The 57,671-nt window shown below is 66.0% G+C and carries 49 protein-coding genes, 2 tRNA genes and 2 pseudogenes (2 of these 53 only partly in view); 33 read left to right on the top strand and 20 right to left on the bottom strand.

What is annotated here, in order from left to right; translation table 11 throughout:
* Positions 1-419, bottom strand: partial view of an exodeoxyribonuclease III gene (xth, locus tag CA260_RS14380; protein WP_111983748.1) — the 5' portion only. 427 nt of this gene lie to the left of the window's left edge; 419 of the gene's 846 nt are visible here — the first part of the coding sequence; it begins with the start codon at positions 417-419; the stop codon falls past the left edge of the window.
* 461 nt (positions 420-880) lie between these two features.
* Here xth and CA260_RS14375 point away from each other — a divergent pair, with 461 nt between their 5' ends.
* Positions 881-2,788 carry a S53 family peptidase gene (locus CA260_RS14375; protein WP_172461856.1) on the top strand — a complete coding sequence of 636 codons (1,908 nt, stop codon included), beginning with the start codon at positions 881-883 and terminating at the stop codon, positions 2,786-2,788.
* Between the two features lie 91 nt (positions 2,789-2,879).
* On the opposite strand, the gene mutS is transcribed toward CA260_RS14375, so the two are convergent.
* Positions 2,880-5,456 carry a DNA mismatch repair protein MutS gene (gene mutS / locus CA260_RS14370; protein WP_111983746.1) on the bottom strand — a complete coding sequence of 859 codons (2,577 nt, stop codon included), beginning with the start codon at positions 5,454-5,456 and terminating at the stop codon, positions 2,880-2,882.
* Between the two features lie 332 nt (positions 5,457-5,788).
* Here mutS and CA260_RS14365 point away from each other — a divergent pair, with 332 nt between their 5' ends.
* From CA260_RS14365 to CA260_RS14290, 17 genes and pseudogenes are all read left to right on the top strand, one after another.
* Complete coding sequence (locus CA260_RS14365; protein WP_111983745.1) at positions 5,789-7,129, top strand: MFS transporter; 1,341 nt, start codon at positions 5,789-5,791, stop codon at positions 7,127-7,129.
* 21 nt (positions 7,130-7,150) lie between these two features.
* Complete coding sequence (gene nirB, locus CA260_RS14360) at positions 7,151-9,721, top strand: nitrite reductase large subunit NirB (RefSeq protein ID WP_272946570.1); 2,571 nt, start codon at positions 7,151-7,153, stop codon at positions 9,719-9,721.
* Positions 9,721-10,062 (top strand): nitrite reductase small subunit NirD, encoded by a 342-nt coding sequence (gene nirD / locus CA260_RS14355; RefSeq protein WP_111983744.1) that lies wholly within the window; start codon positions 9,721-9,723, stop codon positions 10,060-10,062. Before nirB ends, nirD begins: the two co-directional genes overlap by 1 nt.
* Positions 10,063-10,078: 16 nt before the next feature.
* Entirely contained in the window at positions 10,079-12,784 is a 2,706-nt protein-coding gene (locus CA260_RS14350; protein ID WP_111983743.1) for a nitrate reductase, read from the top strand.
* 29 nt (positions 12,785-12,813) lie between these two features.
* Positions 12,814-14,247, top strand: a complete 1,434-nt coding sequence (gene cysG, locus CA260_RS14345) for a siroheme synthase CysG (RefSeq protein ID WP_111983742.1) — start codon at positions 12,814-12,816, stop codon at positions 14,245-14,247.
* Positions 14,248-14,281: 34 nt separating this feature from the next.
* Positions 14,282-15,121, top strand: a complete 840-nt coding sequence (locus CA260_RS14340; RefSeq protein WP_111983741.1) for a uroporphyrinogen-III synthase — start codon at positions 14,282-14,284, stop codon at positions 15,119-15,121.
* Between the two features lie 171 nt (positions 15,122-15,292).
* On the top strand, positions 15,293-16,693 hold the full coding sequence (locus CA260_RS14335) for an amidohydrolase family protein (RefSeq protein ID WP_238149769.1): 1,401 nt from the start codon (positions 15,293-15,295) through the stop codon (positions 16,691-16,693).
* A complete protein-coding gene (locus tag CA260_RS14330) occupies positions 16,677-17,825 on the top strand; it encodes a dipeptidase (RefSeq protein ID WP_238149768.1) in 1,149 nt (382 codons plus the stop codon). Before CA260_RS14335 ends, CA260_RS14330 begins: the two co-directional genes overlap by 17 nt.
* Positions 17,826-17,915: 90 nt before the next feature.
* Positions 17,916-18,422: a CinA family protein gene (locus CA260_RS14325; protein ID WP_111983739.1), complete on the top strand. Its 507-nt coding sequence runs from the start codon at positions 17,916-17,918 to the stop codon at positions 18,420-18,422.
* 388 nt (positions 18,423-18,810) lie between these two features.
* Positions 18,811-19,841: pseudogene (recA, locus tag CA260_RS14320) on the top strand (recombinase RecA).
* A 19-nt stretch (positions 19,842-19,860) separates the two neighbouring features.
* Positions 19,861-20,418: a beta-lactamase hydrolase domain-containing protein gene (locus CA260_RS14315; RefSeq protein WP_172461855.1), complete on the top strand. Its 558-nt coding sequence runs from the start codon at positions 19,861-19,863 to the stop codon at positions 20,416-20,418.
* A 7-nt stretch (positions 20,419-20,425) separates the two neighbouring features.
* The gene (locus tag CA260_RS21190) at positions 20,426-20,581 is read left to right on the top strand and encodes a hypothetical protein (protein ID WP_172461854.1); all 156 of its coding nucleotides are present in this window, start codon (positions 20,426-20,428) and stop codon (positions 20,579-20,581) included.
* A 4-nt stretch (positions 20,582-20,585) separates the two neighbouring features.
* Positions 20,586-21,077 carry a regulatory protein RecX gene (locus tag CA260_RS14310; protein WP_111983737.1) on the top strand — a complete coding sequence of 164 codons (492 nt, stop codon included), beginning with the start codon at positions 20,586-20,588 and terminating at the stop codon, positions 21,075-21,077.
* 83 nt (positions 21,078-21,160) lie between these two features.
* Positions 21,161-23,797 (top strand): annotated as a pseudogene (alaS, locus tag CA260_RS14305) (alanine--tRNA ligase).
* A gap of 260 nt (positions 23,798-24,057) precedes the next feature.
* Positions 24,058-24,258, top strand: coding sequence for a carbon storage regulator CsrA (gene csrA, locus CA260_RS14300; protein WP_038616369.1), 201 nt, complete (start codon positions 24,058-24,060; stop codon positions 24,256-24,258).
* Positions 24,259-24,332: 74 nt separating this feature from the next.
* Positions 24,333-24,425: transfer RNA gene (locus CA260_RS14295), tRNA-Ser, on the top strand.
* Between the two features lie 500 nt (positions 24,426-24,925).
* Positions 24,926-25,753 carry a methyltransferase domain-containing protein gene (locus CA260_RS14290; RefSeq protein WP_172461853.1) on the top strand — a complete coding sequence of 276 codons (828 nt, stop codon included), beginning with the start codon at positions 24,926-24,928 and terminating at the stop codon, positions 25,751-25,753.
* Between the two features lie 18 nt (positions 25,754-25,771).
* Here the strand turns inward: CA260_RS14290 and CA260_RS14285 are convergent, their stop codons facing one another.
* From CA260_RS14285 to CA260_RS14255, 7 genes are all read right to left on the bottom strand, one after another.
* Positions 25,772-26,500, bottom strand: a complete 729-nt coding sequence (locus tag CA260_RS14285; protein WP_111983735.1) for a UDP-2,3-diacylglucosamine diphosphatase — start codon at positions 26,498-26,500, stop codon at positions 25,772-25,774.
* 6 nt (positions 26,501-26,506) lie between these two features.
* Entirely contained in the window at positions 26,507-27,214 is a 708-nt protein-coding gene (locus CA260_RS14280; RefSeq protein WP_111983734.1) for a peptidylprolyl isomerase, read from the bottom strand.
* Positions 27,215-27,299: 85 nt separating this feature from the next.
* The gene (locus CA260_RS14275) at positions 27,300-28,817 is read right to left on the bottom strand and encodes a Ppx/GppA phosphatase family protein (protein WP_111983733.1); all 1,518 of its coding nucleotides are present in this window, start codon (positions 28,815-28,817) and stop codon (positions 27,300-27,302) included.
* 70 nt (positions 28,818-28,887) lie between these two features.
* On the bottom strand, positions 28,888-30,990 hold the full coding sequence (ppk1, locus tag CA260_RS14270) for a polyphosphate kinase 1 (RefSeq protein ID WP_111983732.1): 2,103 nt from the start codon (positions 30,988-30,990) through the stop codon (positions 28,888-28,890).
* Positions 30,991-31,077: 87 nt separating this feature from the next.
* Positions 31,078-32,346 (bottom strand): phosphate regulon sensor histidine kinase PhoR, encoded by a 1,269-nt coding sequence (gene phoR / locus CA260_RS14265; RefSeq protein WP_111983731.1) that lies wholly within the window; start codon positions 32,344-32,346, stop codon positions 31,078-31,080.
* Between the two features lie 89 nt (positions 32,347-32,435).
* A complete protein-coding gene (gene phoB, locus CA260_RS14260; RefSeq protein ID WP_038616383.1) occupies positions 32,436-33,125 on the bottom strand; it encodes a phosphate regulon transcriptional regulator PhoB in 690 nt (229 codons plus the stop codon).
* A 117-nt stretch (positions 33,126-33,242) separates the two neighbouring features.
* Entirely contained in the window at positions 33,243-34,925 is a 1,683-nt protein-coding gene (locus tag CA260_RS14255) for a M48 family metalloprotease (RefSeq protein ID WP_111983730.1), read from the bottom strand.
* Positions 34,926-35,183: 258 nt separating this feature from the next.
* Here CA260_RS14255 and grxC point away from each other — a divergent pair, with 258 nt between their 5' ends.
* The 3 genes from grxC (at position 35,184) to CA260_RS14240 (ending at position 37,066) form a co-directional block, all read left to right on the top strand.
* The gene (gene grxC / locus CA260_RS14250; protein WP_111983729.1) at positions 35,184-35,447 is read left to right on the top strand and encodes a glutaredoxin 3; all 264 of its coding nucleotides are present in this window, start codon (positions 35,184-35,186) and stop codon (positions 35,445-35,447) included.
* Positions 35,444-35,845: a carboxymuconolactone decarboxylase family protein gene (locus CA260_RS14245; RefSeq protein ID WP_111983728.1), complete on the top strand. Its 402-nt coding sequence runs from the start codon at positions 35,444-35,446 to the stop codon at positions 35,843-35,845. Before grxC ends, CA260_RS14245 begins: the two co-directional genes overlap by 4 nt.
* A gap of 207 nt (positions 35,846-36,052) precedes the next feature.
* The gene (locus tag CA260_RS14240) at positions 36,053-37,066 is read left to right on the top strand and encodes an isocitrate dehydrogenase (RefSeq protein WP_111983727.1); all 1,014 of its coding nucleotides are present in this window, start codon (positions 36,053-36,055) and stop codon (positions 37,064-37,066) included.
* 54 nt (positions 37,067-37,120) lie between these two features.
* On the opposite strand, the gene CA260_RS14235 is transcribed toward CA260_RS14240, so the two are convergent.
* The 8 genes from CA260_RS14235 to CA260_RS14200 form a co-directional block, all read right to left on the bottom strand.
* Positions 37,121-37,588 (bottom strand): carboxymuconolactone decarboxylase family protein, encoded by a 468-nt coding sequence (locus tag CA260_RS14235; RefSeq protein ID WP_111984392.1) that lies wholly within the window; start codon positions 37,586-37,588, stop codon positions 37,121-37,123.
* Positions 37,589-37,622: 34 nt separating this feature from the next.
* Positions 37,623-38,522 carry an RNA polymerase sigma factor SigJ gene (sigJ, locus tag CA260_RS14230; protein WP_111983726.1) on the bottom strand — a complete coding sequence of 300 codons (900 nt, stop codon included), beginning with the start codon at positions 38,520-38,522 and terminating at the stop codon, positions 37,623-37,625.
* A gap of 57 nt (positions 38,523-38,579) precedes the next feature.
* Complete coding sequence (locus tag CA260_RS14225) at positions 38,580-39,524, bottom strand: aspartyl/asparaginyl beta-hydroxylase domain-containing protein (protein WP_111983725.1); 945 nt, start codon at positions 39,522-39,524, stop codon at positions 38,580-38,582.
* Between the two features lie 82 nt (positions 39,525-39,606).
* Positions 39,607-40,392 carry a bifunctional hydroxymethylpyrimidine kinase/phosphomethylpyrimidine kinase gene (gene thiD / locus CA260_RS14220; RefSeq protein WP_111983724.1) on the bottom strand — a complete coding sequence of 262 codons (786 nt, stop codon included), beginning with the start codon at positions 40,390-40,392 and terminating at the stop codon, positions 39,607-39,609.
* A gap of 137 nt (positions 40,393-40,529) precedes the next feature.
* A complete protein-coding gene (locus CA260_RS14215) occupies positions 40,530-40,823 on the bottom strand; it encodes a GIY-YIG nuclease family protein (RefSeq protein ID WP_111983723.1) in 294 nt (97 codons plus the stop codon).
* A gap of 49 nt (positions 40,824-40,872) precedes the next feature.
* Complete coding sequence (locus tag CA260_RS14210) at positions 40,873-42,252, bottom strand: PhoH family protein (protein WP_111983722.1); 1,380 nt, start codon at positions 42,250-42,252, stop codon at positions 40,873-40,875.
* 148 nt (positions 42,253-42,400) lie between these two features.
* Positions 42,401-42,862 carry a peroxiredoxin gene (locus CA260_RS14205; protein WP_111983721.1) on the bottom strand — a complete coding sequence of 154 codons (462 nt, stop codon included), beginning with the start codon at positions 42,860-42,862 and terminating at the stop codon, positions 42,401-42,403.
* Between the two features lie 286 nt (positions 42,863-43,148).
* A complete protein-coding gene (locus CA260_RS14200) occupies positions 43,149-43,706 on the bottom strand; it encodes a glycine cleavage system protein R (protein ID WP_111983720.1) in 558 nt (185 codons plus the stop codon).
* 120 nt (positions 43,707-43,826) lie between these two features.
* Between CA260_RS14200 and dapA the strand changes: the two genes are divergently transcribed.
* Both dapA and CA260_RS14190 read left to right on the top strand, forming a co-directional pair.
* Positions 43,827-44,720 carry a 4-hydroxy-tetrahydrodipicolinate synthase gene (gene dapA / locus CA260_RS14195; RefSeq protein WP_111983719.1) on the top strand — a complete coding sequence of 298 codons (894 nt, stop codon included), beginning with the start codon at positions 43,827-43,829 and terminating at the stop codon, positions 44,718-44,720.
* 38 nt (positions 44,721-44,758) lie between these two features.
* The gene (locus tag CA260_RS14190) at positions 44,759-45,352 is read left to right on the top strand and encodes a hypothetical protein (RefSeq protein ID WP_111983718.1); all 594 of its coding nucleotides are present in this window, start codon (positions 44,759-44,761) and stop codon (positions 45,350-45,352) included.
* Between the two features lie 94 nt (positions 45,353-45,446).
* On the opposite strand, the gene fdxA is transcribed toward CA260_RS14190, so the two are convergent.
* Positions 45,447-45,770: a ferredoxin FdxA gene (gene fdxA, locus CA260_RS14185; RefSeq protein ID WP_111983717.1), complete on the bottom strand. Its 324-nt coding sequence runs from the start codon at positions 45,768-45,770 to the stop codon at positions 45,447-45,449.
* Positions 45,771-45,819: 49 nt separating this feature from the next.
* A tRNA-Glu gene (locus CA260_RS14180) sits at positions 45,820-45,895 on the bottom strand.
* 180 nt (positions 45,896-46,075) lie between these two features.
* Between CA260_RS14180 and pcnB the strand changes: the two genes are divergently transcribed.
* The 6 genes from pcnB (at position 46,076) to pgi (ending at position 51,915) form a co-directional block, all read left to right on the top strand.
* Complete coding sequence (pcnB, locus tag CA260_RS14175) at positions 46,076-47,431, top strand: polynucleotide adenylyltransferase PcnB (protein WP_111983716.1); 1,356 nt, start codon at positions 46,076-46,078, stop codon at positions 47,429-47,431.
* Entirely contained in the window at positions 47,428-47,910 is a 483-nt protein-coding gene (gene folK / locus CA260_RS14170; RefSeq protein ID WP_111983715.1) for a 2-amino-4-hydroxy-6-hydroxymethyldihydropteridine diphosphokinase, read from the top strand. Before pcnB ends, folK begins: the two co-directional genes overlap by 4 nt.
* A gap of 56 nt (positions 47,911-47,966) precedes the next feature.
* Positions 47,967-48,797 carry a 3-methyl-2-oxobutanoate hydroxymethyltransferase gene (gene panB / locus CA260_RS14165; protein WP_111983714.1) on the top strand — a complete coding sequence of 277 codons (831 nt, stop codon included), beginning with the start codon at positions 47,967-47,969 and terminating at the stop codon, positions 48,795-48,797.
* A 20-nt stretch (positions 48,798-48,817) separates the two neighbouring features.
* Positions 48,818-49,663, top strand: a complete 846-nt coding sequence (gene panC / locus CA260_RS14160; RefSeq protein WP_111983713.1) for a pantoate--beta-alanine ligase — start codon at positions 48,818-48,820, stop codon at positions 49,661-49,663.
* A 98-nt stretch (positions 49,664-49,761) separates the two neighbouring features.
* A complete protein-coding gene (panD, locus tag CA260_RS14155) occupies positions 49,762-50,148 on the top strand; it encodes an aspartate 1-decarboxylase (RefSeq protein WP_111983712.1) in 387 nt (128 codons plus the stop codon).
* A gap of 111 nt (positions 50,149-50,259) precedes the next feature.
* The gene (gene pgi / locus CA260_RS14150) at positions 50,260-51,915 is read left to right on the top strand and encodes a glucose-6-phosphate isomerase (protein ID WP_111983711.1); all 1,656 of its coding nucleotides are present in this window, start codon (positions 50,260-50,262) and stop codon (positions 51,913-51,915) included.
* A 21-nt stretch (positions 51,916-51,936) separates the two neighbouring features.
* On the opposite strand, the gene queG is transcribed toward pgi, so the two are convergent.
* Entirely contained in the window at positions 51,937-53,007 is a 1,071-nt protein-coding gene (gene queG, locus CA260_RS14145; RefSeq protein ID WP_111983710.1) for a tRNA epoxyqueuosine(34) reductase QueG, read from the bottom strand.
* Between the two features lie 59 nt (positions 53,008-53,066).
* Here queG and CA260_RS14140 point away from each other — a divergent pair, with 59 nt between their 5' ends.
* The 4 genes from CA260_RS14140 to mutL form a co-directional block, all read left to right on the top strand.
* Entirely contained in the window at positions 53,067-54,551 is a 1,485-nt protein-coding gene (locus tag CA260_RS14140) for an NAD(P)H-hydrate dehydratase (RefSeq protein ID WP_111983709.1), read from the top strand.
* A complete protein-coding gene (tsaE, locus tag CA260_RS14135; RefSeq protein ID WP_111983708.1) occupies positions 54,548-55,027 on the top strand; it encodes a tRNA (adenosine(37)-N6)-threonylcarbamoyltransferase complex ATPase subunit type 1 TsaE in 480 nt (159 codons plus the stop codon). The genes CA260_RS14140 and tsaE overlap by 4 nt, the downstream gene beginning before the upstream one ends.
* Positions 55,028-55,199: 172 nt before the next feature.
* A complete protein-coding gene (locus tag CA260_RS14130; RefSeq protein WP_111983707.1) occupies positions 55,200-56,804 on the top strand; it encodes an N-acetylmuramoyl-L-alanine amidase in 1,605 nt (534 codons plus the stop codon).
* Between the two features lie 88 nt (positions 56,805-56,892).
* On the top strand, positions 56,893-57,671 hold the 5' portion of the coding sequence (gene mutL, locus CA260_RS14125; protein WP_111983706.1) for a DNA mismatch repair endonuclease MutL. It continues 1,054 nt past the right edge of the window; only the first 779 of its 1,833 coding nucleotides appear in the window; its start codon is at positions 56,893-56,895; the stop codon falls past the right edge of the window.

The raw sequence follows: 57,671 nt of genomic DNA, 5'->3' as shown, positions 1-57,671 counted from the left end.
CTCTTGAGCAGCCGCTTCGCATAGCGGTTGAAGCGATCGAACCAGGCAAGCTTGTAGTCGAACTTGGGCCCGGGCTGCGGATTGCCATTGGGCAGATAGAGACAGCCGACGATCACGCCTCGCGCTTCCGCTTCGATGTAGCGGCTGTGCGTATCCTCGGCGCCGCCCGGCAGGCCGCGGCGGCGCTCTTTCGGCGTTTCGCCCTTCGCCAGGATGGCCACGCCGTTCCATGCACTCTGGCCATGCCACACGGCGTCGTAGCCGGCATCGCGGATGGCTTCGATGGGAAACGCTTCATCGGTCGCCTTTAATTCCTGCAGGCAGGCGATATCCGGTGCTTCGCGCTCCAGCCATGCGAGCAGGTTCGGCAGGCGGGCGCGGATGCCGTTGATGTTGAACGTCGCGAGCGTGAGCGTCATGCGAAAAATCCACGCGTCGTTGGGTATCGGCAATGTCGCTTGGCACGCGTCATTCGAGTGTGAGCTTGCGCAGCGTGGCGGCGTGCATCGCCGCCACTGGCAAGCTCAGCCACATGCGCGAACAGCATGAGTGAAATCCGCCACGGCAGTGGCCGCTTAAGAAGAGGGCTTGTTGCGCCGGTCTCCGAAGGAGACGGTTCGAGCATGAACCGCAGCGAAGATGAGCCATCGTCTTCGCATGGCCTGCGACCTTCACGACGCCAATCACAGTATCCGATCGCAGTGCCGCTCATTCATTTGCATGCATGGGCAAACGCGAAAATACCGGCATAGACTCGCGGACCTCGACAGGGGGAAGACAGGCCCAAAGGCCGCATCGCACCGCCCTCAGGCGCTTCGATGTGCAGGAGCGCGTGCCTCTCGAAGAGGACTCGCGCTCGACTCTTGCAGAGGAGTTAGCCATGTCCTTCACCGTCCGCACGCCTGTCGTCCGCAGGTCCGAACTGTTCGCTGCATGGCCGATCGCGTTGAGCCTCGCGCTGTGCACGCTGCCTGTCCACGCTGAGAGTGGCTGGGTATCCACTGCCACCCCGCAGGCGCTGATCCCGCCACCGGTCGAGGGTTGCGAGTACGTCGGCAGCAATGCCTGGGCGATCAACAGCGCGTTCTACGGCAGCGTCATTTTTGGCGGAACGGCGCCGTATTGCGTCGATGCGAGTGGACTCGCGCCGCTTGATCCGTCCAAGCCGCTTCAGCTGTTGATCTCGCTGAAACTTCGCCATCTCCCACAGCTGCAGAATTTCCTGCGCGAGGTGACGCAGCCGGGCAGCCGCGTGTATGGGCATTACCTCAGCCGCGCGCAGTTCCAGGATACCTATGCGCCGACGCCGGGCCAGGCGCAGGCGGTAGCGGCCTATCTACGGAAAAACGGCTTTACCGATATCCGCGTGGCGCCGAACCAGTTGCTGGTTGCCGCCCATGGCACGGTAGACCAGGCCAGCAAGGCCTTCCATACCTCGATGATGCAATGGACGCTGAGCTATCCGTCGGGCAGCGAAACCGGCTATGGCGCCGCGAGTCCCGTCCAGGTGCCGGCTGCACTGGGCGATATCGTGGATATCGTGCAAGGCCTGCCGGGCCTGGGTTATGGCAGCAAGTATCACGCTCCATTGGCGTTGCCGTCGGCGCCGGTGTCCAGCAGCGGCTACAGTCCGCTCGATTACGCCACCATCTACAACGCCGATGGTGTCGCTCCAGGTTCGCGCACGTCGGTCGCCATCGTCGTGCAGGGCGATATGAGCCAGACCATCAACGATCTCGGCACGTTCACCGCGAACCACCGGCTGCCCAACGTGCCCACCATGGTCGTCCCCACCGGCGCAGGAGTGCTCGGCGAAGGCAGTGCGCAGGATGAAAGCCAGACCATCGTCGGCGCTGCCGGCGGCTTGGCCGGCTTGAGCTTCTACGCGATGCCGAATGCCGGCGGCGCGCCTTCCACCCTCGACCTGACCTGGGCGTACAACCGGGCCGTCGCGGACGATGCCGCGAAGATCATCGAAAGCTCCTGGTCGGTATGGGAGCCCATCGCCTATCTCAGCGGTGCGCAGGCACAGGACGACGCGATCTTCATGGCGGCGCAGGCGCAAGGGCAGGTGTTCGTCGTGCCCGTCGGCGAGAACAACGACCTGAACTGGCAAATCGACGATGTCTACGAGTTCCCACCGGAACCGGCGACGTCGCCCTACGTGGTCGCCATCGGTGGATCGCAGGCGAGCGTCGGCAGCGCCAACCAGTGGAACGGGGAGTCGCTCTGGGCGGAGATGTCCAGTTACCTCGACCCCGAGGACCATACCGTCACTTATGACTACTGGTACGCGAACGCCGGCTACAGCCTGCATGAAAGCGTGCCCGCGTGGCAGGCGGCGCAAGCGCTCACGGTCACCTCCAACCTCGCGCAGCTGCCGAACACCCAGCGTTACGTGCCGGACCTGGCTTTCGATGCGCACATGAATATCTCCAGCGACTGGACCGACAAGGACCATCCCGCCGGCCCTGCCAGCGGCGCGCGCATCATCGTGGACGGCGTGGAACACCATCTGTTCAATGGCACGGAACTGTCCGCTTCCGTCTTTGCCGGCTTGTTCGCGCGCATCGAATCGGCGCATGGCAACGCGTTGGGACTGCCGACACCGCAGATGTACGCGAACTTCGCCAAGGACCGCAGCCCGCTCCACGACTTCAGCGCGAGCGAACACGGCAATTTCTACAATTACAACTGCCCGACGCCGGGATGGAGCGCCTGCTATGGCTGGGGCAGCCTCGACATCGGCAAGTTCAATGACTACGTGACGACGTACTGGGGCCTGTAGTCACCGCGCATCGACCGTCGCGTGGCTGCGACGTGCATCGGCCAACCGGGGGGAGTCCTCGCGGCGCACCCGTGCGCCGCGAGTGGATCGCTCAGGCGAGTGCCTTGAGGCGATAAAGCGCTTCGAGTGCCTCGCGGGGCGACATCGCATCGGGGTCGATGTTTTCCAGTGCGCGCTCCACCACGGAAGGCTGCGCGGCAAACAGGCCCAGTTGCGGTGAATCGGCCGGCGTGCTCTTGCCGCCGGCCGCCGAGGCCTGTTGATGCATGCCGCGTTCGAGTTCGGCGAGCGTGCGGCGCGCATCGGCGATCACCGACTTCGGCAAGCCGGCGAGCGCCGCCACCTGCAGGCCGAAGCTGCGGTTGGCCGGGCCTTCTTTCACCGCATGCATGAACACCAGTTGTTCGCCGTACTCCACGGCGTCCAGGTGCACGTTGGCGATGGACGGGTATTCGTTGGCCAGCTCGGTGAGTTCGAAGTAGTGCGTGGCGAACAGCGTGTACGAACGGCTGCTGGCCGCCAGATGCACGGCAGCGGCGCGTGCCAGCGCCAGGCCGTCGTACGTGCTGGTGCCGCGGCCCACTTCGTCCATCAGTACCAGGCTGTGCTCGGTGGCGTTGTGCAGGATATTGGCCGTCTCGCTCATTTCCACCATGAAGGTGGACTGGCCGCGCGAAAGATCATCGCCCGCACCGATGCGCGTGAAGATGCGATCGACCGGGCCGATCACCGCGCGTGACGCCGGCACGTAGCTGCCGATATGCGCGAGCAGCACGATCAGCGCGTTCTGGCGCATGTAGGTCGATTTGCCGCCCATGTTCGGACCGGTGATCACCAGCATGCGGCGGTTGTCGTCCAGCGCGAGATCGTTCGGCTCGAATGGCTCGTCGCGTACCTTTTCCACCACCGGATGGCGGCCGCGTTCGATCGCGACGCCGGGTTCGTCGGTGAGTTCGGGCGCGCTCCAGTCGAGCGTCGAGGCGCGTTCCGCCAGCGTGGCGAGCACGTCGAGCTCGGCCATCGCGGAACCTGCGCTCTTCAATGGTTCCAGTTCGGCGATCAGGGTATCGAGCAAGGCTTCATACAAGGCGCGTTCGCGCATCAGCGAGCGTTCCTTGGCCGACAGCACCTTGTCTTCGAAGGTCTTCAGTTCCTCGGTGATGTAGCGCTCGGCGTTCTTGGTGGTCTGGCGGCGCGTGTAATGCGTGGGCGCCTTGTCGGCCTGGCCCTTGCTGATCTCGATGTAATAGCCGTGTACGCGGTTGTAGCCGACCTTGAGCGTGGCGATGCCACTGGCGGCTTTCTCGCGTTCCTCCAGCTCGACCAGATACTGGTCGGCGTTCGTGGCGAGTCGGCGCAGCTCGTCCAGCTCCGCGTCGTAGCCATCGGCGATCACGCCGCCATCGCGTTGAAGCACCGGCGGCTGCGGCACCACGGCACGGGCGAGCAGGGCGGCCGTGCCGGCGTGATCGCCGATGCGCTCCACCAGCGAATGCAACAAGGGGCTGTCGAGCGAGGCCATCAGCGCGCGCAGTGCGGGGGCGGCGGCAAGGCCGTCGCGCAGCGTGGACAGATCACGCGGACGCGCCGAGCGCAAGGCGACGCGCGCAAGGATGCGCTCCAGGTCGCCAATGCCGCGCAGCTGTTCGCGCAGCGGTTCGTACTGGCGGTTGTCGATCAGCGTACCGATGGCTTGGTGGCGGCTGCGCAGCAGATCGCGCGAGCGCAGCGGCCGATTGAGCCAGCGACGAAGCAGGCGTGCGCCCATCGGCGTCACTGATTCGTCGAGCACGCCGAGCAGGGTATGTTCCGTGCGACCGCTCGGGTGCGTATCGAGTTCGAGGTTGCGGCGCGTGGCGGCATCGAGCGCGATGGTCTCGCCCGCGCTTTCCACCGCCATGCCGGACAGATGCGGCAGCGCGCTCTTCTGCGTTTCTTCGACGTAGCCGAGCAGGCAGCCGGCCGCGGCGATCGCCAACGGCATGCGATCCACGCCGAAGCCACCGAGGTCGCGCGTGCCGAAGAAGCGATTGAGTTCGCGCCGCGCCGCATCGCCGTCGAAATGCCACGGCGGACGCTTGCGCAGGCCAGGCAGGGAGCTGACGAACTTCGGCCACGCGACGTCTTCGCCGACCAGCGTCTCGGCCGGCTGCAGGCGCGCCAGTTCGGAAGCCAGTGCCTCGGCGCTCGGCACCTCGCTGAGCAGGAAGCGGCCGCTGGCCAGATCGACCCAGGCGAGGCCATAGGCGCCATGCGCGCCCGCGCTGATCGCCATCAGCAGGTTGTCGCGGCGTTCTTCCAGCAGCGCGGCATCGGTCACCGTGCCTGGCGTGACGATGCGCACCACCTTGCGTTCCACCGGCCCCTTGGCGAGCGCGGGATCACCGATCTGCTCGCAGATCGCCACGGACTCGCCGAGCCGCACCAGGCGCGCCAGGTAGTTTTCCACTGCGTGATAGGGCACGCCGGCCATCGGAATCGGCTGGCCCGCGGACTGGCCACGCTGGGTCAGCGTGATGTCCAGCAGGCGCGCCGCCTTGCGCGCGTCGTCGTAGAACAGCTCGTAGAAATCGCCCATGCGGAAGAACAGGAGCACGTCCGGGTGCTCGGCCTTGGCGCCCAGGTACTGGCGCATGAGTGGAGTGTGTTCGGTGCTGTTCTCGGCCATTCCTGTGCGGTGTCCTGATGTTGCCTGCCGGCGGCGTGACGTCGGCCAAAGGCGCTCACTTTAGCGGTTCGGCACGCGCTTGTTGAGCAGCGACGGCGCGTGGCCAGCCGTGTCTCGCAGGACATTTGCTGCACTGCAATGGTGCAAGCGCCTGGGCCTTAGGCCGGGGCTGGTGCAGCTGATTGGCTCAATGGCGGCCGGAAACGCCGCAAGCCTTTGGTTTTCGGCGGGCCGGAAGCGTGGCATGTGTGTTGCTAAGCAACAAATGGGCGGCCGATGGCCGGCGCTCTCGGGCGCGCAGGGGCGATTCGTCATCTTCGGGAGGACGTGCCATGTCGGGCAAGGCGACGCGGATCGAGTTGTGGCAATGGCGCACGCCGCAGATGCGCGCTTTCCATCTGGGCTGGATGGCGTTCTTCGCGTGCTTCTTCGCGTGGTTCGCGGTGGCGCCGCTCATGCCGCTGGTGCGGCAGGAGTTTGGGCTCACGCCGGACCAGATCGCCAACATCACCATCGCCGCCGTGGCCGTGACCATCTTCGGACGTCTGCTCGTGGGGCCGCTGTGCGACCGGTTCGGACCACGGCGCACGTATGCAGGCTTGCTGTTGCTCGGCGCCGTTCCGGTGTTCGGCATGGCACTGGTGCAGGGCTATGGCTCGTTCCTCATCGCGCGGCTGGCGATTGGCGTCGTGGGCGCGGGCTTCGTGATCACGCAGTACCACACCTCGGTGATGTTCGCGCCCAACGTCGTCGGTACCGCCAGTGCCACCACGGCGGGCTGGGGCAACGCGGGTGGCGGCGCGGCGCAGGCGGTGATGCCGCTGCTGCTCGCCGGCCTGCTTGCTTTGGGGCTGGATCACCGCGTGGGCTGGCGCGTGGCCATGGTGTTGCCCGGCGTGCTCATGGTGATCGTGGGCATCCTCTACTGGACGTTCACGCAGGACGGTCCCGAGGGCGACTTTCGTGCGTCACATGCGCGCATTGCCGTGCGTGGCGGCGGCAAGCCGGGCGGCTGGTCGACGTTTCGACAGGCAGCGCGCAATTACCGCGTATGGATGCTGTTCGTCACCTATGCCGGCTGCTTCGGCATCGAACTATTCGTGCACGGCGTGGCGGCTTCGTATTACGTCGATCGCTTCGGATGGAACCTGCGCAGCGCAGGCCTCGCCGTGGGCGCGTTCGGCTTGTTGGCGTTGTTCGCGCGTGCACTCGGAGGCCTCACGTCCGATCGGCTGGCGCGCAGGCAGGGCCTGTTGTCCCGAGCGCGACTGCTGTGTGCGCTGATGCTGTGCGAAGGCATCGGGCTTCTATGGTTTTCGAACGCGCGTGATGCGGGCACGGCGGTGACCGCAATGCTTGCCTTTGGCTTGTTCACGCACATGGCGTGCGGCGCCACCTACGCGCTGGTGCCATTCATCGATCGCAAGGCGCTGGGCGGCGTGGCCGGCATCGTTGGCGCGGGCGGCAACGTCGGCGCCGTAGCGGCCGGTTTCCTGCAGAAATACACCGGCTCGGTGCAGCACACCTTCATGGCGCTCGGTGGCTTCGTGATCGCCGGTTCGCTATGCGCGCTGGCGGTGCGCTTCAGCCACGAGCACGTGGCCGACGAGGAGCGCCGTTACCAGGAAGCCTTGCAGCAGGGCCGTGCCGCACCGGCGCTGGCCATCGACTGATTCGACGGGGAGATCATCGACATGACGATGAAATTGGTCGTGGTGGGCAACGGCATGGTGGGCCACAAGTTGCTCGAGGAACTGGTCGCTCTGCAGGCGCACGACCTGGATATCACGGTGCTGTGCGAAGAGCCTCAGCCTGCCTATGACCGTGTGCACCTGTCGGAATTCTTCGCCGGCAAGAGCGCCGACGAGCTGTCGCTGGTGACGCCGGGCTTCTTCGAGCAGGCCGGCATCCACCTGCGCCTGGCCACCTGCGCGGTGGGCATCGATCGCGCGATGAAACGCGTGACGACCCGCAGTGGCGAGGTCATCGCTTACGACAAGCTGGTGATTGCCACGGGCTCGACGCCGTTCGTGCCGGCGATACCGGGCAACGACCGTCCGGGCTGCCTGGTGTATCGCACGCTGGACGATCTGGCGGCGCTTTCGCAATGGGGCGCGCGATCGCGCCATGGGGTGGTGATCGGCGGCGGGTTGCTGGGCCTGGAGTGCGCCAAGGCGCTGCGCGACATGGGCCTGGAAACGCACGTGGTGGAATTCGCGTCGCGCCTGATGGCGGTGCAGGTGGATGACATCGGCGGACAGGTGCTGCGCAAGACCATCGAGGACCTCGGCCTGGTGGTGCATACCGGCAAGAACACGCAGCAGATCGCCGATGGCCAGACGCTGCGCCATCGCATGAGTTTCGCGGACGGCAGCCATCTGGAAACCGACCTCATCGTGTTTTCCGCGGGCATCCGTCCGCGCGACGAACTGGCGCGGCAAAGCGAGCTGGGCGTGGGGCAGCGCGGCGGCATCATGGTCGACAACTTCTGCCGCACGCGCGACCGCGACGTCTACGCCATCGGCGAGTGCGCGCAGTGGGGCGGCAAGGTGTTCGGCCTGGTGGCCCCCGGATACGACATGGCGCGCGTGGTGGCGAAGCATTTGTACGCGCTGCTGACCCGCAAGACGGCGCCCGAGTTGCCGGAGTTCGCCGGCGCCGACATGTCCACCAAGCTCAAGCTGATGGGCGTGGACGTGGCGAGTATCGGCGATGCCCACGGCGCCACGCCGGGCAGCCGCAGCTACCAGTTCAGTGACGGGCGGCGCCAGGTCTACAAGAAGCTGGTGGTGTCGGAGGACGGCAAGCGCCTGCTCGGCGGTGTGCTGGTCGGCGATGCCGCCGACTACGGCACCTTGCTGCAGATGGTGCTCAACGGCCTGGAGCTTCCCGATGCACCCGAATCGCTGATCCTTCCCACGGCGGACGGCAAGGCCAAGCCTGGCCTTGCGGTGGATGCGCTGCCGGCTTCGGCCCAGGTGTGTTCATGCAACAACGTCAGCAAGGGCCAGCTTTGCGAGGCCGTGGCGGCGGGTGCGACGTCGATGGGCGCGTTGAAGGAGGCGACGCGCGCGGGCACCAGTTGCGGCGGCTGCGTGCCACTGGTCACGCAGATCATGAAGGACGAGATGACGCGCCAGGGCCTGGCGGTGAACCACCACCTGTGCGAGCACTTTGCCTATTCGCGGCAGGAGCTTTACCACCTCGTTCGCGTTGGCCGCATCCGCCGCTTCGACGAACTGCTGGCCCGCCACGGCAAAGGGCTGGGCTGCGATATCTGCAAGCCCACGGTGGCGAGCATCCTGGCATCGTGCTGGAACGAGTTCGTCCTGCAGCGCGAGCATGCTTCGCTGCAGGACACCAACGACTATTTCCTCGCCAACATCCAGAAGGACGGTACCTACTCGGTGGTGCCGCGCATGCCGGGCGGTGAAGTGACGCCCGATGGCCTCATCGCCGTCGGCCAGATCGCACGCAGGTTCGGCCTCTACACCAAGCTCACCGGCGGCCAGCGAGTGGACATGTTTGGTGCGCGCCTGGAGCAATTGCCGCTCATCTGGGAAGCGCTGATCGCCGCCGGCTTCGAATCGGGCCACGCCTACGGCAAGTCGCTGCGAACGGTGAAGTCGTGCGTGGGTTCCACGTGGTGCCGCTACGGCGTGGACGATTCGGTGGGCTCGGCGATCGACCTCGAGAACCGCTACAAGGGACTGCGTTCCCCGCACAAGCTGAAGTTCGCGGTATCCGGCTGCACGCGCGAATGCGCGGAAGCGCAGGGCAAGGACGTCGGCATCATCGCGACCGAGAAGGGCTGGAACCTGTACGTGTGCGGCAACGGCGGCATGAAGCCGCGTCATGCCGAGCTGCTCGCCGGCGACCTCGATACCGACACGCTCATCCGCACCATCGACCGCTTCCTGATGTTCTACGTGCGCACCGCCGACCGGCTGCAGCGCACCAGCGTGTGGCGCGACAACCTCGAAGGCGGCCTCGACTACCTGCGCGAGGTGATCGTCCACGATCGCCTCGGCATCGCCGCTGAGCTCGAAGCACAGATGCGGCACGTGGTGGACACGTACGAGTGCGAGTGGAAGAAGGCGGTGAACGACCCTGAGGTACGCCGTCGCTTCCGCCATTTCATCAACAGCGAGGCCGGCGACGACCAGGTGGCCTTCGTGCCGGAACGCGGCCAGATAAGACCCGCCACGGTGGAGGAAAAGCGCCGTCGTTCGGCTCGCATTCCCGTCGTGGTGGAGACGGAGTGATGCGCGTGGAAGACATCGATTGGACGTCCATTTGCCGCCTCGACGAGATCGTTCCCGATACAGGCGTATGCGCCCTCGTCGACGGCGAGCAGGTTGCCGTGTTCCGGTTGCGAAGCGAGGCGCTGTATGCGATCGACAACATCGATCCCCATTCGCAGGCTGCCGTGCTTTCCCGTGGACTGGTGGGCAGCCTGGGCGAACGCATCGTGGTGGCGTCGCCCATCCACAAGCAACATTTCGACCTGCGCACCGGCGAGTGCCTGGAGATGCCGCAGCACCCGGTGCGCACGTGGCAGGTCAGGCGGGATGGCGATCTCGTGCAAGTGAGGCGGGGCGCATGAGCGCCGGAGCGGCCCCATGAGCACGCCGGTCGCCACCACCTGTCCCTATTGTGGCGTGGGCTGTGGCGTGCTGGCGCGTGTAGGGGAAGATGGCGCGGTGCATGTCGCGGGCGATTCCTCGCACGATTCCAAGGTCGGCCGACTGTGCGTGAAGGGCGCCGCGCTCGGGGAAACGGTGGACCTGCAGGGCCGGCTGTTGCATCCGAAGATGCGTGGCGAGAACGGCGCCTTCCATCGCACGAGCTGGGACGAAGCGCTGGATCGCGTGGCGCAAGGGTTCCGCCGCATCGTCGAACAGCATGGCTCCGATGCCGTGGCGCTCTATGTCTCCGGCCAGCTTCTTACCGAGGATTACTACGTCGCCAACAAGCTGGCCAAGGGTTATCTCGGCACGGCCAACATCGACACCAACTCCCGCCTGTGCATGTCGTCGGCCGTGGCGGGACACAAGCGGGCTTTCGGCGAAGACGTGGTGCCGGGTTGCTACGAAGACCTGGAGCAGGCCGAACTGGTGGTGCTGGTCGGCTCCAACACCGCCTGGTGTCATCCCGTGCTGTTCCAGCGCATCGCGCAGGCGAAGGAGCAGGGCGCGAAACTGGTGGTGATCGATCCGCGATTCACCGCGACATGCGAGTCGGCCCACCTGCATTTGCCGATCAAGCCTGGCACGGATGTCTGGTTGTTCAACGGGCTGCTGGTCTTCCTGTTCCAGCACGGCGTGATGGATGCGGAGTTCGTCGACGCGCACACGGAGGATCTGAATGCGGCGCTGGCAGCCGCGGCGGCCGATGCTGGCGACCCGGCACACGTGGCGCGGATCTGCGGCGTGCAACAGGCCGACGTGCTCGCGTTCTATCGCCTGTTTGCGCGCCATCGGCGCACGGTGTGCCTGTTCTCGCAGGGTGTGAACCAGTCGTCGAGCGGTACCGACAAGGTCAACAGCATCATCAACTGCCACCTGCTTACCGGGCGCATCGGCGCGCCGGGCATGGGGCCGTTCTCCATCACCGGACAGCCCAATGCGATGGGTGGACGCGAGGTCGGCGGGCTGGCGAACATGCTGGCCGCGCACATGGAGCTGCACGAGCCAGTGCATCGCGAGATCGTGCAGACGTTCTGGTCCTCGCCGCGCATCGCCTCTCGGCCTGGCCTCAAGGCCGTGGCCTTGTTCGACGCCATGCTGGAGGGTCGGGTCAAGGCGGTGTGGATCATAGGCACCAATCCCGTGGTCAGCCTGCCGGATGCCGATCGCGCGAAGCGCGCGCTGGATGCCTGCGAGCTGGTGGTCTGCTCGGACATCATCGAACGTACCGATACCAACGCGCACGCGCACGTCCTGCTGCCCGCGCTTGGCTGGGGCGAGAAGGACGGCACGGTCACCAACTCGGAGCGGCGCATATCGCGCCAGCGACCGTTCTTGCCCGCACCCGGCGAAGCGAGGGCTGACTGGCGGATCATCTGCGACGTGGCGCGGCGATTGGGATTTGCTCAGGGTTTCGCCTTTGACAGTCCGCGCGACATCTTCGTCGAGCATGCGCGGCTGACGGCATTCCGCAACCATACGCCCGGACGTGACGGCCAACCCGCCGCGACACGGCTGTTGAACCTGCGCGGGCTGGCCTCGCTGAACCATCAGGAATATGACGCGATGCGGCCGGTGCAATGGCCAGTGCACGATGACGGCACAGGCACGCAACGATTGTTCACCGATCATCACTTCGCCCACGCGGACGGTCGCGCGAGGCTGATCGCCACCACCGCACGCTTGCCCGTGCACGGGACGGATCGCGAGTATCCGCTGGTGCTCAACACCGGCCGCGTGCGCGACCAGTGGCACACGATGACGCGCACCGGCAAATCGCCGAGGCTCGCCGGGCACATCAGCGAACCCTACGTGGACATGCATCCGCACGACGCCTTGCGCAGCGGCGTGCGCGAAGGTGAGCTCGCCCGCGTGCAATCGTCATGGGGTGCGATGGTGGCGCGAGTCCGCCACGGCGGTGGCGTGCTGCCGGGCAACGTGTTCGTACCGATCCATTGGAACGATCAGTTCGCGTCCGACGCACGGGTGGGCGGCCTGGTGAATCCGGTGGTCGATCCGGTGTCGGGCGAACCGGAGTTCAAGCACACGCCGGTGCGGGTGGAACCGTTCCCGGTGCGCTGGTACGGCTTTGCCTTCGCCCGTCGTTTCCTCCCGGCGTCGCAGCTCAGCTACTGGACATTGATCCGCGGGGACCGCTTCGTTCGCTACGAAATCGCGCATCGCGAACGACCGAAGGACTGCAGCGCCTGGGCCAAGGCCTGGCTCGGCGCGCACGCGGCCGATGTCGACTGGGTGGAATCCGAGGATCCCGGCACCGGCGTCTATCGCGCGGCGCATGTGCAGGACGGCCGCATCGAGTCATGCGTGCTGCTGTCCCCGGGACCGGATCTGCCTTCGCGACACTGGCTCGCCAGCCTGTTCGCTCGCGACGCGCTGCGCGATGAAGACCGCATCGCCTTGCTGGCCGGCGAACCGCCGGGCGGAAGCGTCGATGCCGGCCCGGTGGTGTGCTCCTGCTTCGGCGTGGGACGGAACACCATCAGCGAAGCCATCCGCGCGAAAGCACTCGACACACCCGCGGGCATCACCGCGGCGCTGCGGGCAGGCGGCAATTGCGGGTCGTGCATTCCCGAACTGCGGCGGCTGATCGCCGAGGCGCATGCGGAGACGGATGCCTGAGATGACGCAAGGCGAACAGGAGACCATCGATGAAGCTCTATCCACTCTTCGCTGACCTCGCGGGCCTGCCGGTGCTGGTCGTCGGCGGCGGCAGCATCGCCCGCCGCAAGGTGGAAGCCCTGCTTGGCGCCGATGCGCAGGTGACGGTGGGTGCTCCGCGACTGGATGAAGGGCTCGCACGCATGGTCGAGGAGGGGCGCGTCGCCTGGCGGTGCAGCGAGTTCGCGCCGACCTGGCTCGACGGCATGTGGCTGGCGATAGCCGCCACCGATGATCGTTCCATCAATGCTGCGGTGGCCGCCGCGGCGAACCAGCGGCGCGTCCTGGTCAACGTGGTGGATGATGCCGAACTGTCGCGCTTCCATGTGCCTGCCGTGGTTGATCGCTCGCCCCTCGTGGTGGCCATTTCCACGGCCGGCGCTGCACCGGCGCTCGCGCGTCGTGTGCGGGAGACGCTGGAACAGGTGCTGGACCACGCGCTGGGCGCCTTGGTGGCATTGGCGCAGCGTCATCGCCACCGCATCGTGCGAAGGCGGGCCGACCTTGCGGATCGACGCGCGTTCTACGATTGGCTGCACGATGGCCCGGTGCTGTCATTGCTGCGCCGTGCGCAGCCGCAGCAGGCCGAGCGCATCCTGCTCGATGCATTGCATGGCGATCAGGCCGCGCCGCAAGCGGGCTCCGTCACCCTGGTCGGCGCAGGCCCGGGGCATCCCGGCTTGCTCACCTTGCAGGCGTTGCGCGTGTTGAACGAAGCGGACGTGATCCTGCACGACCAACTGGTGGGTACGGAGATCCTTGCCATGGCGCGACGCGATGCCGAGCGCATCGACGTTGGCAAGCGCTGTGGTGGTCGCCAGGTGCCGCAGGAACAGATCCATCGGCTGATGCTCGCCCATGCCCGCGAAGGCCGGCGCGTGGTGCGCCTGAAGGGTGGCGATCCATTCGTGTTTGGTCGTGGCGGCGAGGAGCTTGCTTTCCTGCGTCGCCACGGCGTCGCTTGCGACGTGGTGCCGGGCATCACGGCTGCCATTGCATGCGCCGCGTTTGCCGGCATTCCGCTCACGCATCGCGATCATGCGCAGTCGATCTGCCTGCTCACCGCGCATGGGAAGGATGCGACCGATACGCTGGATGCGCGTATGCTCGCCCGGCCCCGCCAGACATTGGCCATCTATATGGGCGTGGAACGGGCGGAGGCGCTGACGGCGCAATTGCTGGCGCATGGCCGCGCGGCGGATACGCCGGTGGCGATCATCGAGAACGGTACGCTGCCGCAGCAGCGAGTGATCACCGGCACGCTGGACGAGCTGCCACGACTCATCCGGCAACATGCGGTGACCACACCCGCTCTGCTCATCATCGGCGAGGTGGCGGCATTCGCCGCAGAGCATGCGTGGTCCGGCGAACAGTACGCGGAACCTGAGCATGCCGTGTCGTTGCCGCCGGCGAAGGTGGCCTGATGCGAAGGCGCGAGCCACCCGGAGACCATGGCTCATGAGCGAGCAGGTCGAGCCCGCGGGTCCACTGGCCGGACGGTGCATCGCGGTTCCCGAGTCGCGGGAGCTGGATGTGTTCTCCGCCTTGCTTGAACGCCGTGGCGCCAAGGTGCTGCGTTGTCCTTTGGTGGATATCCGCGACGCGCCCGATCCGGCGCCCTCGCTCGCCTGGCTGGCGTCCTTCAACGCGTGCGCGTGCGACGATCTGGTGCTCATGACAGGCGAAGGCTTGCGCCGCCTGCTTGGCGTCCTCGAACAGCACCGGCCGGCGTGGCGTGCGCGATTCGTCGAGCGGCTGGCCGAGGTGCGCATCATCGCCCGTGGCCCCAAGCCGGGCAGGGTGCTTCGCGAACTCGGGCTGCGCCCGTCGCTGGTCGCCGAACCGGCCACGACGCCGGGCGTGATCGCCGCGCTTGCGCAGCTCGATCTACATGGAAGGCGCATCGGTGTGCAGTTGTACGGCAGCGACCCCAATGAGCCGTTGATGTGCTTTCTCGCCGAGGCGGGTGCGCATGCACTGCCCGTCGCGCCCTATCGATACGCGGATGCCGCCGATGATGCGGAGGTGCTGGCGATGCTCGAACGCATGCGGCAGGGCGTGATCGACGCCATGGCATTCACCAGCCTGCAGCAGGTGGAGCGCCTGTCGCGGCTGGTGCAGGCACATCCACAGCTCGGGTCGCTGAAGGATGCGTTGTCACGCACGGTCGTGGCCGCGGTAGGACCTCTCGTGGCCGAGGCCCTGGCAAGCCACGGCGTGCAGGTGCAGGCCACTCCCGCGGGAAGCTACTACATGAAACCACTGACGCAGGCGCTGATCGACACCTTGTCGCGATGATCGGGTCGCTGCCCGTGCGTTGCGCGGCGGCAGGCCGCACGCATCCATGGCAGGCGTGATCGGGGAAGCATCCGCGTACTCGCATCGCGATTTCCCCGGTGCCGCGGGTACGCAAGGCCGTATTCGCGAAGGCTTGTGGGCCGGAGAATCCGCTGTGTAGGATCGTCCGCCATGCATAGCCCCTTTCGAACGGCCTTCCACGGGATGGCGGCGCTGGCCTTGGCGCTGTCCGCCTCCACTGCTTTCTCCGCAGGAGGAGCGTCGTCCAAGCCGGCGGCCGAGATCGCGACGCTCTTTGCCGGCGCCACCGTCATCGACGGCACGGGTGCGGCGCCCATTCCCAACCAGGACATCCTGGTTCGCGGCGAACGGATCGTGGCGCTCGGGCCGCATGGATCGCTCGCCAGCGCGGGGGACACGGCTGTCCACACCGTCGACCTCCATGGCAGCTATGTGATCCCGGGCCTGATCGACAGCCACGTGCATCTGGCCACGCCGCCGGATGCGAAACGCGCGCAGGCCATCCTGCGGCGCAACCTCTATGCGGGCGTCACGGCCGTGCGCGACATGGCGGACGACCTGCGTTCGATCGGCGAGCTGGCGCGCGAGGCGCGGGCGGGTGAAATTCCATCGCCCGACATCTACTACGCCGCCGTGATGGCCGGCCCGGCGTTCTTCGCCGATCCGCGCGTGGCAGCGGCGAGCTATGGCGTGGCGCCCGGCAAGAGCCCGTGGATGCAGGCCATCGACAAGGACACCGACCTGCGCGAAGCGGTGACGCTGGCGCGTGGCACCTCGGCCACCGCGATCAAGGTCTATGCGGATCTGCCGCCGGACCGGGTGGCGGCGATCACCGCCGAAGCGCATCGGCAGCACGTCATGGTGTGGGCACATAGCGCGGTGTTTCCGACGCGCCCGGCCGATGTCATCGACGCTGGTGTCGATGTGGTCAGCCATGCGTGCTATCTCGCCTATCAGCTGGAACCGGTGATGCTGAAATCCTACGAGGACCATACGCCGTTCCACGACGAACTGCTGGCGAAGACCGGCGACGATCCGGTCATCGCCGGTCTCTATCGCGACATGCTCAAGCACGGCACGATCCTGGACGCGACGGGCAGCCTGTTCGTGCATTACGACGCCGAGCGCAAGGCGCATCCCGATCGCAAGCCGTTGCGTTGCACCGGGCCGACCACCACGCGACTCGTGCGCCAGGCATGGCAAGCCGGCGTGCCGATTTCGACCGGCACCGATGACGACGGCGGCGTCAAGGACGTTTGGCCGTCCGTATACGACGAGATCTTCTTCCTCGCGCACGACGTGGGCATGCCGCCGCTGCAGGTGATCCGTTCCGCCACGCTGATCGGCGCGCAGGCCGCGGGCCAGGCGCAGGACATGGGTTCCCTTGCAGCGGGCAAGCTGGCGAACTTCGCCGTGCTCTCGGCCGACCCCGTGAAGGACATAGGCAATCTCCGCAGCATCCGCATGACGGTGAAGCGCGGGCATGTGTATCCGCGTACCGACTATCGACCGGTGACGAAGGAAGAGATGGGCGATGACGACGACGAATGATCGGCGGAAGTTCCTCACCGGCATGACCTGGACGGCTGCGGCGGCGATGTTGCCGTGGGAAGCGCGCAGCGTGCCCGTGCCGACAGCGAATGCGGCGGATGCGGGAATCATCGTCAATGCACTCGGCGGCCTCGACGATCCGAACCGCGATTCCGGCGGCGGCCTGGTGCCCGAATTCTCGCCGCGCGTGTTGTCCGAGGCCCATGCATCCGGCCTGACGGCGGTGAACATCACGCTGGGCTATGTGTCCGGCCCCGACGATCCGTTCGAAGCCAGCGTTCGCGACATCGCCGCCACCGATGCGAGGGTACGCGCGCACGAGCAGGACCTGCTGAAGGTGCTGACCGCCGGCGACATCCGGCGCGCCAGGGCAGAGAAGAAGATCGGCCTGATCTACGGCTTCCAGAACGGCGCCATGATGGGCAAGGACGCCACGCGCGTGGACATCTTCGCCAACCTCGGCGTGCGCGTGTTCCAGCTCACCTACAACCCGGCCAACCAGTTGGGCGATGGTTCGATGGCGCCGGAGAACCGCGGACTCACGCCGTTCGGTCGCGAGGTGGTGGCGCGGCTCAACGAATGCCGCGTGATGGTCGACCTTTCGCACAGCGGCGAGCAGACCTGCCTGGAAGCAGCGCGGGTGTCCAAGGCGCCGATTTCGATCAACCACACCGGTTGCCGCGCCGTGACCGATCTGCCGCGAAACAAGACCGATGCGGAATTGCGGCTGGTGGCGGAGCGGGGCGGTTTCGTCGGCATCTACTTCATGCCGTTTCTCAACGCCTCCGGCCACGCCAAGGCGGAAGACGTGGTGGCGCACATCGACCACGCCGTCCAGGTCTGCGGCGAGGACCATGTAGGCATCGGCACGGATGGCTCGGTGTCGCAGATCGACGATCTCACGGCCTACCAGGCCACCCTGGCCAAGGAAATCGCCCGGCGCAGGGCTGCCGGCATCAGCGCCGCGGGGGAGCGTCCGGATACCTATCCCTTCGTGGTCGACCTGCGTGGCCCGCAGCAATTCCACAAGCTGGCGCAGTTGCTGCAGCGGAAGGGCTATTCGTCCGGGCGAATCGAGAAAATCCTCGGGCTGAATTTTCTCCGCTACGCGGAAACCATCTGGGGAAGCTGAAGGCTTCATGCGGCGCATGGGCGCGCGGCCCTTGGCGGGATCGCCCCGGCAGGGTAGAACGAGCGGCTTGCGCCGTCCCCAGGAATTGCCATGACGTTGTCCGTTCCCACCGATGCCGAGCTCAAGGAGCTGGCCGAGCAGATCGCAGCTTCCGCGCTGCGCCAGCGCCTCATGTTGGTCACCGCCGAGTCGTGCACGGGCGGCTGGATCGCCAAGACGCTCACCGACCTGCCGGGCAGCTCCGCCTGGTTCGATGCGGGCGTGGTCACCTATAGCTATGAGGCCAAGGAAGCCCTGCTGGGCGTCAATCCGCGCACGCTGGAGCGCACCGGCGCGGTCAGCGAGGAGACCGCGCTGGAAATGGTTTCGGGTGCACTGGCGCGTTTCGGTGCGGGTATGGCGGTTGCCGTGACCGGCATCGCCGGGCCGAGCGGTGGTACAGCGGACAAACCGGTCGGCACCGTCTGGATCGGTTGGAAGCGCCGCGGCGGCTACGCCCACGCCCAGCTGTTCCATTTCGACGGCGACCGCGAGGCCGTGCGCCGGCAAACGGTGGCGGCGGCCCTCAAGGGCGTCATCAAGGCGCTGACGGACTGATTCCCGATGCCTTTCCAGGCCGGCTTGACCGGTGTGGGATACTCGGAGCCTGTTCAATATCCCTGCATAGCCCGCGCCGGGAGCTGTTTGCTCGCAGGCCAAGGAAGAACGAGGGCGTGTATGTCGATACACAACCGAGTGATGACGCCGGCGTGCGGGCAAACAGACCCGGCCCGGAGGGTTGTCCATCTGCGCCCGCCGGCAAGCGGTAAGCGGCTTGACCTGACAGCCAGTCAGGCACTGCGCCAGGCCCCACACCCTGGCGGGCGCAGATGGTCAACGCGAGCTATGCAGGGATATTGAACAGGCTCTTAGCTACAGATCGCAGCCCGTGAGACCAGACGCGGGCATCATGCCTTCATTCACTGCCACCCCAGGATTCAAGACGATGGATGACAACAAGCGCAAGGCGCTCACCTCGGCCCTCGGCCAGATCGAAAAGCAGTTTGGCAAGGGCGCCGTCATGCGCCTGGGTGATCGCACCGACGACGCCATCGACACCGTGTCCACCGGCTCGCTGGGCCTGGACATTGCCCTGGGCGTCGGCGGCCTGCCGCGCGGCCGTGTGGTCGAAATCTACGGTCCGGAATCCTCGGGCAAGACCACGCTGACCCTGCAGGTCATCGCCAACTGCCAGAAGAACGGCGGCACCGCGGCCTTCGTCGACGCCGAGCACGCGCTGGACCCGACCTACGCCGCCAAGCTGGGCGTCAACGTGGACGACCTGCTGGTCTCCCAGCCCGATACCGGCGAACAGGCGCTGGAAATCGCCGACATGCTGGTGCGCTCGGGCGCCGTGGACGTGATCGTGATCGACTCGGTCGCGGCGCTCGTGCCGAAGGCCGAAATCGAAGGCGAAATGGGCGACTCGCTGCCGGCCTGCAGGCGCGCCTGATGTGCCAGGCGCTGCGCAAGCTCACCGGCACGATCAAGAAGACGAACTGCCTGGTGATCTTCATCAACCAGATCCGCATGAAGATCGGCGTGATGTTCGGCAACCCGGAAACCACCACCGGCGGCAACGCGTTGAAGTTCTACGCGTCGGTGCGCCTGGATATCCGCCGCATCGGCGCGGTGAAGAAGGGCGAGGAAGTCATCGGTTCGGAGACCCGCGTCAAGGTGGTCAAGAACAAGGTGGCGCCGCCGTTCCGCCAGGCCGAGTTCGAGATCCTCTACGGCGAGGGTTCCTCGCGCGAAGGCGAAATCATCGAGCTGGGCGTGGCGCAGAACCTGATCGACAAGTCCGGCGCCTGGTACAGCTACAAGGGTGACCGCATCGGCCAGGGCAAGGAAAACGTCCGCCAGTTCCTGCGCGACAATCCGGCCATCGCCAACGAGATCGACGCCGAGCTGCGCACCCGCCTGCTGGTGAGCAATGGCAACTCGCCGCTGCCGGCGGTGGAAACGGAAGAGGCCTGATCGACGCAACGGAGGCGCCATGCCGGGACTGAAGGGAAGCTTCTTCATCGCCGTTCTGGCGGGCGCCGCCGCCGTCATGGGGTGGGCGGCGTACCAACGCTTTGCCCATCCTCCGCTTTCGCAGGCCATATCGATGAAACCGCTGGCCGACGGCGTATGGGTTTCCGAGCAGATCGGCCCGCCGCAATTGGCGCTGTTGCGGCAGCAGCGTTTCGCCACCGTGGTGGATCTGCGTCCGGACGGCGAAGTGGCGGCGCAGCCTTCGTCGAGCGATATGGCGGATGCCGCAGGTCGCGCCGGATTGGCCTTCAGCTACGTCCCGGTGCCGCATGGCGCCATTCCCGACGGTGCCGTCAACGCCTTGCAGAAGGCGCTGGCAAGCGAGCCCCGGCCCGTGCTGCTCTATTGCCGCAGCGGTCGTCGCGCAGCCCGCACCTGGGCCCTGGCCGAGGCATCGCGCCCCGGCGGTCTCGATGCGCGGGCCATCAGGAAGGTCGTGCTGGACGTGGGCCAGCCGGTGGATGATCTGGGCGCCGAGATCCAGGCCCGCATCGCGGCCCGTCCACGCGCAGGCTGACCTCGCCATGGCTATCCACGTCGCCGACGCGCTGCAGCCATCCCGGGCCTCGGGTCGGAAGGCGGCGCTGACGATCATCGTGGTCGCCGTGGGGTTGGTGCTGGGCGCCGTCCTTGGCGTCATCGGCGCGTTGTACTTCGGCCTCATCGACTTCCGCTGCTAGGGCTATGGCGCGCGACCGTGACGACAAGACCGACAAGCCCAGTGCCTACAACAAGGCGCTGGGCTTGCTTGCGCGGCGCGAGCATTCGCGGCGCGAGCTGAAACTCAAGCTCCGGCAGAAGGGCTACGAGAGCGAAGAGGCTGGCGCGGCGCTCGATCGCCTTGGCGAGCAGCACTACCAGGACGACGACCGCTTCGCCGAGATGCTGGTGCGCAGCCGTGCGGCGCAAGGCTACGGGCCGATGCGCCTGCGGGCTGAGCTCAAAAGCCACGGCCTGTCCGATGCCAGGATCCGCGCCGTGCTGGATGACGCCGAGGTGGACTGGGACGCCAACGCGCTGGCCCAGCTGAGGCGGCGTTTTGGCACCGGATCGGCGCCAGATCGCGAAGAAAGGGCCCGCCGGGCGCAATTTCTCTTGCGTCGAGGCTTTCCCGCCGCCACAGTACGGAGTGTTACCCACGCCGACGTGGACGACGCAGCCGACGATGAAGCCTGACCTCCCCGCGACTTGGGGCGGGTAAGCGGCGTTTCGGCGCCGTTCCGCGGGCGTGACCTATCCGCCAGGTCCTCCCCAGCCGCATGAAAACTGCCGAAATCCGCTCGACCTTCCTCGACTATTTCCGCTCCAAAGGGCACACCATCGTGCCGTCCAGCTCCCTGGTGCCGGCCAGCGATCCCACGCTGCTGTTCACCAACTCGGGCATGGTGCAGTTCAAGAACGTGTTCCTGGGCAGCGAGAAGCTGCCGTACGTGCGCGCGGCCGACGTGCAGCGCTGCGTGCGCGCGGGCGGCAAGCACAACGACCTGGACAACGTCGGCTACACCGCGCGCCACCACACGTTCTTCGAGATGCTCGGCAACTTCTCGTTCGGCGACTACTTCAAGCGCGACGCGATCGCTTATGCGTGGGAGCTGCTGACCACGTCCTCATGCTGCCGAAGGACAAGCTGTGGGTCACCGTCTATCACACCGACGACGAGGCCTACGACATCTGGGAGAAGGAAGTCGGCGTGCCGGCCGAGCGCATCATCCGCATCGGCGACAACAAGGGCGCGCCGTACGCGTCCGACAATTTCTGGCAGATGGCCGACACCGGCCCGTGCGGCCCGTGCACCGAGATCTTCTACGACCACGGCCCGGGCGTCGGCGGCGGCCCGCCGGGTTCGCCGGAAGAAGACGGCGACCGCTACATCGAAATCTGGAACCTCGTGTTCATGCAGTTCAACCGCGACGCCCGACGGCACGCTGTCGCCGCTGCCGGCGCCGTGCGTGGACACCGGCATGGGCCTGGAGCGCTTGGCCGCCGTGCTCCAGCACGTGCATTCCAACTACGAGATCGACCTGTTCCAGCACCTGATCAAGGTCGCCTCGCAACTCACGAACACCAAGGATCTCGCCAACAAGTCGCTGCGCGTGATCGCAGACCACATCCGTGCCTGCTCCTTCCTCATCGTCGACGGCGTGCTGCCGTCCAACGAAGGTCGCGGCTACGTGCTCCGCCGCATCATCCGTCGCGCGCTGCGCCACGGCTGGATGCTGGGCGTGCGCGGCGATTTCTTCTGGAAGATGGTGCAGCCGCTGGTCGAGGAAATGGGCGAGGCCTATCCGGAGCTCGCGCAGAAGCAGGGCTTCGTCGAAGACGCGCTGCGCACCGAGGAGCGTCGCTTCGGCGAGACGCTGGAGAACGGCATGCGCCTGTTCGATGCCGTCGCCGCCAAGGCCAACGGCACGATTCCGGGCGCCGATGCGTTCCGCCTGTACGACACCTACGGCTTCCCGATCGATCTCACCGCCGACATCGCGCGCGAACGCGGCCTCACGGTCGACATGGACGGCTTCGAGCAGTCCATGAGGGAGCAACAGGAGCGCAGCCGCGAAGGCGGCAAGTTCGAGGCCAAGGGCCAGATGCCGGCCGAACTGGCGAGCCAGCTGTCGCCCACGCATTTCCTCGGCTACGAGGCGTTGACCAGCCAGGGCAGCAAGGTCGTCGGCATCGTGCGTGGCGGCAAGCAGTTCGATGCGCTGGACGAGGGTGAAGACGGCCTGGTCATTCTCGATCGCACGCCGTTCTACGCCGAGTCGGGCGGCCAGGTGGGTGACACCGGTTCACTGATGAACGCGTCGGGCGCGTTCGCGGTGGGCGACACGCTCAAGATGGGCGGCGTGTTCTTTGGTCACGCGGGCCGCTGGAGTGGCAAGCACGCCCTGCGCGTGGGCGACGTGGTCGATGCGAATGTCGACGGCACGCGTCGCCAGGCCATCGTGCTCAACCATTCCGCCACGCACCTGCTGCACGCCGCGCTGCGCAAGGTGTTGGGCGAACACGTCACGCAGAAGGGCTCGCTGGTCGCGCCGGAGCGCCTACGCTTCGACTTCTCGCATTTCAAGCCAATGAGCGCGGAAGAATTGCGCGAGATCGAAACCTTGGTGAACGCCGAGGTGCGCCGCAACGATGCCGCCGAAGTGCATCACATGGGTTACAACGAAGCCATCGATTTCGGCGCCATGGCCTTGTTCGGCGAAAAGTACGGCGACGAAGTGCGCGTGCTGAAGATGGGCGATTTCTCCACCGAGCTGTGCGGCGGCACCCACGTGGGTCGCACCGGCGACATCGGCCTGTTCAAGATCGTCGCCGAGGCCGGCGTGGCCTCGGGCGTGCGTCGTATCGAAGCGGTGACGGGCGCCGGCGCATTGGCTTACGTGGCCGATGAAGAGCGCCGTCTCGGCGAGTTCTCACAGCTGCTGTCGTCGTCCGGTGACGACGCCGTGGAGAAACTGCGCCAGCTCTTCGACAAACAGAAGAAGCTCGAGCGCGAGCTGGAATCCTTGCGCGCGAAGGCGGCGGGTTCGGCGACGGCCGACCTTGCTTCCTCTGCGCAGGATATCGGCGGCATCAAGGTCATCGCCGCGCGCCTGGAAGGCCTGGATGCGAAAGCCTTGCGCGACAGCATGGACCAGCTCAAGCAGCAGCTGGCCGATTGCGTGATCCTGCTGGCCGGCGCGGCCGACGGGCGCGTGTCGCTGGTCGCGGGCGTGGGCGGCAAGGCGCTCGGCCGCGTCAAGGCCGGCGACGTGGTGTCCCACGTGGCCAGCCAGATCGACGGCAAGGGCGGTGGTCGTCCCGACATGGCCCAGGGCGGTGGCAACGACAGCGCTGACTTGCCGCGCATCCTGAACGGCCTGGCAGGCTGGATCGGTGAGCGCCTGGCTTCCTGAAGCGAAGCTATCGCTCAGACTCCGTTCCCGTTTACGCATTGCGCTGTCCGCGGACGCTCGGCTAGTATCAAAACTGCCGACACCGCTGGTTGCGACGGTGTCGACCGACATGGCATCACAGGGGATGCTGAGTCTGTGAACCGGGGAAGGCGGTAGGGCCTTCGGCGGTACGATCGTCGAACTGTCCAGACGGTGAAAGCTCAGGGGTGAGGCAGAGCCGTCTGTTGGCCTATGACCAAAGTATTCATGGAGTGGCAAACATGTTGATTCTGACCCGCAGGGTCGGTGAAACCTTGATGATCGGTGACGAGGTGACCGTTACCGTTCTGGGCGTGAAGGGCAACCAGGTGCGCATTGGCATCAATGCCCCCAAGAACGTCGCGGTGCATCGTGAAGAGATCTATCAGCGGATCAAGAACGAGCACGAGCCGGATGCTTCCGGCGAAACTGGCGAACACTGACAGGCGATAAAAGCTTTACCTAGAGCGCGCCGGTTAGTATCCTTGCCGGCTCCGCAGTGATGCGGACAAAATTCGGAGAGATGCCCGAGAGGCCGAAGGGGCTCCCCTGCTAAGGGAGTATAGGGTCAAAAGCCTTATCGAGGGTTCGAATCCCTCTCTCTCCGCCAGATACGCAAAAAGCCCCGCGAGGGGCTTTTTGCGTATCTGGCGGAGAGAGAGGTGTGGACGAACACTCCGTTCGACAAATTTGTCAGGAACAAATTTGGACAGCCGCAGGCTGGCCCCGGAGCGCGCAAGCGCGAAGGGGTGAGGCCCCACGGATGGGCCGAACAATCCCTCGCCCCACGCAATCGCGTCGTTCAACAAAGCCTCACCCGGGGCTTTTTGCGTATCTGGCGGAGAGAGGTGTGTGGACGAAGCCTCCGTTCGACAAATTTGTCAGGAACTTGTTGGACAGCCGAATGCTGGCCCCGGAGCGCGCAAGCGCGGAGGGGTGAGGCCCATGGATGGGCCGAACAATCCCTCGCGCCACGCAACCGAGTCGTCGACAAAGCCTCGAACGGTTTTTTGCATATCTGGCGAAGAAGCGATCTTGCACGCCGCCATGTTGTCCAGAACAGCCGCATACCGCGATGATGGCGATGCGATTCTTCCGTGCGGAGGTGACATGACATCTGCTGGCCCACTGGGCGATCATCCGCAGCGCGACTACGCGCGCAAGCTGCAGCTGTTCAACGCGTTCGCCGGGCCCGACCTGCAATCGCTCATGGAGGTTGCGGGCGTGAAGCCTGGCATGCACGTGCTCGATGCCGGCTGCGGCACCGGCGAAACGCTGCAGCGGTTGGCGGACATCGTCGGTCCCGAAGGGCTCGCGCTCGGCGTGGATCTCTCGGCGCCCCACATCGCTGCATCCGCATCGCACGGCGTCCCCACCGGCCTGCTGCAGGCTGATCTCACGCGACTGCCGCTGCATGCGAACAGCCTGGATTTCATCTGGTGCGCGAACACCATCAACCACCTGCGCGACGCCACCGATGCGCTGCGCAGGATGGCGTCGCTGTTGCGGCATGGGGGCCGTATCGCGCTCGGACAGAGCGCGTTCCTGCCAGACATGTATTTTGCGTGGGACCTTCGGCTGGAGCGCCTCGTGAACGAGGCGGTACGGCAGTACTACCGCGACCGCTACGCGCTGGACGAGCGCGATCTTGCCGCGGTACGCGCGCTTGTCGGTCTCATGCGCAAAGCGGGCCTGGGTGATATCCGCGCGCAAACGGTGGCCATCGAGCGCCTGTCGCCGGTCGATGCCGCCACCGAGGCCTATCTGCAGGAAGCGATCTTCCGCCAGACCTGGGGCGAGCGTTTGAAGCCGTACCTGGCAGAAGAGGATTACGCCGAACTCGAGCGATTATGCGACCCGCAGCATGCCGCTTATGCGTTGCGGCGTCCCGACTTCCATTTCATCCATACGTTCACGCTGGTGACCGGAGCACCCTAGCGCCAGCGAAATCCGGTTTCAGGGCAACGCAAGGCCGCGCAGTTCAGCGCCGTCAGGGGTGACGCGCAACACCGAGCCCTGCTCATACCAGTCGCCCAGCACGATGCGTTCGGCCGGCTGGCCGTCCAAATCGAAACGATGGATGGCCGGACGATGCGTGTGGCCATGGATCAGGCGCGTCACGCCCGCGTTGCGCATCGTCTCGGCGACGGCGTCGGCGTTGACGTCCATGATGGTTTCCATGGTGCTGCCGGTATGTGCGCGACTGTCCTCGCGTGCCTTGGCGGCGAAGGCGCGCCGCGCCTCCAGTGGCATGGACAGCACCTGCGCCATCCATTCGGGCGTGCGTACCTGCTTGCGGACGGTCTGGTAGGCGATGTCGTCGGTGCAGAGCACGTCGCCATGCATCAGCAGGGTGGGGCGTCCATACAGCTCGTGCACCGTGCCGTCATGGAGCAACGTGAAGCCTGCGCGTCCGGCGAACTCCTTGCCGAGCAGGAAGTCGCGATTGCCGACCATGAAATACACCGGTACGCCGGCGTCCCGCAGCGTTTTGGTGGCCAGCGCGATACGGCCCGGCAGTTCGGCGTCGTCGTCATCGCCGATCCACGCTTCGACGAGATCGCCCAGGATGTAGAGCGCATCGGCCGAGCGCACTTCGTCGCTGGCAAGGAACTGTTCGAACAGGTGGGTGATGCGCGGACGACTGTCGTCCAGATGCAGGTCGGCAATGAACAGCGTGGCCATGGCGCCTCAGCCCTTGGACTTGGGCTTGTCGGCGGACTTGGCAGGTGCCGGTGTGGCCTTCTCCGTGCCCGGCTTGGTCGCCGCCGGTTTCGATTCGTCGCCCGGGACGGCCTCGCCGACCACGTTGGCGCTGTCGATCACCACCAGTGGATTGGGTACGTCGGTGGCGAACGGCCCCAGGCCACGGGTGGGCAGGGCGGCGATCTTGTCGACCACGTCCATGCCTTTGACCACCTTGCCGAACACGGTGTAGCCCCAAGTCAGCCCGCTTTGGTTGCCCACGAAGTCGAGGCGGCGGTTGTCGACGAGATTGAAGAAGAACTGCGCCGTGCCCGAGTTGGGGTCCGCCCCGCGTGCGACGGCGACGGTGCCGCGCAGATTGGATAGACCGTTATCCGCCTCGCTTGCGATGGCCGAGCGCGTGCGCTTGGGCTGCAGGTCGCGCGTATACAGGCCCCCTTGCACCAGATAACCCTGGATGGCGCGGTGGAACACGGTGCCACTGTAGAAGCCGTCGCGTACGTACTGCAGGAAGTTGGCGACGCTCTTGGGCGACTTGTCGGGATAGAGCTCGATGGTGATTTCACCCTGTGAGGTGTGCAGCACCACTTCCGGATGCGGTTGCGCGGCGGGCGCCGGGGCCGGCTTGGCGGCCTGGGCCTGGAGCGCGAGCGGCGACATCAACAGGGCGACGGCGAGCAGGATTCGGGTCATGGCGGGCTGGGCGACGTGTGGCATCAGGACATGATACGCGGCGGTGGGACGTAGTGGGCCCCGGAAGGCGCGGGTGCGGTCAGGCTCAGTACGGATGGACTTCCAGCAGCAGGCCCAGCTCGTTCATCGGTATCTGCTCCTGCTCCAGGTCGGCTTCGCTGAGCGGGTGTTGTTCCAGCCACGACGACGGAACCAGCAGGCGCATGCGGTGGCTGGTGGCGCCCAGCTGCATCTGCGGCAGCGATTCGGCGCGGCGCGCGCGACGGAACAGCACGGCAAGGCGCAGCAGGGCGGTGATGTAGCGCGCGAGCTGCCGGTAGCGTTGCGGCAGGGCGGAGAAGGAGGCCTTGTCCGGTTTGCGGCGGTGCGCCTCCACGATGGCGGCGAGCAGCTGTTGCTCCTGCCGGGAGAAACCCGCCAGATCAGCGTGGCGCAGGATGTAGGCACCATGGTGATGGTGCTGGCTATGAGCGATGGCCAGGCCGATCTCGTGCACGCGCGATGCCCACGACAACCATTCGCGCGCCTCGCCGTCGAGCTTCCACGAGCGGGCGATCTGGTCGAAGAACATCAGCGCCGTCGATTCCACGCGGCGTGCCTGGGCGCGATCCACACCGTAACGGTTGGCGAGCGCATCGATGCTCGACGTGCGCGGATCGGTACCGCCGGCACGGCCGATCAGGTCCCACAGCAGGCCTTCGCGCATCGAGCTTTCGCAGACGCGCATGCGCTCGATGCCCAGCGCCTCGAACGCGGCCTCGAAGATCACCACGCCGCCGGCGATCACCGGCGCACGATCCTCGGCGAGGCCTGGCAGCTTCAGCGCGCTGATCTGTCCCTGGCTCAGCAGGGCGTCGCGCAGGGCAGCGAGGGATGCCGGCGTGATGCCGTCGTCGGAGAATTTCATGGCCTGCACCACCGAGCCGATGGCCTTGGCGGTGCCGGACGAACCATAGGCCTCGACCCAGCCGGACTCGCGGTAGTCCTCCGCGAACTGCTGCAGCAGCACGCCGATCTCGTTGTTGGCGCGCTGCCAGCGCTTGCGATTGAGCTTGCCGCCCGGGAAGAAGCGCAGCGTGGAAGCAATGCAACCGGCCTGCACGCTTTCCGTATGCATCGGCGCGAAGCCGCGGCCGATGATGAATTCGGTACTGCCGCCGCCGACGTCGATGACCAGCCGGCTTTCGCGCGACGCGGGCAGGTCGTGCGAGGCGCCCAGGAAGATCAGGCGGCCTTCCTCACGACCGGAGACGATTTCCACCGGATGTCCCAGCGCGGTTTCGGCGGACGTCAGGAACGATTGCGGCGAGGCCAGGCGGCGCACCGTATTGGTGGCGACCGCGCGCACGCGGATCGACGGTACGCCCGCGATGCGTTGGCCGAAGCGGGCGAGGCAGTTGAGCGCGCGGGCGCGATGTTCCGCATCCAAGGTGCCGTCGGCGCGCAGGCCGGCGGCCATGCGTACCGTTTCACGCAGGCGATCGATCACGCGGGGTTCGCCGTGTTCCACCCGCGCCACCACCATGTGGTAGCTGTTGGATCCCATGTCCACGGCGGCGATCAGTTCGCCGTCCTTGATTGGGGTCTGATCGCCTTGGCTCATGCGGGACTCACGTCGGGCTGCAAGGTGTGGATTCTCTCACGCTGGCAGGCTGTCGCGAAGCCGCAGTGACTCACGCCGTGGCCGGCACCAGCTTGTCGAGCAGCCACTGCTGGGCACTGTGCGGCGGGGCATCGCCGGCCTGGGCCCGCGTGTAGCGCCCCTTGCCGTCCAGCAGCCAGGCGTCGACGTTGTCGGCAAGATAATTCGCCAGCGTTTCGTCGTACACGCGCTTGGCCAGCGCCGGGTCGAGGATGGGAAAGGCGACCTCGATGCGGCGCATCAGGTTGCGCTCCATCCAGTCCGCGCTGCCGCAGTAGAGCTCCGGCGCGCCGTCGTTGGCGAACCAATACACGCGGCTGTGTTCGAGGAAGCGTCCCACGATCGAGCGCACGCGGATGCGCTCCGACACGCCCGGCAGGCCAGGGCGCAGCGTGCACGCGCCGCGCACGATCAGGTCGATTTCCACGCCGGCCTGCGATGCGCGATAGAGCGCCTGGATCACGTGCGCTTCGTTCAACGCGTTGAGCTTGGCGACGATGCGCGCGGGCTTGCCGGCCAGCGCATGGTTCGTCTCGCGTTCGATCTTCTCCAGCACATTGCGGTAGAGCGTGAACGGCGAATGCAGCAGGTGATGCAGCTCGATCACCGGCCCCAGGCCCGACAACTGCTGGAACACCTTGTGCAGGTCTTCACCGATGCCCGGATGCGCGGTCATCAAGCCGATGTCGGTATAGGTGCGGCTGTTGGCCTGGTGATAGTTGCCGGTCGACAGATGCACGTAGCGGCGCAGGCTGTCGTCTTCGCGGCGCACGATCAGCAGCATCTTGGCATGCGTCTTGAAGCCCACGACGCCATACACCACCTGCACGCCGGCTTCCTGCAGGCGCGTGGCAAGGCGAATGTTGGCCTCTTCGTCGAAACGCGCGCGCAGCTCGATCACCACCGTGACGTCCTTGCCGTTGCGCGCGGCCTCCACCAGCAGGTCCACCAGCGGCGTGTCCACGCCGGCGCGGTAGAGCGTCTGCTTGATCGCGAGCACGGCGGGGTCCTGCGCGGCCTGGCGCAGCAGGTCCACCACCGCGGCGAAGGATTCGTACGGATGGTGCAGCAGCACGTCGCGCTGGCGCAGCACTTCGAACTTGCAGCGGCTGTCGTTGAATATCGCGGGCAACTGCGGGATGAATCGCGGGAACTTCAGTTCCGGGCGATCCAGTCCGTCATAGATGGTGCCGGCGCGGATGATGTTGACCGGGCCGTCGCAACGATAGACGTCCGTTTCCTCCAGCTCGAAATTGGCGATGAGCATGGAGACGATGGACTTCGGGCAGTCGTTGCCGATTTCCAGCCGCACCGGCCGCGCATAACCGCGGCCCAGCAATTCCTCGCTCAGTGCGCGTGCGAGGTTGTCGACTTCGGCCTCTTCCACCATCAACTCGCTGTTGCGGGTGACGCGGAACTGGTAGGCGCCGGCCACCTTGAAGCCGGGGAACATCAGGTCGACGAATCCCTGCAGCAGTTCGGCGAGGAAGATGTAATGCACGCCGCCGTCGCAAACCTCGTCGGGCAGGCGGATGATGCGTGGCAGCGAGCGCGGCGCGCGGACCAGCGCCATGTGCCCTTCGCGACCGAACGCATCGCGGCCCTTGAGTACGACGGCGATGTTGAGCGTCTTGTTGAGGATGCGCGGGAAGGGATGCGCCGGATCCAGGCCCAGCGGCGAAAGCACCGGCATCACTTCGTTCTCGAAGTAGCCCTGCAGCCAGCGCTTCTGGCGCTCGGTCCAGTGCGACCGGGTGAGGAAATGGATGCCCTCGGCATCCAGCGCGGGGCGCAATTCCTCTTGCCAGGTGGTGTATTGCTGGGTCACCAGGTCGAGCACGCGCTTGCGGATGCGCGACAGCAGATCGCCCGACGACAGGCCGTCCGGTCCCGGCGCGGCCGAGCCGAACATGTGATGGTGCTTGAGCATGGCCACGCGCACCTCGAAGAATTCGTCGAGGTTGTTGGCGACGATGCTCAGGAAGCGCAGGCGTTCCAGCAGCGGGATGCGCGTGTCGCGTGCCTGGGCCAGCACGCGGAAATTGAATTCGAGCGCCGCCAGTTCACGGCTGAGGTAGAGCTCAGGGGCAGCACGATCGGCAACGGGCGAAGGAGTGGCAGGTTTGCGGCGCATCCCGACATTCTGGCCGATGCGGCGTTTTGTTACATGGCGCAGTGCCGCGGACTGTGACGGCCGTTCAGCTGGCGTCCCGGGCTAGCGTCAATCCGGATCGGTGCCGCCCGGCGTCAGCAGCCTTTCCTGGCTGAACCAGCACGAGAACGTGGACCCTTGGCCCGGTTCGCTCTGGATGTCCAGGCGTGCCTGGTGCAGGTTCAACACATGCTTGACGATGGACAGGCCCAGGCCGGTGCCGCCGCTTTCGCGCGACCGACTGGACGAGACGCGATAGAAGCGTTCGGTAAGGCGTGCCAGATGCGTCGCCGGAATGCCGTAGCCGGTATCGCTCACCGAATACACCGCGCCTTCCGGCGTGCGGCGCCAGCGCACCGTGATGCGGCCGCCGGTGGGCGTGTAGCGAACCGCGTTGCTCACCAGGTTCGAGAACGCACTGTGCAGATCCTTCACCGAGCCGAGCAGATCCGACTCGGCGGTGGACTCGACCGTGATCTGGTGGCGGCCCTGGCTCAACGCTTCGGCTTCCTTGCGGATGGTGGCCAGCAGCGGCGTCATCTGCACGCGCTCGTCCTGCACGTGGTCCTGGGTTTCCAGGCGAGAGAGGGTGAGCAGGTCTTCGACGATCTGTCCCATGCGCTTGGATTGCGCGCGCATTTCGCTGAGCACCGGTGCGAGTTCCGGCACGTCTTCCGGATCGATCAGTTCGAGATAGCCGTGGATCACCGTGAGCGGCGTGCGCAGTTCGTGCGATACGTTGGCCACGAAGTCGCGACGGATCTGTTCCAGTCGCGTGAGGTGGCTGATGTCGCGGGCAAGCAGCAGGCGCTGGCGACGACCGAACGGCAGCAGCGTGACGTTGATGTGGCGATTGGGATGGCCCGGCGCCGCCACGTCGTTGAGCGGCTCGCGCGCGCCTTCCTTCAGCCATCCGGCGAGTTCCGTCGTGCTGAGGCGTTCATCCAGATGCGCGCCGCGATCCTGCGGGCGGCGCAGGCCCAGCAGGTCTTCGGCGGCATGGTTGAACCAGCGGACGTGCTGCTCGGTGTCGAGCAGGACGACCGCATCCGGCAGGCTGCCGGCGGCGCTGCGCAAGTCGCGCAGACTGGAGGCGATGCGGCGGGAGCGCGTCATGAAACGGTCATGCTGAAGGGAGGTCACCGTGGAACTTTGCGTCATCATGTGCTGCGCTTGATGACGGATTTGGGTCAGAAGCAAGACGATTTCCGCGATGGCGACCAGCGCTACGCCCGTGGCCACATGGCCTCCGGCAAGCCAGCCCAAAACGCCGCCCACGAGCCATCCGGCGACCAGTGCGGCCGGCAGCTTCCACGAGCGGTCGAAGAGGTAAGGCATGGGCGGTCAGTCATCGATGCCGGGCTGGCGGTGCGCCAGCATCGGCAAAAGCCTGCTTGCCCGCAATAGCGCTGTCGGGCGCAGGCGCCTCAGGGGCTGGCGGAGAAACGGTAACCCGCGCCACGAACGGTCTGCACCATGTCGTCGAGCTTCCATGGTTCCAGCGTCTTGCGCAGGCGGCGGATGTGCACGTCCACGGTGCGTTCTTCCACGTACACGCTGCCGCCCCACACGTGGTCGAGCAGCTGCGCGCGCGAGTAGACACGCTCGGGATGCGTCATGAAGAAGTACAACAAGCGATATTCGGTCGGCCCGATCGTCACCGCATCGTCGCCGGCGAACACGCGGTGCGCCGGACCGTCAATGCGCAGGCCGCCGAGTTCGACCATGCCCGAGCCATCGTCGCCCTGGCTGCGGCGCAGCACCGCCTTGATGCGCGCCACCAGTTCGCGGGTGGAGAACGGCTTGACGACGTAATCGTCCACGCCGGCTTCCAGTCCGTTGACGCGATCCATCTCCTCGCCGCGGGCGGTGAGCATGATGATGGGTACTTCGCGGCTCAGCTCTTCCTTGCGCAGGCGGCGGGCCAGTTCCAGGCCGCTGGTGCCGGGCAGCATCCAGTCGAGCAGGATCAGGTCCGGTACCTGTTCGGCAATGGCCAACTGGGCAGCGCGGGCGTCGGCGGCGTGGATGGCGTCCATGCCCGCCTTGCGGAGGGCAAAGGCGACCATGTCGCGGATCGAGGCTTCGTCTTCGACGATCAGGATGCGTTTGTGCACGCGTGGGGTCCGCTGTGGGGGCCTATGACGCAATTATTGCAACGGGGGAATGTTACGCCGCGATGACATTTCACGTTGCCGCAACGTGACGGCAGCCTCATGGCGTCACGAAATGGCTCAGCGGCGCGCTTCGTTGGCGCTGAAACAGACGCGGCCCTGGCACGCCGAACCGTTTTGCAGCGGCTGCTGGCTTCGCCCGTCGGGGTTGTCGTCCGTCTGCACCCTGCGCTTGCGCAGTTCCATCACCAGCGGCGTGAGGTCGTTGATGCGCGCCTGGATGCGCGCCCGGGCGTAGTAGTCGAGGTCGGGGCGCTTCAGCAGTCGCTTGAGCTGCTCCATGGCGTCAAACGGACGGCCAGACAGATAGGAGGCATCGGCATAGGCCTCGCCGGCCCGCACCGTGTCGCCGGCCTTGTCGCTGGCTCGCGCATAGGTGCGGTAGAGCTCGGGCTCGTCGTTGTTGTCCAGCATCGGCATCAGCATGGCGGCCGCCTGCCGGCTGTCGTCCTGGCTGCCTCCTTCGATCAGCGCCTTGGCATAGCCCAGCGCGATCGCACGATTGCGCGGTGACTGCTGGTTGAGATCGGCGTAGATGCCGAGCGCTTCTGCGCGGCGCCCCGCCTGCAGCTTGGCGTCGGCCATGGCCAGGCGCAGCACCTGGTTGCCCGGATGGGCCGTCAGCAGCGGCTGCAGCTCTTCCGCGGCCTTGTTGCCGTTGTTGCTGCGTATCAGTGCGAGTGCATAGCCGTAGCGGTTGGAAGGAACGTCGAAATTGTGGTCGTTCTTCAGGCTGGAGGCGTAGTACGACGTCATCTGGCCCGGATCGTTGGACAGCACGCGGACGCGCTCGCGCATCAGCAGGAAGTTGTCCACGCCGTCCGTGTCGCGATTGATGAGCGACGTCGGATCCTTCACGAAGGCGATGGGCGCCGTTGTCTTTTCCCAGTGCGTCTTGTCCAGCGTCGAGCCGTTGGGACGCTGCTTCTGGCGTGCCGCCAGGGTGCCGGCGCGCGCCTTGGCGTCGCTGATGCGGTCCATGGTGACGGGGTGGTCCTGCAGCAGCGCCGGCGTATCGCCCAGGTCGCCGCCGGTGCCTACGCGCAGCGTGTCTTCCATGCGGCCGAAGAACGAGGCCATGGCCGCCGGGTCGTAACCGGCGTTGGCCAGTGTCTGGATGCCCGCGCGGTCGGCTTCGATTTCGTCCTTGCGGGTGAAGTTGATCTGGCGTTGCATCAGCAGGCCCTGGCCGCCCATCAGGATGGCGCCGGCCGCATCGCCCGCACCGGCGCCCGCACCCGCGGCGATGGCGCCCAGCAGTACCAGCGCCATCAGTGGCGTGTCCTTCTTCGATGCTTCGAACGCGCGTTGCAGGTGGTTCTGCGTGATGTGGCCGATTTCGTGGGCGATCACGCCGGCCAGTTCGCTCTCGTTGTTGGTGAGAACGATCAGGCCCGAATTCACCGCGATATAGCCGCCCGGCGCGGCGAACGCGTTGATGATGTTTTCCTTCGCGATGAAGAAATGGAAATGATCCTTGGGCTTCTCGCTGCCGGACACCAGGCGATAGCCCAGGTCGTTGATGTAGTCGTCGAGCAGGGCGTCGTCCAGCACCATGTCGAGCGAGCGCATCTGGCGCAGCATGGCGGCGCCGTAATCCTGGGCCTCCTGCGGGGAGATCAGCGCATTGGCTGAACTGCCGAGGTCGGGCAGGCGCACGTCGCGATCCTGCGCCTGTGCGCTGAACGTCAGTCCGGCGCAAAGCAACGCCGTCGCCAGGCGGGAGAGCGAAAGGCGGTTCATGGGCGTCCTGCCCCGGAAAACGGTGTCGGCATGCGTTCTGCTGTCCTTGGATCGACCATGCGCCGGTGGTCTGGTGCATGGACGGCAACGGGTCCTGGGGCTTTGAAGGCGGGGCGTGGTGCCATTCGCATAGGTCAGCGACAATACCATTGTGGGACACCCGCTGAAGGCGTCAGTTCAGCATCCATTGGCTTGTTTAGCCGGGTGGCCAGCCCCATCTTCAAACAGTCGTATTAATTTTCGGTTTCGGAGTTTGTCGTGCCCAAGATCGAGGTCTATTCCACCGCAGTGTGCCCTTACTGCGTGTCCGCCAAGAACCTGCTCAAGTCCAAGGGACTGGAGTGGACGGAAGTGCGCGTCGATAGCGATCCCGCGCAGCGCGAGATCATGCTGGCGCGCAGCGGCGGCCGTCGCACGGTGCCGCAGATCTTCATCAACGGTCACCACGTGGGCGGTTTCGACGATCTCGCCGCGGCCGATCGCAACGGCAAGCTCGCCCAGCTGCTGGAGACCACCGCATGAGCAAGTCCGACGAGCAGGCCGGCAAGGATCGCGTCGCGGAATTCACCGCGTTCCGCCAGCGCATGAACGAGCGCATCCTCTCGGAGGACAACCAGGTCGTCAGGCGCTTCTTCGCGCTGGACACGCAGACCTACAAGCCCGGCGCCCTGGACGTGAAGACCAAGGAGCTGCTGGGCCTGGTGGCCTCGATGGTGCTGCGCTGCGATGACTGCATCAGCTACCACGTCGCCCAGTGCAAGGAGGCCGGCGTGACGCGCGAAGAGTTTTTCGAGACCTTCAGTGTCGGCCTGGTGGTGGGGGGGTCCATCGTGATCCCGCACTTGCGCCGCGCCGTGGATTTCCTCGACCAGCTCGAATCCGGCGGGGCTGCCGGGGCGGACTGCGCCAGCCACGGCTGAGCCCCTTGGACACACGCGGAGTGGCGGGCTCCTTGCCGCTCCGTTGACGCGTGCGAGTTTATTCAATGCTGCATGCGAGGATTTGCAACGGCTGCCGCGGCCTTCGCTATGGCCGCACGCGGGCGCATGGGGGATAATTGAAGGGATTTATGGCCCTGATCTCCCCCGTGTCAGGGTTGCACGACTCATATCCCAAGGAGTGTCCCCATGAGCAAGACCATTGCCGTGATTCCGGGCGACGGTATCGGCCCCGAGATCATGAAAGCCACGCTGCGCGTGCTCGATGCGCTGGACTGCGGTCTGTCCTACGAGTTCGTCGATGCCGGCATGGTCGCGCTGGAGAAGAGCGGTGACCTCCTGCCGCAGCCGACGCTCGACGCCATCGCCAAGCACAAGGTGGCACTGAAGGGCCCGCTGACCACGCCAGTGGGCGGTGGCTTCACCTCGATCAACGTCACCCTGCGCCGCCACTTCGACCTGTACGCCAACGTGCGTCCGGCGATCAGCTTCCCGGGCACCAAGTCGCGCTTCGAGAACATCGACATCATCACGGTGCGCGAGAACACCGAAGGTGCGTACCTTTCCGAGGGCCAGACCCTGTCGGAAGACGGCGAGACCGCGATCTCGATGGTGCGCAATACCCGCAAGGGCTCCAGCCGCATCGTGCGCTATGCCTTCGAACTGGCCGTGAAGAAGGGCCGCAAGAAGGTCACGGCCGTGCACAAGGCCAACATCATCAAGACTGCGTCGGGCCTGTTCCTCAACGTGGCGCGCGAGATCGCTAAGGAATACCCGCAGATCGAGTTCAACGAGATGATCGTCGACAACGCCTGCATGCAGCTGGTGATGAAGCCGGAACAGTTCGACGTCATCGTCACCACCAACCTGTTCGGCGACATCCTTTCGGACCTGTGTGCCGGCCTCGTCGGCGGCCTGGGCCTGGCCCCGGGTGACAACATCGGTACCGAAGCGGCGATCTTCGAAGCGGTGCACGGCTCCGCGCCGGACATCGCCGGCAAGGGCATCGCCAACCCGTGCGCGCTGCTGCTGGCCGCGGCCGACATGCTCGACCACCTCGGCATGGTCGACAAGGGCGACAAGGTGCGCAACGCCATTCGCGACGTGATGACCAACGATCGTGACAGCGTTACGCCGGACATCGGCGGCAAGGGCACCACGGACACCTTCGGCGACGCCATCGTCAAGCGCGTGCGCGCCTGACCGCTGATCCGGCAGGATGAAAAAGCCCCTCGTTCGAGGGGCTTTTTTTATGCTTCAGGCTGCGTGCCTTACCGCCGGGCGATAGCTGCCGCCCGGTGTCTGGAAGGACACGTTGATGCGGTTCCATGTGTTGATCAGATTGACCCCCAGCGTGAGGTTCAGCAGTTCTTCTTCGCTGAAGGCGGCGAGGGCGCGCTGGTAAACCTCGTCGGGTATGCCGTTTGCGTCGAGGCGCGTCACTGCTTCGGCCCACGCAAAGGCCGCGCATTCGCGCTCGCTGTAGATCGAGGACGCTTCGCGCCAGCCGGCAAGCATGTAGAGGCGCTGCTCGGTCTCGCCAGCTGCACGTGCGTCCTTGCTGTGCATGTCCAGGCAATACGCGCAGCCGTTGATTTGCGACACGCGCATCTGCACGAGTTCGACCAGAGAGGCCTCCAGGCCGCACTGATGCAATGCCACACCGTAGTCGAGCAGCGGCTTGAGGGCTTGGGGATACTTCATGATGGAAAAGCGCTTGGACATGGCGGACTCCTTGGAATGCGGCCACATTGGCCGCTCATGACAAGGACGTACCAGCCGGCGGATTCGTGACGGCTTCCAGGCGGGCGAGTTTTTCGGGGTTGCGCAGCGAGTGGATGCTGGTGATGCGTTCGCCGTCGGTTTCGATCCATGCCACCGTCGCCAGCGTGGCATCTACCCAGGTGAGCAGGGCAGGGGCCCCGTTGATCCACTGCAGGCGATGCACGATGGGCAAATCGCGGTAGCGCTGCGCGATGATCGAATACAGACGCACCAGGCGATCGCCGCCATGCAGCGGGCGCAGTGTGGCCGTGGCCTTGCCGCCGCCGTCGGCGAGATGGACGGCATCCGCCGCGAACAGCGCCTGCAGCGCCGGCACGTTGGCCTGCTCCAGCGCGTCGCGGAACTTCTCCAGGAGACGCCGCTGTACGTCCGGCGCATGCGTGAAACGGGGGCGCCCCTCGCGCAGGCGCTGGCGGGCGCGATGCACGCGCTGCCGACAGGCGTCTTCAGCGATCTCGAGCATGCGCGCCGCCTCGGCATGGCTGTAATCGAACACCTGCACGAGCAGGAATGCCGCGCGTTCTTCCGGGCTGAGGCGTTCGAGCAGGGCAAGGAAGGAAAGATTCAGGCTCTCCACGCGCTCCAGCGCTGCTTCGGGCTGGTCGACGTCTTCGATCAGCGGTTCCGGCAGCCAGGGGCCTGTGTAGTGCTCGCGCTCGGTCTTCGCCCGACGCAGGCGATCGAGCGCGATGCGCGTGGTGACCGTCACCAGCCAGGCCTCGGCATCGTCGAGTGTCTCCGTATCCTGCTGGTGCCACCGCAGCCAGGCATCGTGCAGCACGTCTTCGGCGTCGGCCTGCGTGCCGAGCATGCGATAAGCCAGCCCCAGCAGGCGGGGCCGGTGTTGCTGGAATAGAGCGGTGGCATGGTCCATGGAGGGTTCCTCGGGAGACTCCACTCAAGGACGCGCGAGTGTGGCGATTCGTGACCGTCAGCGCACCAGCGGCCAGGGCGCCAGGAAGATCAGCCAGATCAGCAGCAACATGCCGATGTACTTGGCCACGCGGAACAGCTTCGGATGCTTCTTCTTGAAGGCGCGGTTGCGCTCGCGGCTGCGCTGGTTGAGCGCGAACATGCGATTCACGAAACCGGTCTTCTCTTCCGGCGACTCGGTGTTGGGCGAGGCGGTGATCTTGCCCATGAAGGCGCCGACGCGGTGGTTGATCGCGTTCATGAAGCGCGTGCGCAGCGGGCGCTCCACGTCGGCGAACAGGATCACGCGGGTCTGGTCGGTACGGTTTTCCGCCCAGTGCACGTAGGTTTCATCAAACACCACGTCCTTGCCGTCGCCCCAGCTGTGGATCTCGCCGTCGACGAAGATGCGGCAGTCATCGGAGTTCGGCGTGATCAGGCCAAGGTGGTAGCGCAGCGAACCGGCGAATGGGTCACGGTGCGGGTTGAGCTTGCTGCCCGGCGGCAGCAACGCGAACATCGCCGCCTTCACGCTGGGAATCGCGTTGAGCAGCTCCACCGTCTTGGGGCAAAGCGCCTCGGCGGACGACAGCGGCTCGCCGTACCACTTCAGGTAAAAGCGCTTCCAGCCCTGCTTGAAGAAACTGTTGAAGCTGGCGTCGTTGTGCTTCTCCGCCGCGCGGATGTAGCCCTCGTCGAACAGGTGCAAGGCTTCTTCGCGGATGGCCTGCCAGTTCGCCTGCAGCAGGTCGAGCTGCGGGAAGCCGCGGCGATCGAGGATGGGCGTGGCCGGCACTGCCGAGAACGCGTACATCAACAGGTTGTACGGCGCGAACACCGCCGAGTGATCCACCAGTTGGCGGTCGAAGCGCAGCTTGGCGCGCCCGCGCAGGTGCACGAGCAGCACGCAGAGCACGAAGAACAGCAGCAGGATCAGCAGGACGAGGCGCGGGGCGAGGATCATGGACGAAGGCGCAGCCAAGGGTCGAAGTGCCTAGTGTAACGCCAGGCCAGCCGTGAGCCCTGAGCTACGGTTCAGTCGGGGCTCAATGCCCAAGTACATGCACGGGCCCGCCGCCCGGACGGTAGCTGCGAGCCAGTGCGCGATGGACATAGCCCACGGCACGCCGCACGGCGGAGCGTGGCGCGTGTCCCCTTGCCAGCTCCGCGGCGATGGCGGAGGCCAGGGTGCAGCCCGTGCCGTGGCCTTCGATCGCCAGGCGCGGGTGGCGCAATTCCATGGTGCCCTTGGCGTCGTAGTAACGATCCACCACTTCCCGTTCGCTGGCGTGGCCACCCTTGAGCAGCACGGCCGTCGCGCCGAGTTCGAGCAGCAGCTCGCCGGCCTTGTCGTAATCCTTGGGGCTGCGCAGCTTGCGCCCGAGCAGGGCTTCGGCCTCGGGCAGGTTGGGCGTGAGGATATCCGCGAGCGGAATCAGCTCTTCGACCATCGCTTCCACGGCGTCCTCATCGAGCAGGCGCGCGCCGCTGGTGGAAATCATCACCGGATCCACCACCAGCCAGGCCGGCTGGCGCGTGCTCATCTCTTTTGCGACCAGTCGGGTGACGGAGGCGCTGCCGAGCATGCCGGTCTTCACCGCGCCGATGGGAAAGTCATCGAACACCGCGTCGATCTGGCTGCGGATGTGTTTCAGCGGCACCGTGTGCACCGCGGTGACGCCGCGGGTGTTTTGCGAAGTGATCGCCGCGATCACCGACAGTCCATGCACTTCTCGCGCATGGAAGGTCTTGAGGTCGGCCTGGATGCCTGCACCACCTCCGGAATCGGAGCCGGCGATAGTGAGGGCGATGGGGGGCGTGGCGGGGGGCATGATTCCGTCGGTTCAAAGGCGGTGGCGGCTTATCGTAATACCAGCCTCTGTCGTAACTGGATTCCGGCCTGCGCCGGAATGACGGCAAGTACGAAGCCTTGCTCTTGATCGTCATTCCGGCGCAGGCCGGAATCCAGTTACGTGAGCGTTGGGTAAAGGTCGACCCATTCGGGATTTTCACCTTCAATCAGCCGCAACTTCCAAACTCGCTTCCAGTCCTTGAGTCGCTTTTCGCGGAGGATGGCTGATTCCATGGTCTCATGCAGCTCATACCATACGAGGTTGTAGACGTGATGCTGCGAGGTGAAGCCCTTGGTCACCTCGTTACGGTGCTGCCAGACACGCTTGACCAGATCGCTGGTGACACCGACGTAGAGCGTGCCATTGCGACCGCTCGCCAAGATGTATACGCAAGGCCGTCGCCAATCCATGGCGCTGTCTCCTTTGGGTGTCGGCTCGTACAGCTACATCGAATAGGCCCTACAAGGCCTCCGACGCGAAATCCGCCAGGCGCGAACGCTCACCGCGACGCAGCGTGATGTGCGCCGAGTGCTCCCAGTGCTTGAAGCGATCCACCGCGTACGTCAGGCCCGACGTCGTTTCCGTGAGATACGGCGTGTCGATCTGCTCCACGTTGCCCAGGCACACGATCTTGGTGCCGGGGCCCGCGCGGGTGATCAGCGTCTTCATCTGCTTGGGCGTGAGGTTCTGCGCTTCGTCGATGATCAGGTAGCGCGAGAGGAAGGTGCGTCCCCGCATGAAGTTGAGCGAGCGGATCTTGATGCGCGAAGCGAGCAGGTCGTTGGTGGCCTGGCGTCCCCAGCTGCCGCCTTCCTCGGGATTGGCGAGCACTTCGAGGTTGTCGGTGAGTGCGCCCATCCACGGCGTCATCTTCTCTTCTTCGGTGCCTGGCAGGAAGCCGATGTCCTCGCCGACCGGCACGGTCGCGCGCGTCATGATGATCTCGCGATAACGCTGCTGGTCCATCACTTGCGCGAGGCCGGCGGCGAGCGCCAGCAGCGTCTTGCCGGTGCCGGCGGTGCCGAGCAGGGTGACGAAGTCGACGTCCGGATCCATCAGCACGTTGAGCGCGAAATTCTGCTCGCGATTGCGTGCGGCGATGCCCCATACGGCGTGGTTCGCGTGGCTGTGGTCGTCCAGCAACACCAGCGTGGCCTTGCTGTCGTCCACGTGCAGCACGCGCAGTTCCACGCTGTTGTCGCCGGGCAGAAACAGGCACTGGTTGGGATACCAGTCTTCGTCTTCGCGGCGGTCGAGTTTGTAGAAGGTGCGGCCGCGCTCGTTCCACGACTGTACCTCCGGGTGGTGGTCCCAGAAGTCTTCGCTGAGTTCGGACGAGCCCGTGTAGAGCAGGGTGAAATCGTCGAGCGCGCGATCGTTCTCGTAATCCTCCGCATCGATACCGTAGATCTTGGCCTTGATGCGCAGGTTGATGTCCTTGGTGACCAGCACCACCGAACGTTCCGGATTCTGGTCGCGCAGCTCGATCACCGCCGACAGGATCAGGTTGTCCGCCTTGCCGTGGCCGTTGGTCGTGCGCTGCTGGAAGTACAGCCGGCCCACGCCCTTGCCGCGCTTGAGGTTGACGCCTTCGGGACTGATCAGCTCAAGCCCGTTGCTGATGCCGTGGCCGTTGCCGCGTACGATCAACTCGTTGAGGAAACGACTGACCTGGCGGCCGTTGCGCGAGACTTCCGAAGCGCCTTTCTTCTTTTCGTCCAGTTCCTCCAGCACTGTCATGGGTATGAAGATGTCGTGTTCCTCGAAGCGGAACAGCGAGGTCGGATCGTGCAGCAGGACGTTGGTGTCGAGAGCGTAGATGCGCTTGCTTCCGGTCATACGGAAGGAACCTCTTGGGCGTGCGAGGTGAAGGAACCGCGGCGCGGGGTGCACCGCGGGAAGCCGGCCGTTCCGGCCGGTGTGCCGTGCGCGGCGTTTCCCGATCGCCGTGGGCGATGGAAAACGCGGCGGGAGGCTAGGTCGTCGATCACTTGGCGGGGATGGCGTCGAGCACGGCTTGGGCGTGTCCGGTGACTTTCACGTTTCGCCATTCCTGGGCCAGCCTTCCTTCGGGATCGATCAGGAAGGTACTTCGTACGACACCCATGTGACGTTTTCCATACAGCACCTTCTCGTGGATCACGTCGAAGGCCTGGCACCAGCTTTCGTCGGGGTCGGAGACCAGCGGGAACGGCAGCTCCTGCTTGGTGGCGAAATTCGCATGGGACTTCACCGAGTCGCGCGAGACGCCGATGATCTGCGCGTGGCGCTTCTGGAACTTCGGGTACAGATCGCGAAAATCCTTCGCTTCAGTGGTGCAACCGGGCGTGCTGTCCTTCGGATAGAAGTACACCACGACCCACTGGCCCTTGAGGCTGTCGAGCTTCAGCTCGTTGCCATCACCGGTAAGGCCTTTGAGTTTGGGGGCTTTCTTGCCAACTTCGGGCATGGGTTCTCCTGCGAAGCCGGGGCCGGCTTCGACGCATGGCTGGAATCGAGGGGAAGACAGGCAGCGAGGAAAGACGTGCCGGCGGGAAGCTTGCGACCTGTGATCGGTGCTGCTCGACCCGCTCGTTGCATGCGCGCTCTCCGGTACTGCCTGGAGACAGAGACTAGCGCGTGCGACGACGAATGAAACCCCTTGCATGGCATGCCGGCAGGGGGCATCCTCAAGAACCCGATGCCTGTCCCGCAAAAACGGATTTTCAAGGCATCGCGCGCAACGGCCGCGTGGATCAGAACTTCACTGGATCCATGATCGCGTCGAGGTTCAACCCGTCGCAGAATTCCAGGAAATCGTCGCGCAGCCCGGCGATGTGCGTCGCTGCGGGAATGCCGATGGTGATCTGCGCCTGGAACATGTCCGCGCCCGTTTGCATGGCCTGGTAACGCAGCGAACTGAGCTGCTCGATCACGATGTCGCGCCGATCGAAGAAATCGATGATCTTCACGAGGATGCCCGGGCGATCGGCCGAGATCACTTCCACCAGATAAGGCAGCAGGTGCGAATGCTGTTCGCGCGGACCGGTGCGGTAGTGCACCAGGCGCAGATCTTCGTCGCGCGCCAGCTTGGTCAGTGCGGATTCCAGCTTGGCCACCGCGTCCCACGCGCCCGTGGCGAGCAGGGTCAACGACGTGTCGGTGCCGATGGTGGCGACCCGCGCGTCGGCCAGGTTGCAGCCCGCCTCGGCGATCCGCTTGGCCAGCGTGAGCAGCGGCGTGCGCGGGGCAGGGGTCAGCGTCTGGATCAGCAGCTGGTTGTCGCTGCCCGTGCGCGTGGAGGAACGATTCAAGGAGGTCCACCTGTGGCAGCCCCCGCCGTGGCGGGGTAAACATCGATCTTCCGAGCTTACTTGTCGCCCCTGTAAAGCCGCAAGTAATATGCAGGGCTTGGATTTTGTCCGGAGCAGGTCTTGAACATTCGCGGAAGCATCTGTGCCCTGGTGACGCCCTTCACGGCGGACGGCGCACTCGATCTGGAGGCATTCGGGCGCCTGCTCGACTTCCAGATCGCGGCCGGCACGGAGGGCGTGGTCGTCGCCGGTTCCACCGGTGAGGCGCACATGCTCGAGCACGATGAATACGATCGCCTGCTCGCGTTCGCCGTGGAGCGCGTTGCACAGCGCATTCCGGTGATTGCCGGTACCGGTGACGCCGGCACCGCCAAGACGGTGGCCCTGACGCGTCGCGCCAAGTCGCTCGGCGCCGACGCGGCGCTGGTGGTGGCGCCGTATTACGTGCGCCCCACGCAGGAAGGCCTGCGCCGCCATTTCCTGGAAGTGGCCGACCATGGCGGCCTGCCGGTACTGCTGTACAACGTGCCTACCCGCACCGCCTGCGACCTGCTGCCTGAAACAACCGCCCAACTCCGCGACCATCCCGCCATCATCGGTATCAAGGAGGCCCTTTCGACCGATGAGCGCATTCGGGCCTCTGCGGAACTTGCGCGCCCGGATTTCGTCTATCTGTCCGGCGATGACGGTACGGCCTGCAAGGCCATGCTCGCGGGCGGCGCTGGCACCATCTCGGTGGTAGCCAATCTGGCGCCTCGTGCGTTCCGCATGTTGTGCGACGCGGCCACGGCCGGTGACCGGCTCGAGGCGCAGCGTTGCGATGCCGTCCTGGAGCCGCTGGTGCAGGCGCTCAACTGCGCGCCGAATCCGATTGCGGTGAAGGCGGGCCTGCCGTCGCTCGGGCTGGGGTTGGCGGCGCCGCGTCTGCCCCTGGTGGAACTGGAAGAGGGGCCGGATCGTGCGCGACTTCGCGAAGCGGTGGCGGCTCTGGCATCCTTGGCGAATGCGGCCTGAAGTTTCGGGCACCTGATACTCCTACGGAATCTGCTTACATGAAGAAATCCCCGCTCGTCGTGGCCCTGCCGGTGCTGGCCGTGTCTGCCCTGTTGCTCTCCGGCTGCGGCATGTTCCGTTCGCAGAAGGCCTGGGAAACCGCCAAACAGGAATCGCCGCTCGAAATTCCGCCGGGCCTGGACACGCCGTCCAGCAACGCCGCGCTGGTGATTCCGGAGCAGGGCGCCAACAACCCCACCTCCAACGGTGCCACTGCCCACGTGGGCCAGGGCGCCAGCCAGATCGCGGACGGCTTCGTGCTGAACGACACCGTCGAGAACACCTATCGCCGAGTGGCCCAGACGCTGGAAAAGGGTGACATCGGCCAGGTGGTCGCGCACGACGACGATGCGCACACCTATTCGCTGAGCGTGATGGCGTCGGACGAGACCGGTGGCAAGAAGGGCTTCTTCAGCAGCATGTTCAACGGCAAGTCCAAGCAGTCGGCTGATGCCCCGGGCGCTGCGCCTAAGCCGGTCCAGCTGACCATCAGCAGCAGCGGCGAGAAGGCGAGCGAAGTGCGCGCGCAGGGCGACGCGGCGGCGGTGGCCAAGGTCATCGATACGCTCAAGGGGCGCCTCGGCGGCGGTTGAGTCCTTCGCAAAGCCACGAAAAAGCCGCCCTCGAGGCGGCTTTTTTATGCGCTGGCCGGTTGCGCCGGCACTGGCGCGACGTCGTGCGCGGGGCTCAGCGTTCGAGCAGGCCGATCTTGTCGGGCTTGTTTTCCCAGTCCTTGGCGTCGGCCAGGGCGTCCTTGCGTTCGGTGATCACCGGCCAGCTCTTGGACAGCTCCGCGTTCAGCGCCACGAACGATTCCTGGCCACCGGGCACGTCGTCCTCGGGGTAGATCGCGTTGATCGGGCACTCGGGCTCGCACAAGGTGCAGTCGATGCACTCGTCGGGATTGATGACGAGGAAGTTGGGGCCTTCATGGAAGGCGTCGACCGGACAAACCTCGACGCAATCGGTGTACTTGCACTTGATGCAGTTGTCGGTGACGACAAAAGTCATACTGTCGCGAGCCTGTTCAGATGGGCTGCGGCCCGTGCCAGGCCGGAAGTGGCGCTCCCTACGAGGTTCGAACTCGTGTTCCCGCCTTGAGAGGGCGGTGTCCTAGACCACTAGACGAAGGGAGCGAAATGCACCGGAGCGCGGTAGTATAACGGAATTGTTTCGCCCGGCAATGCCCGGGGCCGACTTTGGCCCCTTCGCGAAACGGTCCCGCCAGCCATAGAAGGCAAGGTGGGACGTGGATGCGGCGATGCCGCGATTGATCGCTTTGAACGGCGCACAGCGCCTGCAAGGATCCAAACCGCTTGAGTCAAGACGCAAGGACCACCGCCAAGCCTGCACTGCGCATCATTCCGCGCGAGCAGCATGTGATCTCGCGCAAGAACATCAGCAAGGCAGCGCTGCGCGTGCTGTATCGCCTCAACGAGGCCGGCTACCAGGCCTATCTGGTGGGCGGCGCCGTGCGCGACCTGTTGTTGGGCGGACACCCCAAGGATTTCGACGTAGCCACCAATGCCACGCCGGACGAGGTGAAGAAGCTCTTTCGCAATTCACGCCTGATCGGTCGCCGCTTCCGCCTCGCGCATGTCGTGTACGGGCCGGAGATCATCGAGGTCGCCACCTTCCGCGGCACCGGCGAGGAGGAAGGCGAGGGCGATCGTCACATCGTCGACGGCCGCATCGTGCGCGACAACGTGTGGGGCACGATTGAAGAGGACGCCATTCGTCGCGACTTCCGCGTCAACGCCCTCTACTACGACATCAGTGACTTCTCGGTGCGCGATTACGTCGGCGGCATGCAGGACGTGGAAGATCGCGTGCTGCACCTGATCGGTGATCCGGCCACGCGTTATCGCGAAGACCCGGTGCGCATGCTGCGCGCGGTGCGCCTTGCCGCCAAGCTGGGTTTCCGCATCGATGCCGCCGCGGCTGCGCCATTCGACGAACTCGGCCCGCTGCTGGCTGACGCCGCGCCGGCGCGTTTGTTCGACGAGTCGCTCAAGCTGTTCCTGGCCGGCCATGGCCTCAAGAGCTTCCGCATGCTTGAGCAGACCGGGCTGCTGAAGTTCATGTTCCCGGCCACGGCGCGCGCGCTCAAGCGTGGTGACAAGGCACTGCGTGCGCTGGTCGAGCAAGGTCTCGCCAACACCGATGCGCGCGTGGCGGAAGGCAAGTCGGTGACGCCGGCCTTCCTGTTCGCCGTGCTGCTGTGGGGCGAGGTGCGCGATCTTGCGCATACCTGGATCACCAAGGGCCTGGAACCCAATGCCGCATGGGAACGGGCAGCGGTCCACGTGATCGGCGAGCAATGCCAGCGCGTGGCGATCCCGCGGCGCTTCACCCTCACCATGGAAGAAATCTGGGCGTTGCAGCCTCGCTTCGAGCAGGTGCAGCGCAAGCGCGTGTTCCGGCTGATGGCGCACCCGCGTTTCCGCGCGGCCTTCGACTTCCTGCTGCTGCGCGCTGCCGAATCGCCGGCCGTCAAGGAGCTCGGCGACTGGTGGGCGCATGCGCAGCAGTTGCCGCATGAGACCCTCGCGGCGGCACTGGCGGGCAGTTCCGCCGGCGCCCCCGCGGAGAGCGTCGCTCCTGCGAAACCTCGCAAGCGTCGCCGCCGCAAGCCGGCCGGCAAGTCGGGCAACAAATCGGACCACGCGTGACGAAAGCCTACATTGCGCTGGGCAGCAACCTCGGCGATGCGCGCGGACATGTGCTGAGCGCCTTCGATGCCCTGGCGCATCTGTCGGGCACGCGCCTGGACGCTCGCTCGCATCTCTATCTCACGCCCCCCTGGGGCGTGCTGGAGCAACCGCCGTTCATCAACGCGGTGGCACGCGTCGACACGACCTTGCCGCCGCATGCGTTGCTGGATGCCTTGCTGGCCATCGAGCGCGCGGCGGGCAGGGTTCGCGACGGCGAGCGTTGGGGGCCGCGCACGCTCGATCTCGACATCCTGCACATGGACGGCGTCGCCCTGCAGGATGAGCGGCTCACCCTGCCGCACCCGCGCATCCGCGACCGCGCTTTCGTGCTGATGCCGCTCAACGACCTGGCGCCGGATCTGGAGCTTGCCGGCCAGGGCCGCGTTGCTGCCTTGCTGGCGTCACTTGATACGACGGGGCTCGAGCGGTTGCCTTGAGCCCTTCACGTCCCACACGGGATAATCGGCGTCTGTTTCCGCCCTGAGGAACCTCTGTGTACGCACAGAAAGCGAATGCCCCCACGCGCAAGCCGGTCACCGTGCCATCGCTGCGCGCCATGAAGGCGGAAGGTCGCCGCATCGTCATGCTGACTGTCTACGACGCCAGCTTCGCGGCCCAGCTGGAAATGGCCGGCGTGGACGTAGCCTTGGTGGGTGATTCACTGGGCATGGTGGTGCAGGGGCATGCGAGCACACTGCCCGTGACGCTGGACCACATGGTCTATCACACCAGCATCGTGGCCCGAGGCCTGGGCTCGACCTTGCTGGTCGCCGACCTGCCGTTCATGGCCGATCGTGACGTCGGGCATGCACTCGAAGCGGGCGCGCAACTGGTGGGCGAGGGCGGTGCCGCCATGGTGAAGATCGAAGGCGCCGCACCGCATATCCTCGATGCGATTTCCGCCCTGGTGGCACGCGCCATCCCGGTGTGTGCTCACCTGGGCCTCACGCCGCAATCCGTGCACAAGTTCGGCGGCTTCCGCATCCAGGGACGGGCGCAGGACGCGGCCGACCATCTCGTGGCCCAGGCCGAGGCCGTCGAGGCGGCCGGTGCCGAGCTGCTGGTACTGGAGGGCATTCCGACCTCGCTGGGCGAGCGCATCACGCGCGCCGTCTCCATCCCGACCATCGGCATCGGTGCCGGACCGCATTGCGACGGGCAGGTGCTGGTGCTGCACGACATGCTGGGCGTCACTCCGGGCAAGCGCCCGAAGTTCAGCAAGGATTTCCTCGCAGGACGCGATTCTGTGGCCGCAGCGATCGCGGCCTACGCCGAAGACGTGCGCAACGGCGCCTTCCCGGCGGCGGAACACAGCTTCGACTGAAGCCATAGAGCAGAGCATCCATGCAAACAGTGCAAGACGCCGCGGCGCTACGCGCCGTGATCCGCGGTTGGCGCGGCCAGGGCCAGACCGTGGGCTTCGTGCCCACCATGGGCAACCTGCACGCGGGCCATCATTCGTTGATCAAGCTGGCTCGCGCCCGCGCCGATCGCGTGGTGGCGAGCGTGTTCGTCAATCCCACCCAGTTCGGGCCAAACGAGGATTTCGAGCGCTATCCGCGCACGCTCGTGCAGGACCAGGTCGGACTCGCCGAGCACGACTGCGATCTGCTGTTCGCGCCGGATGTGACCACGCTCTACCCCTTCGGCGCCGCCAGCAGCGTGAGCATCCACGTTCCGCAGCTGACCGAAACGCTGGAAGGGGCCTACCGTCCCGGTCATTTCGATGGCGTGGCCACGGTCGTGTGCAAACTGTTCAATCTGGTGCAGCCGGACCTTGCCGTATTCGGCCAGAAGGATTTCCAGCAGCTCAAGGTGATCGAGCGGATGGTGCGCGACCTGTCGTTGCCGGTGAAGATCATGGCGGCGCCGACGCTGCGCGCCGAGGACGGCCTGGCCCTCAGCTCGCGCAACCAGTACCTGTCGGCCGAGCACCGCGCCCTGGCGCCACAGATCCACGCGACCCTGCTGCAGATGCGCGAGCTCATCGCCAAGGGCCACGCCCGTACGGTGGTGGAGCAGGCGGCCGCGTCCAAGCTGGCCCGGGCCGGGTTCGAGGTCGACTATGCCGCCATCCGCCGCATCGAGGACCTCGCCGAGCCCGCCGATGGCGAGCAGGAGGGCCTGGTGGCGCTCATCGCCGCCCGCCTGGGCACCACCCGCCTCATCGACAACTTGCCGTTCGACTGAGCGGCCCCATATCGGAGCCGGACCGGCCATGTTGCAGCGCGACGTTCCCCGGCCGGATAATGGCGTGCTAGGCAGGCTGTACCTGCGGAAATGAAGTCATGAACCTGAACATGCTCAAGGCCAAGATCCACCGCGCGACGGTGACCCATGCCGAGCTCCATTACGAAGGCTCCATCGCGATCGACGGCCTGCTGCTCGATGCCTCCGGCATCCGCGAGTACGAGCAGATCCATGCGTGGAACATCAACAACGGCAAGCGCTTCGTGACCTACGCGCTGCGTGCCGAAGAGGGTTCCGGCATCATTTCGGTCAACGGCAGCGCCGCCCATCGCGCCCAGCCGGGCGACCTGGTGATCATCGCCGCGTTCGCCCAGCTGTCCGAGGCCGAGGTCGAGCAGTTCCAGCCGACCCTGGTCTACGTGGACGCGGACAACCGCATCTCGCATACCAATCGCTCCATCCCCAAGCAGATGGCTGCGGCGTAAAACCTCGCGCCCCGCTTCGGGCGGGGCATGGTTGCGGTGCAACAATCTGCTGGCATGGGACGCGGAAAGCTGCGTAAGATCGGGGTTCCCATCCGCCAAGCATGAGCCCCCATGTCGCCCGACCAACGTTCGTCCTTCCTGGCAGAGCACGTCGACCGTCTCGCACGCACCCACCTGCGTGAATTGCTGAAGGACGCCACGCGCGGCAAACGCCTGCGACACCGGCTCGGTCCGCTTTTGCTGGATCTGAGCCGGCAGAAGCTGGATGTCGCGGCATTGGATGCGCTCGGTGCGCATATCGAGGCCAGCGGCTGGCAGGCAGCGCGCGACGCGATGTTCGCCGGCGCCCCGATCAACACCTCCGAAGATCGCGCGGTACTGCATACCGCACTGCGCGCGAGCGGCTCCAAATTGCCATCGCCGGCGCCGCGCGAAGCGTTGGATGAAATCGCCGAGACCCTCAAGCGCATCGATACGCTGGTGCACGCGGTCGGCCTGGGCGACGCCTCGGCCTTCGGCGTGGCGCCCGGCATTACCGATGTGGTCAATATCGGCATTGGCGGTTCCGATCTCGGCCCGCGCCTGGCCGAACGCGCGCTGGCGCCGTATCACGTGCCAGGCCTGCGCAGCCATTTCCTCACCAATGTCGACGGCCAGTCGGCGTACGAGCTGATGCACCAGCTCGATCCCAAGCGCACGTTGATCGTAATGGTGTCCAAGACGTTCACCACGCAGGAGACGCTGCTCAACGGCAACGTGATGCGCGACTGGATCAGCCGCGCCTACGAAGGTGAAGTAACCGCCGTTTCCCGCCATTTCCTGGCGGTGAGCGCGAATGTCGCCGCCGCCGAAGCGTGGGGCGTGCCGGCGGCGCAGGTCTATCCGATGTGGGATTTCGTCGGTGGCCGTTTCTCGCTGTGGTCGGCGGTGGGTCTCTCGCTCGCGCTGGCGATCGGTTGCTACAACTTCCATGCGCTGCTGAAAGGCGCGGCCCTGGTCGACGACCATTTCCGCACGGCGCCATGGCAGGAAAACCTGCCCGTGCTGCTGAGCCTCGTGGAGCTGTGGAACCGCAACGCGCAGGGGCGCGGCAGTCGCGCCGTGGTGCCCTACGCGGATCTGCTGATGGACCTGACGTCCTACCTTCAGCAGCTGGAAATGGAGAGCCTCGGCAAGCAGGTGACACCGCAGGGCAAGCCGGTCGCGCAATCCACGTCGCCGGTGGTGTGGGGCAGCGTGGGCACCAATGCGCAGCATGCGTATTTCCAGTCGTTGCACCAGGGCACCGATGTGGTGCCGCTGGAGTTCATCGGCGTGGTGAAGCCGGCGCATCATCTCGTCGCCAACCACGACGCGCTGCTGTCGAACCTGCTCGCGCAGGCCGCGGCACTGGCGCTGGGTAAGACCGTCGACGAAGCGCTGGCCGAGGCGAAGCAGGGCAGCGACGAGGAGCGTCGCGTGCTGGCCGCGCAGCGCACCTTCCCGGGCGATCGCCCCAGCACCGTGATCCTGCTCGACCAGCTCACGCCGGAAAGCCTCGGCGCGCTGATTGCGCTCTACGAGCACAAGGTGTTCATGCTCGGCCACCTGTGGGGCATCAACGCGTTCGACCAGTGGGGCGTGGAGCTCGGCAAGTCCATCGCGCGGCAGATCCTGCCGGCACTGGAAAACGAGGGCGCCAATATCTCGGCGTTCGACCTGTCGACCCAGGTCCTGCTCGAAACCATCCACGACCGCCGGCTTACCCTGGCCAAGCACGATCGTTGAGCCGGAGCCGCGCGTGCTGGCCTAGCCGTTGTGCCTGGCCAGCGCCCACGCGACGTGTTCGCGCACGATGGGCGAAGCATCGTTCGCGCGCGACTGCAACGATGCCAGCACATCCGGTGAGGTGGGCGCGTTGCCCAGCGCGACCGCGATATTGCGCAACCAGCCTTCGTAACCGGTGCGGCGGATCGCCATGCCTTCCGTGCGCTGCAGGAATGCCTGCTCGCTCCATGCGAACAACTCCACCAGCTTCGCGCCGTCCAGTTGATGGCGTGGCGCGAAGTCGGGTTCGGTGGCGTCCTGTGCGAACTTGTTCCAGGGACAGATGAGCTGGCAGTCGTCGCAGCCGAAGATGCGGTTGCCCATCGGTGCGCGTAATTCCTCTGGAATGCTGCCGCGCAGTTCGATGGTGAGGTAGGAAATGCAACGACGCGCGTCGAGTTTGTACGGCGCGATGATGGCCTGCGTCGGGCAGATGTCGATGCAGCGACGGCAACTGCCGCAATGCGCGCTGGCCGGCTCGTCGATCGGCAAGGGCAGGTCGGTGTAGAGCTCGCCAAGGAAAAAGTACGAGCCGGCGCGCCGGTTGATCAGCACCGTGTGCTTGCCGATCCAGCCGAGACCTGCGTTGCGGGCCAGCGCCTTCTCCAGCACCGGAGCGGAATCGACAAAGGCGCGATAACCGAAGTCACCGATGGCGTCGTGGATGCGCGTCGCCAGTTTCTGCAGGCGATGGCGCATCAGCTTGTGATAGTCGCGACCGAGCGCATAGCGCGCCACGTAACCGGCTTCGGCGTCTTCCAGCACGTTCCACGCGTTGCGCGTGCCCGGCGGCACATAGTCCATGCGCACGGTGATCACGCGCACCGTGCCCGGCTCCAGTTCGCCGGGGCGGCTGCGCTTGTCGCCGTGGCGCGCCATGTAATCCATCTCGCCGTGATGGCCCGCATCAAGCCAGCGCTTGAGGTGCAGCTCGTCGTCGCCGAGGTCCGTGCCGGCGATGCCGACGTCGGCAAAACCCAGCTCGCGCGCCCAGCGCTTGATGTCGCGCGCCAGGGCGGCGTAGTCGGTGGAGGTGGTCGGGGCGGCGGTCATATGCCTATTGTAGGCGCTCGGTGCGTGGAGCCTTCGCACCGCATGCCTATAATTCGTGCATGACCGCCAGCGCCCACCGCCATGAGCTCTACACCGTCGATCAGGTGCGCGCACTCGATCGTCGTGCCATCGACACACTCGGCATTCCCGGTTACGAGCTGATGCAGCGTGCCGCAGCGGCTGCGTTGGTCTGCCTGCGCCACCACTGGCCGCGGGCCCGGCGCATCGCCGTCTGCTGCGGCCCTGGCAACAACGGTGGCGATGGGTTCCTGCTGGCGATGCTGGCGCGAGAAGCTGGCTTTCACGCCGAGGTCGTCGCGTTGGGCGACAGTCGCGGTGACGATGCGATACGCGCCCGCCGCGAGTTCGAGGCGAGTGGCGGCGTCGTGCACGCGTGGCATGACGAGCTCGTGTTGCCGGAGGCGGACGTGCTGGTCGATGCGCTGTTCGGCACCGGATTGCAGCGCGCGCTCAGTGCGGAGGTCGCGACGCTGGTGCGGCGCATGCGCGCCACGGGTTGCCCGCTGCTGGCGCTGGACGTGCCTTCCGGCGTGAATGCCGACACCGGCGCGGTACCGGGCGAGGCGATCCGCGCGGACGCCACGGTCACCTTCATTGCCGCCAAGCGCGGTCTCTACACCGGTTTTGCGCCGGGCCATGTCGGGCAGGTGCATTGGGATCCCCTGGGGCTGCCGGAAACGCTATGGCAAGGCTTCCATGCGGATGCGGAGCTGATGCAGCCGGTCACCTTGCCACCGCGCCCGCGGCAGGCACACAAGGGCGATAACGGGCACGTGCTGGCGATCGGCGGCGAACACGGTACGGCGGGCGCCATCCGTCTCTGTGGTGAAGCGGCCCTGCGCGCGGGTGCGGGGCTGGTGAGCATCGCGACCCGCGGCGAGCATCTGGTGGCCCTCAACGCGGCCCGACCGGAGTTGATGGCGCATGAAGTCCATGGACCGCAGGCGCTGGAAGAATTGATGCAGCGAGCCACCGTGCTCGCCGTGGGGCCCGGTCTTGGGCAGGGTGCATGGGGTCATGCCCTGTGGACGACGGCGCTCGATGCCGGCAGGTCGACGGTGCTCGACGCCGATGGACTGAACCTGCTGGCGCGCGAGCCGCGGCCCTTCACCGGGAGCACGGTGCTCACGCCGCATCCCGGCGAGGCGGCACGTTTGCTTGGCTGCGATACCGCGACCATTGCGGCCGATCGTTTCGCCGCCGTACGCGAGCTTGCCCGCCGCTATGGCGCCGTGGCGGTGCTCAAAGGGGCGGGCAGCCTGGTCGCCGACCAGGATGGCCGCGTTGCGGTCTGTCCCTGGGGCAATCCCGGGATGGCATCCGGTGGCATGGGCGATCTGCTCACCGGCATCGTGGCGGCACTCCTGGCCCAGGGGTGCGACGCCTGGCAGGCGGCCTGCCTCGGCGTCGGCCTGCATGCCCGCGCCGGGGATCTCGCGGCACGGCATCATGGCGAGCGCGGCCTGATCGCCAGCGACCTGCTGGAACCTCTGAGGCTGCTGCTCAACGGACGGGAATCATGACGGGATACAGCAGCTGGGACCTCCCCGACGAAGCAGCGACTGCCGCCTTGGCCACGCGCATGGCGGGCGCGCTCGAAACCGGCCTCGTCGTCTATCTGCACGGTGACCTCGGCGCAGGCAAGACCAGTTTCGCCCGGGCCTTGCTGGGCGCCCTGGGCGTTGGCGAGCGGATCAAGAGCCCGACCTACAGCCTGGTCGAATCCTATCGGGCACGGGGGCGGCCGGCCTGGCATCTCGATCTGTACCGCATCGCCGATCCCGGCGAACTGGAATGGCTGGGTCTCGACGCCTTGTCCGATCCTGCGGCGCTGGTGTTGGTGGAGTGGCCCGAACGGGGGGCTGGCGCCCTGCCATCGCCTGACCTGATCGTCCACCTCGGTTATGCCGGGGTGGGCCGCAAGGCGTCGATGGAGCCTCGTACCGGACGAGGCAGTCAGGTCGTCGCCCGGCTCGCTTCAAGTCCAGGCCGCACCTAAGTATCTGCAGTCGTTGAGATTTTTCCACAGGCTTCGCCGTTCAACGGAAGCCTTCAGTTTGCGTGGGTTGCAGCCGATAGCTGGAGGCCATCTGACGAAACTCTTGCAGGTCATGGATATTCAAGGGAAAACCTCTTGCTTTCGGCGATGCTCTGGGCTTCAATTCCGCTCCATGAAGGGATATAGGACGCATCCTGCTCGGCTCGGCGCAGTGGCCTTGTTGGCCCTGGCGTCTTTTTGCGTGGCGAAAGCCGCCGACGTGAAGTCCGCGCGCGTCTGGGCGGGCCCCGAATACACCCGCGTGGTGCTGGATGTTTCCGGCCCGGTCACCTACAAGATCAAGCAGGACGGCGACCAGGTCACCATCGACCTGGACGGCAGTTCCATCAGCAGCAGCTTCAACTCGCCCGCCGCACAAGGCCTGTACAAGGGGCTGAGCGGCGCCCGGCAGGGCAGTGGCGCCCGGCTGACCGCGAAGGTCGACCCGGCCAGCACGGTCAAGAGCTTCGTGCTCAGCCCGCAGGCCGAATACGGCTATCGCCTGGTGGTCGATCTGTACCCGGGTCACGAGGTGGCGTCGACCAAGTCCTCGTCCAAACCCGCGGCGCCCGCCAGGGACAGCGACGAGGACAGCAATTCCTCACCGACGCCGGTCGCCGAAGCGTCGCCGCCGTCCCCATCGCCCGCTCCCGAGCCGGTCGTTGCGTCCCGCGGCACGGCCAAGTCGTCGCTCAAGCCCACGCAGAGCGGCATGGCATCCACCCGCGCCGCCGCCGCGATGCTGAATGGCGAGCGCAAGGTGGTGATCGCCATTGACGCCGGTCATGGCGGTGAGGACCCGGGCGCCCATGGTCCGGGCGGCACGCTGGAGAAGAACGTCACGCTCGCCGTGGCGCGCCAGCTGGCCGAGCAGATCAACCAGCAGCCGGGCATGCGCGCGGTGCTGACGCGCAGCGCGGATTTCTTCATCCCGCTGGCCCAGCGCTACCAGATCGCCCGCAACAATTCGGCCGACCTGTTCATCTCGATCCATGCCGACGCCTTCATCAATGGCGACGCGAAGGGCTCGTCGGTGTGGGTGCTGTCGCCGCGAGGCAAGACCAGCATGGCCGCCCGTTGGCTGGCGGACGGCCAGAACCGAGCCGACCTGATTGGCGGCGTCACGCTGGACGACAAGAACGACGGCCTGGCCGCGGTGTTGCTCGACCTGCAACAGGGCTATTCGATGCAGGCCAGCGAAACCGTGGCCGGTAACGTGCTGAAGGCGCTGGGTAATCTCGGCCCCACCCATCGCGGCTATGTCGAACGCGCGAACTTCGTGGTGCTGCGTTCGCCGGACGTGCCTTCGATCCTGGTCGAGACGGCGTTCATCAGCAATCCGGACGAAGAGCGCAAGCTGCGCGATCCCTTGCACCAGTCGCGCCTGGCAACGGCGGTGATGAACGGCGTGAGAGGTTATTTCGAAGCCACGCCACCGCCAGGCAGCTGGTTCGCCGCGCAGGCCGCGCGTCGCAGCGGCGTGGCGACGGCCGTGGCCTCCTCGCAAGGCGACGATGACGATACGTCGGCCAAAGCCACCAAGGCGGTGGCGCAGGCCATGGCGTCCAAGTCGGCTGATGATGGCGTGCGTGACATGCACCGCGTCGAACGCGGCGAAAGCCTGCGCAGCATCGCCCGCCAGTACGGCGTGAGCGTGAACGCCTTGAAGACCGCCAATCGCCTGGACAGTGACAGCGGCGTGCGTGTCGGCATGACGTTGGCCATTCCGTCCAGCTGATACATCGGTGTTGGGGGAGTGCAGGTGGCGCCGCCTTCGGGCGGCGCTTTTACTTTCGTCCCCGGGCGGCAGGCTCTAAGCTTCGCGGATGCCTGTCATCCGTCCCCTTCCTCCCGAACTCATCAACCAGATCGCCGCCGGCGAAGTGATCGAGCGTCCCTCGTCCGTCGTCAAGGAACTGGTCGAGAACAGCCTGGATGCTGGCGCGACGCGCGTCGAAGTCGACATCGAGCAAGGCGGCGCGCGACTGATCCGCGTGCGCGACGATGGTTGCGGCATCGTGCAGGACGAACTGCAATTGGCCGTGGCCTCCCATGCCACCAGCAAGATCGGCAGCTTCGACGATCTCGAACACGTGGCCAGCATGGGCTTTCGTGGTGAGGCGTTGGCGTCGGTATCGTCGGTGGCGCGCTTCGCGCTGACGTCGCGCGCACAAGGCCAGGAGACGGCGTTCCGCATCGAAGTGGATGGCGGCAAGATGCAGGCCGCACGCCCGGCGCAGCATCCGCAGGGCAGCAGCGTCGAAGTACGCGACCTGTTCTACAACGTGCCGGCACGCCGGAAATTCCTCCGCGCGGAACGCACGGAGTTCGCGCATATCGACGATCTGCTGAAGTCGCTCGCCCTGGCGCGTGGCTCGGTGGAGTTTCGACTGAGCCATAACGGCAAGCCGGTCCGCATCCTCAAGGCCGCGCGTGACGAGAGCGCCGCCTTGCAGCGCGTCGCCGAAGTGCTGGGCGAAGACTTCCCCGCACAGAGCCTGCGCATCGATCACGCCGCCGCGGGCCTGCATCTGTCGGGCTGGGTCGGCTTGCCGACCGCGTCGCGCTCGCAGGCCGATTCGCAGTATTTCTACGTCAACGGACG

Source organism: Dyella jiangningensis (genome assembly GCF_003264855.1).
GTDB classification, from domain to species: domain Bacteria; phylum Pseudomonadota; class Gammaproteobacteria; order Xanthomonadales; family Rhodanobacteraceae; genus Dyella; species Dyella jiangningensis_C.
This window is presented reverse-complemented; position numbering and strand designations above follow the sequence as displayed.

Coding starts and splice junctions, on each gene's coding strand:
- CA260_RS14375 (WP_172461856.1), top strand. CDS start 881: ATGTCCTTCACCGTCCGCACGCCTGTCGTCCGCAGGTCCGAACTGTTC.
- mutS (WP_111983746.1), bottom strand. CDS start 5,456: ATGGCCGAGAACAGCACCGAACACACTCCACTCATGCGCCAGTACCTG.
- CA260_RS14365 (WP_111983745.1), top strand. CDS start 5,789: ATGTCGGGCAAGGCGACGCGGATCGAGTTGTGGCAATGGCGCACGCCG.
- nirB (WP_272946570.1), top strand. CDS start 7,151: ATGACGATGAAATTGGTCGTGGTGGGCAACGGCATGGTGGGCCACAAG.
- nirD (WP_111983744.1), top strand. CDS start 9,721: ATGCGCGTGGAAGACATCGATTGGACGTCCATTTGCCGCCTCGACGAG.
- CA260_RS14350 (WP_111983743.1), top strand. CDS start 10,079: ATGAGCACGCCGGTCGCCACCACCTGTCCCTATTGTGGCGTGGGCTGT.
- cysG (WP_111983742.1), top strand. CDS start 12,814: ATGAAGCTCTATCCACTCTTCGCTGACCTCGCGGGCCTGCCGGTGCTG.
- CA260_RS14340 (WP_111983741.1), top strand. CDS start 14,282: ATGAGCGAGCAGGTCGAGCCCGCGGGTCCACTGGCCGGACGGTGCATC.
- CA260_RS14335 (WP_238149769.1), top strand. CDS start 15,293: ATGCATAGCCCCTTTCGAACGGCCTTCCACGGGATGGCGGCGCTGGCC.
- CA260_RS14330 (WP_238149768.1), top strand. CDS start 16,677: ATGACGACGACGAATGATCGGCGGAAGTTCCTCACCGGCATGACCTGG.
- CA260_RS14325 (WP_111983739.1), top strand. CDS start 17,916: ATGACGTTGTCCGTTCCCACCGATGCCGAGCTCAAGGAGCTGGCCGAG.
- CA260_RS14315 (WP_172461855.1), top strand. CDS start 19,861: ATGCCGGGACTGAAGGGAAGCTTCTTCATCGCCGTTCTGGCGGGCGCC.
- CA260_RS21190 (WP_172461854.1), top strand. CDS start 20,426: ATGGCTATCCACGTCGCCGACGCGCTGCAGCCATCCCGGGCCTCGGGT.
- CA260_RS14310 (WP_111983737.1), top strand. CDS start 20,586: ATGGCGCGCGACCGTGACGACAAGACCGACAAGCCCAGTGCCTACAAC.
- csrA (WP_038616369.1), top strand. CDS start 24,058: ATGTTGATTCTGACCCGCAGGGTCGGTGAAACCTTGATGATCGGTGAC.
- CA260_RS14290 (WP_172461853.1), top strand. CDS start 24,926: ATGACATCTGCTGGCCCACTGGGCGATCATCCGCAGCGCGACTACGCG.
- CA260_RS14285 (WP_111983735.1), bottom strand. CDS start 26,500: ATGGCCACGCTGTTCATTGCCGACCTGCATCTGGACGACAGTCGTCCG.
- CA260_RS14280 (WP_111983734.1), bottom strand. CDS start 27,214: ATGACCCGAATCCTGCTCGCCGTCGCCCTGTTGATGTCGCCGCTCGCG.
- CA260_RS14275 (WP_111983733.1), bottom strand. CDS start 28,817: ATGAGCCAAGGCGATCAGACCCCAATCAAGGACGGCGAACTGATCGCC.
- ppk1 (WP_111983732.1), bottom strand. CDS start 30,990: ATGCGCCGCAAACCTGCCACTCCTTCGCCCGTTGCCGATCGTGCTGCC.
- phoR (WP_111983731.1), bottom strand. CDS start 32,346: ATGCCTTACCTCTTCGACCGCTCGTGGAAGCTGCCGGCCGCACTGGTC.
- CA260_RS14255 (WP_111983730.1), bottom strand. CDS start 34,925: ATGAACCGCCTTTCGCTCTCCCGCCTGGCGACGGCGTTGCTTTGCGCC.
- CA260_RS14245 (WP_111983728.1), top strand. CDS start 35,444: ATGAGCAAGTCCGACGAGCAGGCCGGCAAGGATCGCGTCGCGGAATTC.
- CA260_RS14240 (WP_111983727.1), top strand. CDS start 36,053: ATGAGCAAGACCATTGCCGTGATTCCGGGCGACGGTATCGGCCCCGAG.
- CA260_RS14235 (WP_111984392.1), bottom strand. CDS start 37,588: ATGTCCAAGCGCTTTTCCATCATGAAGTATCCCCAAGCCCTCAAGCCG.
- sigJ (WP_111983726.1), bottom strand. CDS start 38,522: ATGGACCATGCCACCGCTCTATTCCAGCAACACCGGCCCCGCCTGCTG.
- CA260_RS14225 (WP_111983725.1), bottom strand. CDS start 39,524: ATGATCCTCGCCCCGCGCCTCGTCCTGCTGATCCTGCTGCTGTTCTTC.
- thiD (WP_111983724.1), bottom strand. CDS start 40,392: ATGCCCCCCGCCACGCCCCCCATCGCCCTCACTATCGCCGGCTCCGAT.
- CA260_RS14215 (WP_111983723.1), bottom strand. CDS start 40,823: ATGGATTGGCGACGGCCTTGCGTATACATCTTGGCGAGCGGTCGCAAT.
- CA260_RS14210 (WP_111983722.1), bottom strand. CDS start 42,252: ATGACCGGAAGCAAGCGCATCTACGCTCTCGACACCAACGTCCTGCTG.
- CA260_RS14205 (WP_111983721.1), bottom strand. CDS start 42,862: ATGCCCGAAGTTGGCAAGAAAGCCCCCAAACTCAAAGGCCTTACCGGT.
- CA260_RS14190 (WP_111983718.1), top strand. CDS start 44,759: ATGAAGAAATCCCCGCTCGTCGTGGCCCTGCCGGTGCTGGCCGTGTCT.
- fdxA (WP_111983717.1), bottom strand. CDS start 45,770: ATGACTTTTGTCGTCACCGACAACTGCATCAAGTGCAAGTACACCGAT.
- panC (WP_111983713.1), top strand. CDS start 48,818: ATGCAAACAGTGCAAGACGCCGCGGCGCTACGCGCCGTGATCCGCGGT.
- panD (WP_111983712.1), top strand. CDS start 49,762: ATGAACCTGAACATGCTCAAGGCCAAGATCCACCGCGCGACGGTGACC.
- pgi (WP_111983711.1), top strand. CDS start 50,260: ATGTCGCCCGACCAACGTTCGTCCTTCCTGGCAGAGCACGTCGACCGT.
- queG (WP_111983710.1), bottom strand. CDS start 53,007: ATGACCGCCGCCCCGACCACCTCCACCGACTACGCCGCCCTGGCGCGC.
- CA260_RS14140 (WP_111983709.1), top strand. CDS start 53,067: ATGACCGCCAGCGCCCACCGCCATGAGCTCTACACCGTCGATCAGGTG.
- tsaE (WP_111983708.1), top strand. CDS start 54,548: ATGACGGGATACAGCAGCTGGGACCTCCCCGACGAAGCAGCGACTGCC.
- CA260_RS14130 (WP_111983707.1), top strand. CDS start 55,200: ATGAAGGGATATAGGACGCATCCTGCTCGGCTCGGCGCAGTGGCCTTG.